This window comes from Sphingomonas sp. (assembly GCF_017745215.1).
Lineage (GTDB): Bacteria > Pseudomonadota > Alphaproteobacteria > Sphingomonadales > Sphingomonadaceae > Sphingomonas.
Genome location: NZ_JAGHZV010000017.1, coordinates 56571 through 113313 on the forward strand (window position 1 = coordinate 56571; position 56743 = coordinate 113313).

Here is a 56743-nt window from a genome sequence, read left to right on the forward strand (position 1 = left end):
TCAACAAGCTCAGGGCGAACGGGATCATGGCGGCGTTTGACCTTCTCCTCGTCGCCGGTGCCGGCCTGCTTGGCGGCGTGATGAACGCGCTTGCGGGCGGCGGGACCTTCGCGACGCTGCCCGCGCTGATCGCGACGGGGCTGCCGGCCAATGCCGCCAATGCGACGTCGAACGTCGCGCTGCTGCCGGGCGCGGCGGCGAGCGCCTGGGGCTTTCGCGACGAGCTGGCCCCGGTGGGCGGGATTCCGGTGCGGCGGCTCGCGGCGATCACCTTCGCGGGCGGGCTCGTCGGCAGCGTGCTGCTTGTGATCACGCCGACGCGGGCGTTCGATTTCATCATTCCCTGGCTGCTGCTGGTCGGCTTCCTCGCCATGCTGCTGGGCCCGCGCGCCTCGAACTGGCTGCGTGCGCGGGTGACGATCGGGCGGCGGACGCTGGTGATCGCGCAGGCGCTGCTGGGCGTCTATGGCGGCTATTTCGGCGGGGGCGTGGGGCTGATGACCACCGCGGCCTATGGCCTGCTCGCCGGTGCGCATCCGCGCTCGCTCTTCTCGATCCGCACGCTGATGCTTGCGGTGGCGAACCTCGCGGCGGCACTGGTCTTCGCCGCGACGGGGCTGGTGCGCTGGAGCGCGTGCCTGCCGATGCTCGCCGGCGCGGTGATCGGCGGCTGGGCCGGCGCGCATCTCGGCAAGCGGCTCCATCCCGGCGTGGCGCGGGCCTGGACGCTTGTCGTCACCGGCGTGACGACGCTCGTCTTCTTCGCTCGCGCTTACGGCTGAATCCGGATCGAGCCCGCCTGGGACCGGCCCGGGCCATCCGCCGGACGGGACGACCTATCGTTCCAGGAACGGCGCCGCCAGCTCAGGCCGCACGCGCAGCAGCCGCCCGGTCGCACGGTCGAGCAGCGCCCAGGTCGACACCGCCTCGACCTTCACGCGCCCATCCGCGCCGGTGAAGCGCATATGCCGGTCGAATCGCGCGCCGCGCGGCGGATCGGGGACCCAGGTCTCGCCGGTCACCGTCTCGCCCGCCGAAACATTGCCGCGGTAGTCGATCTGGTGCCGCGTGACGACCCAGACGTACGCCGCCTTGTCGGTCTCGGACGCCACGCTGTCCCAGTGCGCGATCGCGACTGCCTGGATCCACCGGACCCAGACCGCATTGTTGACGTGGCCGAGCTCGTCGATGTCCTCGAGCTCGGCGGTGATCGCCATGGTGAAGCGCGCCATGGCCCAGGCCTAGCATATTATCCGGGGCTGGGGGCGAGATCGACGCTGCGGATGTGCCAATGCTTCTGCGCCTCGCTCGCCCCGTCGACCACGGTCAGGTGGAGCGTGACATTGCCCTTCAGGTCGAAGCGCTTGTCGCCCTGCTTCAGCCGGCCGTAGACGATCACCGGCACGGTGACGTAGCGCTGGCCCGCGCCGGCATCGACATCGCCCGGCGCGCCCACATTGGCGTGGTAGGTCGAATAGGCCTCGAAATCCTTGGCGAAGGCCTCCGGCGTCTTTCCCGAGGCCTTGCCGCCGTCCTCCCACAGCGTCCAGGCCTCGCCGTATTTCTTCGCTTCGATCAGCGCGAAATAGCGCTGGACGACATCGGCGCCGCCCTGCGCGCTGTCGGCGGTGAAGGGCGCCTCGCTCACCGGCATCATGTCGTTGGCAAGCCCGCCGGGTGTGCCCGGCGAGGGCGCCTGGTCGTTGTCGGGCGGGGTCTTGTCGACGCCCTGGTCCTTCGCCGAATCGATCGCGTCGATGTTCACCGCGGCGACGTCGGGCGGGGGATCGTCGGCGCTGGGCTGGGAGGAACAGGCGGCGAGCGCCAGGAGCAGCAGGGGAACGGCGTTGCGCATCAAGGACCCTTTATCGGTGACGCTCACCGAACGCGAGGGCGCGCTCGCCGTTCCCCTGGAGCGGGCGGGCACCGCCATGCGCCGTGAGGCGCATTTCAGGAGAAGCTCTCAAAAGTCCACCATATGCTCGTTGCCGACGAAGCCGAGCCGCGTGATGTTGGCGCGCTTGACGATCACCAGCGCGCGATCGAAGCGCGCATAGGGCGCGTCGGGATCGGACTGGACGTGGAGCTCGGGCGGCTGGTCGCCCTGCTGGATCGCGTCGAGCGCCTGGCGCAGCCCGGCCTCGTCGACCTTCCTGGCATCGAACCAGAAATCGCCCTGACGGTCGATCAGCAGCTTGTGCGGCAGATTGGCCTCGGCGACCGACGACGGGCCGTTCGGCAAGTCGATGGAGACCTTGTGCGTCGCGATCGGCACGGTGAGGATCAGCATGATGAGCAGCACCAGCAGCACGTCGATGAACGGCGTGACGTTGATCGCGCTCATCGGTTCGGCCGTAACGACGGCGCGGACGGCTCGGGCCATGGCTTCTCTCCCGTTGCTGATGTTGTAACGTAACATCAATCGAGCGCAGCGGTAAAGCCCGTGGTTCCGTGGCCGGCTGGAGAAGAAAGCGGCGTTACTTGCCCGCGCGCGCGGCGGCGACGGCGGCGGCGAGCCGCTCGTAATCGACCAGCCCGCTGATCACCTGGTTGCCCACCACCCAGAACGGAGTCGCACCGCTGGTGCCGAGCGCCGCGGCGGTGTCGAGGTTCTTCTTGATCTCCTGCGACACGCGCGTCGAATTGGCCGCGGTCTTGGCCTTGGCGAGGTCGACCCCTGCGCCCGCCGCCGCCTGCTCGAGCGACGCTTCGTCGGTGCGCCCGCCGGCATAGACCGCAGTGTGATAGGCGAGGAACTTGCCCTGCTCGGCCGCCGCCAGCGCCCAGCGCGCCGCGGTCACGCTCTCCTCGGCGAGCACCGGATATTCGCGATAGACGATGCGGACATTGGGGTCGCGCTTCACCAGCTCGGCGATCGCGGGCAGGCTCGCGCGGCAATAGCCGCAATTATAGTCGAGATAAGCCGCGACGGTGACGTCGCCCTTGGGGTTCCCCTGCGTCGCGCCGGCATAGGGATCGACGATCTGCGCCTTGTGCGCGGCGATGTACTTGGGCGCCTCGCCCAGCGCTTTCTGTCGCTCGGCGAGCTGGCGCGCCTGGAGCTTGTCCATCGCCTCGGGCAGGATCTCGCCATGCTCGAGGATATAGGCGCGCACCACGGCCTCGATCTTCGCCTTGTCCGGGTTGGCGCCGGGCACCGCCGCCTGGATGCCGGCATAGAGCCCCGCGCCGAGCAGCGCCGAGAGCAGGAAGGCCGCGCCGAGCAGCAGCGGGCTTTTCGCGAGTCGCTCGAGCATCAGCGGCGTCCGCCCTTCTTCTTCTGTTCTTCATAGGCGGTCTGCGAGACCATCATGATATCCTGCGCGCGGATCCAGTCGGGCGAGCCCGTCGGCAGCCCCGCCATCGCCGCGCGCGAGCTCATCAGCGCGGTGCCGGCGTCGCCCATCAAATTGGCGCGCTCGGCGGTGGCGAGCGCGGTGCGCGGCTCGTCGCCCTTGCGCTCGTAGACGGTGCCCAGGTTGAACCAGGCGAAGGGGTTCTCATTGTCGCGCGCGACCGCCTGCTTGAGCACCTTCTCGGCCTCGGCAAGATTGGCGGGGTCCTCGGTCGCGACCAGGGCATGGCCGAAGGTGGTGGCGATCAGCGGCTGGTAATGCGTCTCCTCGGTCGCCTTGCGCAGCGGCACGAGCGCCCCCTTGGGGTCGCCCGCCTCGAGCATGATCTGGCCCTGGAGCTCGAGGAAATAGGGATCGTCGGGCTTGGCCTTGATCAACGCGTCGGTCTCGGCTGCGGCCTGCTCGGGGAAGCCGCCCTTGTGATAGGCATAGGCGCGGGCATAGTGCGCATAGACCGACTGGTCGCGCGGCGGATACGTGCGCAGCGTGTCCTTGGGCTCGTTCACATAGCCGCGCAGCTTGGCCTGGATGCGCTTGAACCGGTCGAGCATCTCGGGCGTGTCGCGCTTGCTCCACGCCGGCGCGGCGGTGAGATCCTGCGTCAGCGTCGCGATGCGGTCCGCCGACATCGGGTGGGTCTGCGCGAAGGGATCGACGTCGGGATCCGACGAATAGACGCCGTAGCGATATTGGAGATTCTCGAGCTTCTTGAAGAATTCGAGCATCCCGCGCCCGCTGATCCCGGCCTTGTTGAGGAAACGCACGCCGGCCGCGTCGGCAGAGGCTTCCTGTCCGCGCGAGAAAGCGAGATACTTGCCGATCGCGGCGCGCTGGCCGGCCATCAATATGCCCATGCCCGCGTCGGGCGACCCCGCCGCGACGGCCGCCGCGCCGAGCAGCAGCGAGAGGATCGAGACGCCGCCATAGCCGCCGTCGCGCTGGAACACGGCATGGCCGCCGACGACGTGGCCGAGCTCGTGCGCGATCACGCCCTGGACTTCGTTGGCGTCGTCCGCCGCGTCGATCAGCCCCGAATGGATGTAGACGATCTGCCCGCCGGCGACGAAGGCGTTGATCGAGGGATCCTGGATCATCACCACGCGCACGCTCGCCGGATCGAGGCCGGCCGCGACGATGATCGGCTTGGAGATATCGGCGAGCAGCGCCTCGGTCTCGGCGTCGCGCAGGATCGATTGCGCCGCCGCGGGCTGCGCCGCGAAACAGCACAGGCAGAGCATGGCGATCAGGGCGGCCAGCTGCTTCATCCGCACCATGTTCGTCCCAAACCCTCCCGGCGGCAAGCGACCTCTAATCGGCCCGCCGCATGAACCTCAGGTGAAGCGACCGGCCCGCCGCGGGCGCGATGTCCCGCGGCGGGCCGGCCGTTCGATCAGCCGCTGCCGATCAAGCCCCGAACGTACGCTGCCACCAGCCGCGACGGGGCGAACCGGGGTCGGCCTCGGTCTCGGCGGCGGCTTCGGCCGCGACGTCCGCCGGCTCGGCGGCGTCGGGCGAGAGGTCCTGAGTCACGGCCTCGGCGGGCTCGGCGGTGGCTTCGGCGGCCGGCGCGGCCTTCTTGCGGCCGCCCGAACGCTTGGGCCTGGGCGCCGGCGCTTCCTCCGCGACCGGCTCGGGCGCGGGCGCCTCGGCCGGAGTCTCCGCAACCGCTTCGGCTTCGACGTCGGCCTTCTTGCGGCGCGAGCGCTTGGGCTTGGCCGGCGCTTCCTCGGCGACCGGCTCGCTCACCGCTTCGACCGCAGGCGCGGCTTCGGCGACGGGCTCGGCCTCGACGTCGGCCTTCTTGCGGCGCGAGCGCTTGGGCTTGGCCGGCGCTTCCCCGGCGGCGGGCTCGGGAGCGGCCTCGACCGGCGCTTCGGCTTCCTCGCCGTCGGCTTCGACGATCACCGTCTCGACCGTGCCGCCGCCACGGCGGCCGCCGCGACGACCCCGGCGGCGGCGCTTGCGCGGCGCATCGCCATCGGCCGCGGTCGCCTCGTCGCCCTCGGCATCGCTTTCGCCGGCGACATCGGCAAGCTCGTCGCCTTCCTCGCCCTCGACACCCTCGCCTTCGGAAGCCTCGCCCGGCGCACCGTCCTCGCGCGTGCGGCCGCGGCGGCCGCGACGGCGGCGGCGGCGCTTGCCGCGACCGTCGCCTTCGCCGTCACGGTCCCGCTCGCGATCGCCGCGCGGCGCACGCGTCTCGCTGGCCTCGGCCTCTTCTTCCGCTTCCTCCTCGTCCTCGATCTCCTCGACGTAATCGTCTTCGGGTTCCTCGATGACCTGGATCAGGCGCGGCGCGCGCGTCGGCGGCGGGCCCGCGGCCTCGACCGACATGCGCGCGCCTTCGAGCTCGCCGTCCGACGCGATCTCGACGAGCACGCCATAGCGTTCCTCGATCTCGGCCAGCTCGGCGCGCTTGCGGTTGAGCACGTAGAAAGCGGCTTCCTGGCTCGCGCGCAGCGTGAGGTGCGAGCCGCGGCCGCGCGCCGCTTCGTCCTCGATCATGCGCAGCGCCGAGAGGCCCGCCGACGACGCGGTGCGGACCAGGCCGGTGCCTTCGCAATGCGGGCACTGGCGGGTCGACGCCTCGAGCACGCCGGTGCGCAGCCGCTGGCGGCTCATCTCCATCAGCCCGAACGCCGAGATACGGCCGACCTGGATGCGCGCGCGATCGTTCTTGAGCGCTTCCTTCATCGCCTTCTCGACCTTCCGGACGTTCGATCCGTGGTCCATGTCGATAAAGTCGATCACGACGAGGCCGGCCATGTCGCGCAGGCGCAGCTGGCGGGCGATCTCGTGCGCGGCCTCGAGGTTGGTCGCCGTCGCGGTCTGCTCGATATTGTGCTCGCGCGTCGACCGCCCGGAGTTGATGTCGATCGACACCAGCGCCTCGGTCGGGTTGATCACGAGGTAGCCGCCCGACTTGAGCTGCACCACCGGGTGGTACATCGCCGCGAGCTGGTCCTCGACATGGCTGCGCTGGAACAGCGGCACCGTGTCGGCATAATGCTTCACCCGCCGTGCATGGCTGGGCATCAGCAGCTTCATGAAGTCCTTCGCCTGGCGATAGCCGTCATCGCCCTCGACGATCACTTCGTCGATGTCCTTGTTGTAGATGTCGCGGATCGCGCGCTTGATCAGGTCGCTGTCGCCATAGACCAGCGCCGGCGCGGTCGAGGCGAGCGTGTTCTCGCGGATCTCGTCCCACAGCCGCGCGAGATAGTCGAAGTCGCGCTTGATCTCGACCTTGGTGCGCTGGAGCCCGGCGGTGCGGACGATGCAGCCCATCGAGGGCGGCAGCTTGAGGTCCGCCATGATGCCCTTGAGGCGCTTGCGGTCCGCCGCCGACGAGATCTTGCGCGAGATGCCGCCGCCGTGCGCGGTGTTGGGCATCAGCACGCAATAGCGGCCGGCGAGGCTGAGATAGGTGGTGAGCGCCGCGCCCTTGTTGCCGCGCTCTTCCTTCACGACCTGGACGAGCAGCACCTGGCGGCGGCGGATCACGTCCTGGATCTTGTAGCGGCGGCGCAGGTTCATCCGGCGCTCGCGCAGCTGGTCGGCCTGGCTCTCGTTGCGGCTCGGCTTGCGGCGGCGGCGACGGCCGTCGCCTCCCCCATCGCCTTCCTCGTCGCCCGAGGCTTCCGCATCGCCCTCGCCGTCATCGTCCTCGTCGCCCGCGGGACGGTCGAGCACTTCGACATCGCCTTCCAGCGCGTCGTCGTCGCCATCGTCCTCGGCGCGCAGTGCAGCCTCTTCGGCGGCGTGCTCGGCCTCTTCGCGCAGCAGCGCGTCGCGGTCTTCCTTGGGGATCTGGTAATAGTCGGGGTGGATTTCCGAGAAGGCGAGGAAGCCGTGGCGATTGCCGCCGTAATCGACGAACGCCGCCTGCAGCGACGGCTCCACTCGAGTCACCTTGGCCAGATAGATATTGCCCTTGAGCTGCTTGCGCTCGGCGGACTCGAAATCAAACTCCTCGATTCGGTTCCCCTTGACGACCGCCACCCGGGTTTCCTCCCGGTGGCGAGCGTCGATCAGCATACGCATTGTCATTTATGATTCTCCGGGCGCGCCGGCTCGGCCAAAAGGGCAGCGGCGCGCGACATGCAAAGCGGACCTGGCCGGAGGTCTGACCGGCTGCGGTCTCGCAGGTTTCGAAAACTGCCTCTGCTGCCATGGCACGGCCGGACCGGCGGTCCGACTGCTCCACCCTCGCCGCGCGCCCGGCCAATGGGGCCGGGCGGTGCAGACGATGGGGAAAGTGCCTCATGCAGCGTCAACCTGAATGTTGCGGCCTGTAGATGGCCGCTGGGATCGCCCGGCGCAAGGCGGGGCGTCCACTTGCCGTAGCACCGTGCGCGTTGCTCGGCAACCGCGGCATCGGGCCGTAAGAGGTTGTTTGAAAACGCGCGAAAGGGCGCGTTTTCAGGCGGCACCAGCCCACTCCCCCTCCCGGCCACCCATCGGCAGTATCTTGTGGGTGGCCGGGAGGGGGAGTGGGCTGGTGCCGCCATGCGCCGTGAGGCGCATTTCCGTAACACCCCCGCTAAGCAATTCCCCCGTGGGGAGATTCCTGAACGGGAAAGCCAACCTCCTTTTATAGCTGACGCGGCATTAACTGCATCGCTTCACGACGATTTGAGACGGGGCGGGTACTCGACGTCGACGGGCAATGAGACTGCCGAGATAGAGACAATGGATTTGGGCTGGACCCTTCGCGGGCCGGCGCGGCATACCGCGCGGGTGCTGTGCCTCCTCGCCTTGCTGACCGCCTGGCTGACCGGCGTGCCGAGCTGGGCGAACGCGGTGCAGGACGTGCGCATCAAGGGCGACCGCGTCGTGATCACTTTCGACGAGCCGGTGCGCGAAGCGACGAGCTTCGTGCTCGCCGGGCCGAACCGCGTCGCGATCGACGTGAGCGGCACGACGCCGGGCGGTGACGTCCGCGCGGGCGGCGCCGTGTCGGCGATCCGCCAGGGGCAATATGACGGCGACACCGCGCGGATCGTGCTCGACCTCGCCCAGCCGGCGATCGTCTCCGAAGGCAATTTCGGCGACGACGGCCGCACCCTCACGCTCGCGCTGCGGACGGTCGACGACGCCCGATTCGCGCGCGCCGCGGCCGAGGGGCGGATGCGCTTCCTGCCGCCGTTCAGCTATCTCGGCGGCGAGCCTGCGCCGCGCTACCGCGAACGCATCTCCGCGCCGCCGGCGCCGCGCCCGGCCTCGCTGCCGCGCGTCTACGGCAGCGATTCGAGCCGGCCGCTGGTGGTGATCGACGCCGGCCACGGCGGCCACGATCCCGGCGCGATCGGCCCCAATGGCGTGCGCGAAAAGGACGTGACGCTGGCGCTCGCGCTCGCGATCAAGGACGAGCTGCTTCGCTCGGGCCGCGTCCGCGTGGCGCTCACGCGCGATGACGATCGCTTCCTGATCCTTCAGGACCGCTACGGCATCGCGCGCAAGCTCGGCGCGGCGCTGTTCATCTCGGTCCATTGCGACAGCGCGGCGAGCGGCGACGCCTCGGGCGCGACGGTCTACACGCTTTCGGAGGTCGCGTCCGACAAGGAAGCCGCCCGCCTCGCCGCGCGCGAGAACAAGGCCGACATCATCGCCGGGGTCGACCTGGGCACGCAGAACCGCGACATCTCGTCGATCCTGATCGACCTCACCCAGCGCGAGACGATGAACGCCAGCGCGGGCTTCGCGCGGCTGCTGGGCCGCGAATCGATGCCGCTGATCCCGATCAAGGCCAACTACCACCGCATGGCCTCGCTGATGGTGCTGAAGGCGCCCGACATGCCCTCGGTGCTGTTCGAGACCGGCTATATCTCCAACCCGCACGACGCCCAGTTCCTCGTCTCGGACGAAGGCAGGAAGCGCGTGGCGCAGGGCGTACGGCGCGCGGTGGAGATCCATTTCGCCACGCGGATGGCGTCGCGGTAGGTTCCGCTCAACCCATTGAATCGTCATGTCCGTGGGGAGTGGGACCCGGAAACAGGGGCATGTCGTCGATCGCGGGACGGGGGCTGGCATCGCCCACCCGTCATCCCGGCGGAAGCCGGGACCCAGGGTTACGGAGGGAATCGCTCGCGGCCCTGGGTCCCGGCTTTCGCCGGGATGACGATCCGGGGAGGAAATACCCCTTTTGCTCACGCGCTCCCAACAAGCAGCGAAACCGATGACACGCCCAAGTCCGGGGTGACGATCGGGCTCGAGGATGGCGTCCATCCCACCATCCCCGCTTCCCTCCCCCGCATATCCTGCTAAACCGCGCGGGCAATGGCGGACACGGGCGAGACGAGCATCAAGCTGAAGCTGCGGCGCGATTTCGGCGGCGGCATGTGGGGGTGGTTCCAGGCCGTGCGCAGCCGCTGGTGGTTCCGCATCCTCGCGGCGCTGGTGCTGCTCATCCTGGTCGCCTGGCTCGCGCTGTGGCTGCTGATCGGCCGCAACCTCCCATCGGTCGATGCGCTCAGGACCTACGAGCCGCCGCTGCCCACCTATGTCCGCTCGATCGACGGCGTGCCGATCCACAGCTACGCCCGCGAGCGCCGCGTCCAGCTGAGCTATGACGAATATCCCAAGCCGATGGTCTATGCCTTCCTCTCGGCCGAGGACAAGACCTTCTTCGAGCACCACGGGCTCGACTTTCCCGGCCTGATCCGCGCCGCGGCGGAAGGCCTGACGCGTGGCGAGACGCCGCGCGGCACCTCGACGATCACCCAGCAGGTCGCCAAGAACCTCGTCGTCGGCAACGAAGTCTCGTACCTGCGCAAATTGAAGGAAGCGATCCTCGCCTGGCGCATCGAGGACACGCTCACCAAGGAGCAGATCCTCGAGCTCTACCTCAACTCGATCGAGCTCGGCCGCAACGCCGGCGGCGTCGACGCGGCGAGCCACGCCTATTTCGGCAAGGAACTGAAGGAGCTGAGCCTCGCGCAGATGGCCTATCTCGCCATCCTGCCCAAGGGTCCGGCGAACTACGACCCCGACCGGCACATGGATCGAGCGCTCGAGCGGCGCAACTGGGTGCTCGGCGAGATGCTCGCCAACCGCTTCATCACGCAGGAGGAGCATGACCGCGCGGTCGCCTCGCCGCTCGGGACGGTGCCGCGCCAGACGCCCAAGTTCGAGCGCACCGGCGGCTATTTCGTCGAGGAGGTCCGGCGCCAGCTGATCGCCAAGTTCGGCGACCAGGCCGAGGACGGGCCCAACAGCGTCTATGCCGGCGGCCTGTGGGTGCGCACCTCGCTCGATCCGCGGCTCCAGGCCTATGCCCAGAAGGCGCTGCGCAACGGGCTGCTGCGCTACGACCACGGCCGCGGCTGGTCGGGCCCGATGGGGCATGTCGAGGTCAAGCGCGACAATTGGCAGCAGGCGCTGCTCAACACCAACATCGGCGTCGATTACGACGATTGGCGCGCCGCGATCGCGATCGCGCGTGACGGCGGCGGCTGGCAGATCGGCTTCGACGACGGCGGCACCGGCCGGATGTCGGCCGACGATGCGGCGATGCCCGTGCGCGGCCAGGGCGGCCATGCCGCCGACGCGATTCGGCCCGGCGACATCATCGCGGTAGCGCCCGCGGGCAATGCCTGGGCGTTGCGCAGCGTCCCCAAGGTCTCGGGGGGCATGGTGGTCGAGGACCCGCGCACCGGCCGGGTGATGGCGATGCAGGGCGGCTTCGATTCGCGCATCCAGGCGTTCAATCGCGCCACCCAGGCGCAACGCCAGCCGGGCTCGACGATCAAGCCGATCGTCTACACCGCTGCGCTCGAGAACGGCATGACGCCCGCCTCGATCGTGGTCGACGGACCCTTCTGCGTCGAGCAGGGGCCTGGGCTGCCCAAGAAATGCTTCCAGAACTTCGGCAATGCGCGCGGCGCCGGCCCGCACACGATGCGCTGGGGCCTGGAGCAGTCGCGCAACCTGATGACGGTGCAGATCGCCAACCAGATCGGCATGCCCAATGTCGTCGACCTGATCCAGCGCATCGGCGTCACCAAGAACAAGCTGCCGCCCTATCTCAGCTATTCGCTTGGCGCGGGCGAGACGACCGTGATCCGCATGGTCAACGCCTATTCGATCCTGGTGAACCACGGCCGCGCGCTCACCCCGACGCTGATCGACTTCGTCCAGGATCGCCACGGCAACGTCGTCTGGCCCGAGAACTGGCGCGCCTGCGACCGCTGCAACGCGCCCGACTGGGACGGCAAGCCGATGCCGCGCCCGGTCAGCCGCGCACGCCAGGTCGTCGATCCGATGAGCGCCTATCAGATGGTCCACATCGCCGAGGGCGTGATCCAGCGCGGCACCGCCACGGTGCTGCGCGACCTCGACCGGCCGATGATGGGCAAGACCGGCACCACGTCGGGCCCCACCGACGTGTGGTTCGTCGGCGGCACCCCGCAGATGATCGGCGGGCTCTACATCGGCTATGACACGCCTTCGAACCTCGGCGGCTATGCCCAGGGCGGCGTGATCGCCGCGCCGATCTTCAAGGAATTCGCGATCCCCGCCTTCCAGGGGATGGAGAAGATCCCGTTCACGGCCCCCGCCGGAATCCGCATGGTCCGCGTCGACCGTGCCAGCGGCAAGCCCGTCTTCGGCGGCTGGCCGAGCGACGATCCCAAGGCGGCAGTGATCTGGGAAGCCTTCAAGCCCGAGAGCGAGCCGCGCCGCCGCGGCCAGGACGACGAGGAAGCGCCCAAGGCCGAGACGCGCAGGGCCGAGCGCCACGACGAGCCCGGCGACCAGGATTTCTTGCAACGCGAGGGCGGAATCTACTAGCCGCACTTCCTACATGCATTGCCCGCGCCCATGCGCCGGGCTGAACCGGCCCCGGCCGGGCGAAGACAGTTGAGAGGTTCCGTATCATGCGCGCCGAAGCGCAGGCCAATGCCGACAAGATCACCGCAGCGCTCGCGCTGCTCCGCCGCTTCCTCGACTGGGACCGCGCGCTGCGCCGGCTCGACGAGCTCAATGCGCGCGTCGAGGACCCGACGCTGTGGAACGACGCCAAGGCCGCCCAGGACGTGATGCGCGAGCGCCGCCGCCTCGACGAGGCGATCGGCGCAACGCGCGCGATCGAGACCGAGCTCAACGACACGGTCGAGCTGATCGAGCTCGCCGAAGCCGAGGGCGACACCGGCATGGTCGACGAGGGCGTCGCCGGCCTCGCCGCGCTCGCCGCGCGCGCCGAGCAGGACAAGGTCAAGGCGCTGCTTTCGGGCGAGGCCGATTCGAACGACACCTATGTCGAGATCAACGCCGGCGCCGGCGGCACCGAGAGCCAGGACTGGGCCGAGATGCTCCAGCGCATGTACACGCGCTGGGCCGAGCGCCACGGCTACAAGGTCGAGCTGCTCGACTATCACGCGGGCGAGCAGGCCGGGATCAAGTCGGCGACCTTGCTGGTCAAGGGCGAAAACGCGTACGGCTATGCCAAGACCGAGAGCGGCGTGCACCGGCTGGTGCGCATCTCGCCCTATGACAGCTCGGCACGGCGCCACACCAGCTTCTCCTCGGTGTGGGTCTATCCGGTGATCGACGACAATATCGACATCGAGGTCAACGAGAGCGACCTCAAGATCGACACCTATCGCGCCTCGGGCGCGGGCGGGCAGCACGTCAACACCACCGATTCGGCGGTGCGCATCACCCACGTCCCCTCGGGGATCATCGTCGCGAGCCAGCAGGACCGGTCGCAGCACAAGAACCGCGCGACCGCGATGGGCATGCTGCGCGCGCGCCTCTACGAGGCCGAGCTGGCCAAGCGCGAGGCGGCGGCGATGGGCGAATACAACGCCAAGACCGAGATCGGCTGGGGCCACCAGATCCGCTCCTATGTCCTCCAGCCCTATCAGCTGGTGAAGGACCTGCGCACCGGCGTGACCTCGACCGCGCCCTCGGACGTGCTCGACGGCGCGCTCGACCCTTTCATGGCCGCGGCGCTGTCTCAGCGCGTGACCGGCGAGAAGGTCGATGTGGAGGACGTCGACTGATGCGTGCCGGCCGCTTCGCCACGATGCTCGTGCTCGCCGGGGCCCTCGCCGCCTGCAAGGGCGGCCAGCACGAGACACCCGACCGCAAGCCCGACCAGGTCAACGGCTTCCCCGTCGCGGACCGGCCGGTGGCGTCGATCGTCTCGTCGCGCTGGTCGAACGAGGATGCGCGCGACCGCGCCGGCGAAGCCAATGAAGTGATGGACAAGGCGGGGATCAAGCAAGGCATGACCGTCGCCGACATCGGCGCGGGCGAAGGCTATTACACGATCCGCCTGAGCCCGCGCGTCGGCAAGACCGGGCGCGTGCTCGCCGAGGACATCGTCCCCGAGACGCGCGACCAGCTCGGCACGCGCGTCAGCCGCGACCGGCTCGACAATGTCAGCGTCCGCCTGGGCCTGCCCGCCGATCCGCGGCTGCCCGAGAACAGCTTCGATCGCGTGCTGATGATCCACATGTATCACGAGATCGAATCGCCCTATGAGTTCCTCTGGCGGATGCGCCCCTCGCTCAAGCCCGACGGGATGGTGGTGGTGGTCGATGCCGACCGGCCGACGCAGAACCACGGCACCCCGCCGGCGCTGCTGAAGTGCGAGTTCGCCGCGGTGGGGTTCGAGCAGGTGTCGATGGCGCCGATGCCCTCGGCCGGCGGCTATATCGCGCTGTTCCGGACGAAGGGCGAGCGGCCCGAGCCGGGCACGATCAAGGCGTGCCGCGATCCGGCGCAGCAGGCCGAGGCGAAATAGGCAGGCCTCCACACTCCCCATAGGCCGTCATCCCGGCGAAAGCCGGGATGACGACTCAGGATGCAATCGAAAGCGCGGGACTACCCCCGCACCACGCCCACTTCGCTGAACGGCTTGGGCTCCACCGGCGGGATCGCGCTGTCGTTGAGCTCGCGCTGCCACATGCCGATGTCGACCCAGCGGCCTTCCTTGAAGCCGATCTCGCGCAGCTGGCCCGCGCGGCGGAAACCGACCGCCTCATGCGCCTTGATCGAGCTCTCGTTGGGTAGCGAGATCACCGCAATCGCCTGGGTGAAGCCCTGCGTCCTGAGCGTGGTGAGCAGCGCCTCGTAGAGCAGCCGGCTCAGCCCCTGCCCCTGCGCCGCGCCCGAGACATAGACCGAGGTCTCGACGACATAGCGATACGCCGGCCGCTCGCGGAACTTGGTCGCATAGGCATAGCCGAGCACCCCCACGCCTTCCGAATTCGTCGCGACGATCCACGGGAACAGCCCGCACGACGCCTCCATCCGTGCCTGCATCGCCGCGGCGTCGGGCGGCTCGAACTCGAAGCTGACCGTGCCCGTCAGCACATAGGGCGCGTAGATGGCGGCGATCGCCGCGGCGTCCTCGGATTTGGCGGCGCGGATGCTGATTCCGATCATCCGCCGAACTTCGCCAGCACGAGTTCGAGCAGGCTCAGGTCGCTCCGCCGCACCACCACGGGCGCGAGCCCGCCGCACTCGAGGCAGCGCGCCTGCGCGCCCTGCACGCTCGCGAGCCGGCGGACGTCGCCGATCGCCTGCGCCGCGATCGCCTGGCGCGCGCCCGCGAGCTTGGCGAAGGCATCGTCGCCGCCCGGCTCGTCGGTCCAGTCGCTGCCGTCGTCGTCGCCGCCGCCCAGCACGTCGTTGAGGAACGACTTCCACGCGTCGGGCGCCTTGGCGAGATAGACCGGATGGACCTTCGCCGGGTCGAGCCCCGCGCGCCGCGCCGCCTCGGCAACCGCATCGTCGATCCCGCCGAACTTGTCGACAAGGCCCAGCTGCTGCGCAGTCACGCCGATCCAGACGCGGCCCTGGCCGATCTCGTCGACGCGCGCGAGCGTCATCTTGCGCGCCTCGGCGACGCGGGTGATGAAGTTGCGATAGCCCTGGTCGATCACCGCCTGGAAGATCGTGTCGGTCGCGGCATTGGTGCCGCCGTAGACGTCGGGCTGGCCCGAGATCGGCGTGGTGGTCACGCCGTCGCTGGTCACGCCGATCTTGGCGAGCGTCTTCTCGAAGGTGGGGACCATGCCGAAGATGCCGATCGAGCCGGTGATCGTCGCGCGGTCGGCGTAGATGAAGTCGCCCGCGGTCGAGATCCAGTATCCGCCGCTCGCCGCGAGGCCGGCCATCGAGATCACCACCGGCAGCTTCTGCGCCTTGGCCTGGAGGATCGCCTGGCGGATCTGCTCGGAGGCGAGCACCGACCCGCCCGGCGAATCGACGCGCACCACCAGCGCCTTGAACTTGTGCTTCTTCAGGCCCTCGAGCAGCAGCTGGCTCACGCTGTCGCCACCCGCGGTGCCCGGCCCGGCCTTGCCGTCGACGATGTCGCCCGCGACGGTGAGCACGCCGATCTCGTCGCCCGCCGTCGAGGCAGGATGCGCGGCGAGATAGTCCTTGAGCTTGATCGCGCGGAAATTGCCCTCGGCCTTGTCGTCCTTCTTGCCAGCGAGCTCGGCGACGCGCTTGCCGAACGCCAGCCGGTCGCCGGTGCGGTCGATCAGCCCCGCCGCCTTGTTCGCCGCCGCGAGATCGCCGTGCGCCGCGGTGACGATCGCATCGGGCTGGGCGAGCATCTCGGCGACCTTCGCCTGCGGCCGCGCCTTGGCGATCCCCGCCTGCCATTCGTTGAGCACCGCGCCCGACAGCGCCTGGTTCGCCTCGCGCGCCTCGGGCGACATGTCGCTGCGCACATAGGGCTCGACGTAGGACTTGTACTTGCCGACCTTGTAGACGTGGACGTTGACGCCGAGCTTGTCGATCAGCCCCTTGTAGTAGAGCCGCGACCCGCCCGGGCCCATGAACAGCGTGCCGCCGAGCGGGTGCATCCACACTTCGCTGGCGTTGGCGGCGATCGCATAGCCCGAATCGGTGTAGGCGGTGGCGTAGGCGAGCACCTTCTTGCCGCTCGCGCGCACGCGGCCGACCGCATTGGCGACTTCGGAGACCGAAGCCGGTAGGCCGCCGCCGAACCGGTCGAGGTCGAGCACCACCGCCTTCACGTCGTCGTCCTTGATCGCGGCGTCGAGCGCGCGGACCACGTCGCGCACGCCGGTCTGCTTCACCGCTTCGCCGCCGTTCAGGCCGGCCAGCGGATCGGGTTCCTCGGGCTGCTCGGCAAGCGTCCCGTCGAGCGCCACCACCAGCGCGCCGGGGTGCACAGCCCGGGGGTTTGGCCGCGACGAGAGCACGGTGAACAGCAGGATGAAGAAGAGCAGCATGAAGACCAGGACGAGACCGTCCTTGATCGCCACCAAGACCTTCCAGGCGCCTTTGACCAATTTCACCTTACCGCTCCCACGTCGCATTCGTGGGGCCTGCCTACCGGATGGCGGGAGTGGAGTAAACGGGTGGGTTATTCGGGTAAGACAGTCGGGGTGTGCCGGGGTGGGAGGGCGCTTCAGCCCAAAGCCGTCATCCCGGCGAAAGCCGGGACCCAGGGCCACGAGGGATGTCTTCTGCAACCCTGGGTCCCGGCTTTCGCCGGGATGACGATTGAGGCGCGCAAACCTAACCTAGATCGACAGTCGCCAGCTCACCGAAACCCGCCAGCCATCGGCCGTGAGATAAGCGGGCACGTCGATCGCCCTCGCCCCCTCCAGCCCGATCTCGCCCTTGTCCTTGAAACGCAGCCTTGCCCCCACCCCCGCGGAGGCGATCGCCAGGTCGGTGCGCCCCGGCACGCCGCGGCCGAGGATGCCGAGCCAGGCGCGGTCGGCGAAGCCGTAGACCTCGCTCGTCGCGAACGGCCCCTTGCGCGCCGGCCGCACCGCCAGCTCGCCGACCACGCCGACGCCCCGGTCGGCCGTGAGGAACCCGGTGTCGAACGCGCGCCCGATCGCCGAGCCGCCCACCGCGAACCGCTCGGCGGCGGGCAGCCGGTCTCGGGTGTACTGCCCCGCCAGCGTCACGCGCGCGAACAAGGGCTTGCCGATCCGCTGCTCGGCGAAGGCCGATCCGTTCGCCTTTAGGAACCCCGTCTCTGCCAGCGGCGCCGTCACGCGCGCGCCGGCGACATCCAGGCCTTTCGACAGCGATCCGCCGAGCGCCACCGTCCGCCGGTCGCGCGCCTCGGTGAAGCTTGCGCCGAGCCGCACCGCGCGCGTCCGCTCGCTCGCGATCAGGTTGCCGAAGGCGGCGTTGTCGCTGTCGATCCCGTCGACGCCCAGGCTCACGTCGAGCGCGCGGTGGAAGCTGCGGATCACCGGATAGCCGAGCGACACGCCCGCGAGCTTGGCGGTGCCGCGCAGGGGGACGCCCTTGGGTCGCGTCTCGAACCATGCCGCACTCGCGGTGAGCGTGAGCCCGCTCGCAGTCAGCGGCAACGCATAGGTGCCGCTCGCATAGCGATAGCGTTTCAGGTCGCTTGCGGCCGAGGCGGAGACCTTCAGATCGTCGCCGTCGACCGCGAGCCCGTAGAACTCCGCGCTCGCGTCGAACTGGCCGTCGCCGAGCAAGTCGATCCCGCGGTTCGAGAAGCCGGCGGAGAAGCGCGTGCGCTTCTGCTTCGGCGTCACGGTCAGCGCGAGCGAGCCGTCGGCGCCGGGATCGGCGAAGTCGGTCTCGAAGGTCAGGCCGGGGATCGCCTTCATCAGCGACACCTGCCGCTCGAAGGTCGCGCGGCTGAGCGGCGCCTCGCCCAGCATCGGCGCGATCCGCTTGCGCAGCAGCCCGTGACGGCCGGGCCGATCATCCTTCACGCTCGCCTTGGCCAGCCGGCCCTCGGTGAGCAGCACCGTCACCGTGCCGCTCGCGAAATCCTGCTCGGGGATGGCGACGGTGTAGAGCGCCACGTCGGTTCGCGCATAGGCCTGCGACAGGCTGCCGGCGAGCTCGGCAAGCGTTTCCTTGCTCGCGGTCCTGCCCAGGAAGCGTTGCGCCGCCCGGGCGACCGGCGCGGGAGCCTTGGCGCCCTGGAAGCGGATGCCCCGGATCGGCGTCGTCGCGCCTTCGCTCGCGACGCGTACGGTGCCGCGCTTCGGCGCCTGGTCGCGCGCGGTCGGGCGCTGTGCGGGCCGGTCGATCCGGTCGCGGTCGACGAGCACGGCGCCGCTGCTGTCCTGCCCGGCGAGCAGGAGCGCGAGGATCAGCATCGCAAGCCTCCAAGCTGCGGGGAAGCGAAAGGCCGGCCGCGCCTGCCGGGAGACAGGCGCGGCCGCAGGTGGGTTTCACTTGGGCGGGGTGCCGCCGGTGACGTTGAGCACGCCGCTCACCGGCTGGGTGACGACGTTGGTGACCGAGCTCACGCCGCTCTTCCCCGATGGATTGACCGCGCCGTTCAGCGTGGTGTTGAGCGTGTTGCCGACCGCGCCGGTGACCGAGGCATTGCCGCCGGTCCCGCCCAGCACGCCGCCGGTGCCGTTCAGCAGCCCGCCGGTGCCGGTGCCGGGCGCGGTGACGCTGACGAGGTTGTTGTTCGCGCCGCCCACGGTCACCAGCGAGCCCGTGGTCGGGTTCTTGGCGAGGACGTTGAGCCCGACGAGCGGCGAGCCGGCATTGCTGCTGCCGATCACCTTGCCCTGGCCGAGATCGAGCGAGACGACGTCGCCGAGCTTGCCGCCATTGCCGTCGAGCACCAAAGTCCCGCCGCTGCCGAGTTGGACGAGCGTCTGCCCGGTCGACTTGAGCGTGCCGGTCACCGTCGCGTCGACCACGCCGCCGCCGGGGATGCCCGCGGTCAGGCCCGCCTGGGTGCCCGAGAGCCCCATCACCGCATTGCCCGAACTCACCAGCACCTTGCTGCCGAGCCCGCCCTGGCTACCCGACGCCGAGCCGGAACCGCCCGCGCTGCCGCCGCCCGCCGTGCCGCTGCCCGAGCCCGATCCGTCGCCGCCGTTGTTGTCGGGCTCGGCGCCCACCGCGGTGGTCCCCACCGAGGCGACGCGATAGCTGCCGTCGCTGTTACAGGCCGCGAGGCCAAGCGCTGCCGTCGAGGCGAGGGCAAGCCTCGTCCACTGGCCAATCCCCAAAGTCATGGCGCATCTCCTGCCGATGTTGATGCTTGAGCATCGATGCGCGTTTCAATCATTCGTCTTGGATTTTGTTCAGATCGTCGTTGAATATTGATGGTAAATGACAAGTTAAACTTGAAGCCTGGATTTTCATCATTTTCGGTGATTGAGACGTTCGCGAGGAAGGTTTGCCTCTCGTCCTACCTCGTCATCCCGGCGAAGCCGGGATCCAGGGCAGCAGGTGACGTTGCTTGTTACCCTGGTTCCCGGCCTTCGCCGGGATGACGATCGGGCAGCGGCGCGAACCCGTCCTGCGGCCGATGACGGGCCCCGCTTTGCGCTCCAACATCAATCCCGAATCGAACCCGATTTGCCGAGTCCCCCGTTGACGAACCTTATGGAGAGGCACATATGGCCCTGCGTTAGCACTCTGGGATCTTGAGTGCTAAGCAACGAATCCAACCCGCAGACTGAAGGATCGGATCCATGAACTTTCGCCCGCTGCACGATCGCGTGCTCGTGCGCCGCGTCGAGGCTGAGGAAAAGACCGCCGGCGGCATCATCATCCCCGACACCGCCAAGGAAAAGCCGCAGGAAGGCGAAGTCGTCGCCGCCGGTTCGGGCGCCAAGTCGGAAGACGGCAAGGTGACTCCGCTCGACGTCAAGGCCGGTGATCGCATCCTGTTCGGCAAGTGGTCGGGCACCGAGGTCAAGGTCAACGGCGAAGACCTGCTGATCATGAAGGAATCCGACATCCTCGGGATCGTCGGCTGACATTCGACCGATTGCGGTTTTCCGCAATGCAGGTGTCAACCGTGTCAACCAAACGTATTTTGAAAGGGTAGCCAGATGGCAGCCAAGGACGTCAAATTCTCGCGCGACGCGCGCGAGCGCATTCTCAGGGGCGTGGACATCCTCGCCGACGCAGTGAAGGTCACGCTGGGGCCGAAGGGCCGCAACGTCGTGATCGAGAAGAGCTTCGGCGCGCCGCGCATCACCAAGGACGGCGTCACCGTCGCCAAGGAGATCGAGCTCAAGGACAAGTTCGAGAACATGGGCGCGCAGATGGTGCGCGAAGTGGCTTCGAAGACCAACGACCTCGCCGGTGACGGCACCACCACCGCGACCGTGCTCGCCCAGGCGATCGTCCGCGAGGGCATGAAGTCGGTCGCCGCCGGCATGAACCCGATGGACCTCAAGCGCGGCATCGACCTCGCCGTCGCCAAGGTGATCGAGGACGTCAAGGCGCGCTCGAAGCCGGTCGCCGGCACCAATGAAGTCGCCCAGGTCGGCATCATCTCGGCCAATGGCGACCAGGAAGTCGGCCAGAAGATTGCCGAGGCGATGGAGAAGGTCGGCAAGGAAGGCGTGATCACCGTCGAGGAAGCGAAGGGTCTCGAGTTCGAGCTCGACGTCGTCGAGGGCATGCAGTTCGATCGCGGCTATCTCTCGCCCTATTTCATCACCAACCCCGAGAAGATGTCGGTCGAGCTCGCCGATCCGTACATCCTGATCCACGAGAAGAAGCTGTCGAACCTCCAGTCGATGCTGCCGATCCTCGAGGCGGTGGTCCAGTCGGGCCGGCCGCTGCTGATCATCGCCGAGGACATCGAGGGCGAGGCGCTGGCCACGCTCGTGGTGAACAAGCTGCGCGGCGGCCTGAAGGTCGCGGCGGTCAAGGCGCCGGGCTTCGGCGATCGCCGCAAGGCGATGCTCGAGGACATCGCGATCCTGACCAAGGGCGAAGTCGTCAGCGAGGACCTCGGCATCAAGCTCGAGAGCGTCACGCTCGGCATGCTCGGCACCGCCAAGCGCGTCACGATCGACAAGGACAACACCACCATCGTCGATGGCGCCGGTGATGCCGATGCGATCAAGGGCCGCACCGAGGCGATCCGCCAGCAGATCGAAGTCACCACCAGCGACTATGACCGCGAGAAGCTCCAGGAGCGTCTCGCCAAGCTCGCCGGCGGCGTGGCCGTGATCAAGGTCGGCGGCGCGACCGAGATCGAAGTCAAGGAGCGCAAGGACCGCGTCGACGACGCGCTGCACGCGACCCGCGCGGCGGTCGAAGAGGGCATCGTCCCCGGCGGCGGCACGGCGCTGCTCTACGCCACCAAGGCGCTCGACGGCCTCAAGGGTGCCAACGACGACCAGACCCGCGGCGTCGACATCATCCGCAAGGCGATCACCGCGCCGCTCAAGCAGATCGCGCAGAACGCGGGCCATGACGGCGCCGTGGTCGCGGGCAAGCTGCTCGACGGCAACGACTCGACGCTGGGCTTCAACGCCGCGACCGACGTGTACGAGAACCTCGTCACGGCGGGCGTGATCGACCCGACCAAGGTCGTGCGCACGGCGCTCCAGGACGCCGCTTCGGTCGCGGGCCTGCTCATCACGACGGAAGCCACCGTCGCCGAGCTGCCCGACGACAAGCCCGCCCCCGCGATGGGTGGCGGCATGGGCGGCATGGGCGGGATGGACTTCTGAGCCGAGGCGGCCTGATTTAGCCTCGCTAGATCAGGACTCGCCGCAGGCTCGGCCGGCAGGTCGGCGCAGCCGAACCTGTCCGACGTCCAGGCACGGGCTTTGCCCGTGCCCAGCCGATCCGGAAATGCGAAGGGCCGGGGGGAAACCTCCGGCCCTTTGTCTTGTCGTTAACCACGATGTAGCGCCGCTCGGCTATGCCCCGACCCGAGATGCGCGCCTTCCTCCCCCGCCTGCCGCTGCTGCTCCTGCCGCTCGCGCTGTTCCTCGCGCTGTTCCATCCGGCGACGCTCGATCCGTCGAACGCCGGCTGGCTGATCCGCGGGACCGACAATGGCGAGAATGCGCTCGGCACCCACGCGTGGCTCCACGACCCGGCGCCGGGGCTGCTGCGCACCCACCTGCTCAACGCCCCCGAAGGCGTGCCTTTGCTCTTCACCGACAGCAATCCGCTGGTCGGCGCGGTGCTCAAGCCCTTCGCGCCGCTGCTCCCCGAGAATGCGCAGGTCGTCGGCCCGTGGATCCTGCTGTGCTTCTTCCTCCAGGTCTTCTTCGCCTGGAAGCTGCTCGAGCCCTTCGCACCCAATCGCCTCGCGCTGTGGACCGGCGTGTTCCTGCTCGCCGCGCTGCCGACGCTCGCCAACCGCTACATCCACGCCAACCTCATGGCGCATTGGCTGATCCTCTGGGCACTCCGGCGTTTCCTCGATCCGAGGCGCGCCGGCGACAATCGCGGCTGGGCGGTGCTGATCGCGATCACCGCGACGGTCCACAGCTACCTGCTCGTGATGGTCGGCGCGATCTGGGCCTCGGCGATGCTCGAGCGCTTCCATGCCGGCGACCGCCGCGAACGCACGCGGCTCGCGATCGGATCGGCGGCGATCCTCGCGATGGTCGTGGCGCTCGCCTGGCTGCTCGGCGCGATCGGCGAGTTCGATCCCGCGGGCAACTACGGCGCCTTCGCCATGCCGATCGACGCGCTGTGGAACCCCGCCAACCCCGGCTGGTCGCGCTTCCTCCCCGCGATCGAGCAGCGCCCCGGCCGCGGCTTCGAGGGATTCCAGTATCTCGGCTTCGGCCTCCTGCTGCTGATGCCGGTTGCGCTCTACGCGCGCCGCAGCCGGCCCGCGCCGGAGCCGCAGCGCAAGGTCTTCCAGCGGCTGCGCTGGCTGGTCCCGGCGCTGGCCGTGCTCACCCTGCTCGCGATCAGCAATTTCCCCGACTTCGCCGGCCATGCCCTGCCGCGCCTGCCGCTCCCCCAGTCGGTCCTCAATGCGCTTGACGCGGTGCGCGCGTCGGGCCGGCTGTTCTGGCCGGTCGCCTATGTGCTGGTCTTCGCGGCACTTCTCGCCGCCTATCGCCTGCCCAGGGCGCCGCTGATCCTGGCCGCGCTGGCCGCGGTCCAGATCGTCGACCTCTCGGGCATGACCGCCGCGGTCCGCGCGGCCAGCGCCGAGGCGGGGCGGCACCGCCTCTACGTCCGCACGCTCGACCCGCGCTGGGATGCCGTCATCGCGAGCGCGCGCGACATCACGCTCGTGCCGCCCGACCCGATCCCGGACCTCGCGCTGTTCCAGGAAGTCGCCTGGCGCGCGGCCAACCACGGCCGCCCCGTTCGCCTCGTCTATGCAGCGCGTGACAGCCGCGCGACCAAGGCAAGGCTCGCCGCCGAGCAGTTCGAATTCGTCGTCGACAATCTCGCCCCCGGCCGGCTCTACATCGTCGCGCCCGGCTATCGCATCCTCGGCAAGACCCAGCAGCGCGTCGTCCTGCTCGACGGGGTGAAGCTCATCCTTCCCGAAGATAGTCGACGAACGCCCTGAGCGGCGCGGGCATCAGCCGGCGGTCGGCGAAATAGAGGAAGGGGCTGGAGAAGCGCACCGACCAGTCCTCGAGCACCGGCGCGCTCGCGAAGCCGCTGGATGCGGCGGGCATCGCGGCGATCGAGGCCGCCATCCCGCGCAACGCCGCCGAGGGCACGCGCTACAATGCCGAGCAGATGGCGATGCTCGACAGCGAGCGTTGACCGGCAGGGCGGAGCGCCGGAAGCGCTCGGCCCTATCGCCGCCGATAGTCCGGCACCACGCCGGCGCGGGTCCAGTAATGCGTCAGCCCCAGCTCGCCGACCAGCCGCTCGAACCGCGCATCGGCACGCATCGCCCGGGTCGAGGGCAGGAACAGGATATGCGTCTGCCGGTCGTTCTGCGGCGTGTAGCTCTTCATCCCCAGGAAGCGCTGCTCGCCGGTCGAGAAGCCGCGCGCGAAATAATAGGCCTCCGCCAGCTCGAACGCGGTGTCGAGCCGGCCCAGCGCCGAGGCGAACTGGATCGAATTCTCGGCATAGCCCGCGCCGCGATGCGCGCCTTCGATGCTCAGCCGCATCGCCGCGTCGATGTCGGCCGGGGTGCGGCTCGCGAGCGCCTTCGCCGGCACGATCGCGGTGTCGAAGCCGAAGGGCGGCACGTCGCGCGGGCGGCCGTCGACATTGGCGGCCTGCGCCAGCGCCTCGGCGACATGGCCGTTGTAGGCGAGCTGGTAGAAGCGCGTGAACCACACCGCCAGGTCGTTGGGGAACAGCGCATAGAGCTCGTCGATTGCGCGCGCGGCTTCCTGGTTGCGCCCCGCCGCCCAGAGCGCCTGCGCGCGGACGATCAGCGTGCGCGGCGCCGGCGGAGCGCTGCGCCGCGCACGCTCGGCCAGCACCGCCCCCTCGATGCAGCGCCCGACCGAGACCATCATCTTGGCGAGCGTCGCGAGCAGCAGGTCGTTGTCGGGATGCTGGGCGATCGCGGCGCGGAACTCGCGCTCGATCGCCAGCCAGTTTCCCACGCGCCGCATCAGCGCGGCGCGGGCGGCGCGCGCGAGGCCGTTGCCCGGCTCGATCGCCTCGGCATGGTCGGCGGCGTCGCGCAACTGCGCTGCGAGCTCGGCCTCGAAGCGGCTCGGCCGCCAGCCCGCCGCCATCGCATAGGCATAGGCGAGCAGCCCCCAGCCGTCGGCATAGCCGGGCTCAAGGTCGACGGTGTGGCGAAGGTTGGCGATCGCCTGGTTGCTGCCGGGGAAATTGTCGGCGCGCAGCGCGGTCATCGCCTGGTCGACGAAGGGACGGACGCGCTCGGGCACCGCCGGACGCTCGCGGCGGCCGGTCAGCGACAGCCCCGCCGCGCCCGCCGCCGCGATCACCGCGGCGCCGCCGAACAGCAGCACGCGCCGGCCGATCCGCGGCGCGCGCGCCCGCCGCGGCTCGGCGTCGCCCGACGCGACCAGCCGATAGCCGACCTTGTTCACTGTCTCGATCCGGAAGGCATCGTCGCCGAGCTCGCGCGCGGTGCGCCTCAGCCGCGAGATCACGCGGTTGATCGCATCTTCGCCGACCACGCGGCCTTCCCAGCAGCGCGCGATCAGTGCGTCGCGCGTCACCACGCCGCCCTGCGCCTCGGCCAGCGCGATGAGCACCTGCATCACGCGCGGCTCGATCACTTCCTCGGCCCCATCGTCGCGCGCCAAGATACGCAGCGGCGGACGCGCCAGCAGCCTGCCGAGCCTGAACTCGGGAACGTTCGCCAGATCGATCCGACACGTCGCGTCAGCCAAGACTTCGTCCTCCCGCCAGGCAACTTCTCGGATTTTGCTGAACGCCGGATGTATGCCGCGACGATCAGCATTTCATCGGCATTTGATCATCCCGGGGTACCAGCCGGTACCCCCGCGCCTTGGCCGGGTTCCATTCATTCCGTTTCCGACTGGATCGCGCTCGACGCGCCGGCTGGTGCCCCCGCACCTTGGGCGTTCCAGAATCGATGGGGAGGACGTCCATGAGCCAGCACGAAGCGCCGTTGAGCAGAGACCAGGCCGAGCAGCTGCTCGCCGATCCTTGGACCGCGGCGAGCAACTGGGACGTCTTGCCCGTGGGCGAGTCGGTGCCCGCCCGGGCCATCAAGGCGCTCGCGCCAGGCCTCGAAGTCGCGCTCGCCGCCGACACGCCCACGCCGGCTCCCGCCCCCACGCTCGCCGAGCTCGGCGAGCTTTCCAGCTCGAGCTACGACCTGTCGGTGAACCAGGCCGGCCAGCTCGGCATCCCGGTGATCGGCAGCGTCAGCGGCGGCGCGTCGCGGCGAGTCGTGGTGCTCGAATGGTCGCGCTTCAAGGAGTTCCCCGAAGCCGACGGCGGCATCGCGCGCTACGGCTTCACCGTGCGCTTCTGCCTGACGGTCAACAAGTGGAACGCCGACCTCAAGGTGTCGCTGCCCTTCCTCTCGGCGCAGGCCGAGCTCGGCAACATCCAGGCGACGTGGAAGATGGAGGTCCGCGGGCTCGCCGGCCCCAAGATCAACGCCGCGGTGATCCTGCCCCAGCCCCTCAGCGTCGAGACCTTCGTGATCGCGCGCCAGAGCCTCGAGACGATCGTCGCGGCGATCAACGACCCGACGACGAGCTACATCCCCGGCTTGATGATCTCGCGCACGCCGCCCGATACCGGCGAGCAGAAGCTGCGCAAGTCCGCGGTCGAGGCCTATGCGCTCTACGCGATCTACAAGGGCCGGCCCGAGCTGCGCGCCGAGAGCGACCTGCCGTCGAAGCAGCCGGGCGACGAGGATATCCTGCGCGGCGTCTACGAGCAGCTTGGCGTCGAGACCACCGGCGAGACGCCCGCGCAGAGCATCCGCGAGACCGCCAAGCGCATCCTCAACGGGCTGAGCGTCGGGACGTAACACCCTCCGCTTCACCCCCTGCCTGCTCCATTTCGTCACCGCATCGCCCCCGGCGCTTCCCTTCCGCGCCGCGGGGCGACAAGGTTATGCTTTCCGATCAAGCTTTCCGGGGGACCGACCATGACCGAACTCACTCGCCGCGAAGCGCTCGCCGCTGCCGCGCTCGCCGGCGTCGCCGCGGCGCTGCCCGCCTGGGCGCGCGCGCAGGATGCCGCCGCCGCGAGCAGCGGGCCGATGTGGGACCTCAGCGAAATCTACCCCGACGACGCGACCTGGGACGCGGCGCGCAAGCAGGTCCTCGCCGGGCTGCCGCGCATCGCCAGCTGGCAGGGCAAGCTCGGCACCAGCGCCGATGTCCTCGCCGAGGCGCTCGCCTACCAGTCCGACCTCGGCCGCACCGCGGGGCGGGTGTTCACCTACATCAGCCTCAAGGGCGACGAGGACGTCCGCGTCGCCGCCAACCAGGAGCGGCTCTCGCAGGCCCGCGACATGTTCACGGCGCTCGGCGAAGCGACCGCCTGGGTCGCGCCCGAGCTGCTGACGCTGGGCAAGGACAGGATCGAAGGCTTCATCGCCGCCAACGCCACGCTCAGGACGCGCTTCGACCACAGCCTGCGCGACACGCTGCGCGAGGCCGAGCACACGCTCTCGCCCGAAGGCGAGGCGCTGCTCGCGAGCGCGGGCTCGCCGCTGTCGGCGCCCGGCCAGATCGCCGGCCAGCTGCGCTCGTCGGACATTCCCTGGCCGACGGTGAAGCTCTCGACCGGCAAGGACGTCGTGCTCGACAGCCAGGGCTATACGCTCAACCGCGACGCCCCCAACCGCGAGGACCGCAAGCTGGTGTTCGACGCCTTCTGGACCGCGCACGGCAAGTTCCAGAACTCGTTCGGCGCGACCTATGGCGCCAAGATCCAGGGCGACATCTTCCGCGCCAAGGCGCGCAAATATCCGAGCTCGGTCGCCGCGGCGCTCTCGGGCAACAACATCCCCGAAGCCGTGTACCGCACGCTCGTCGCCGAGACCAACAAGGGCCTGCCCCAGCTCCACCGCTATTTCGAGTTGCGCCGCAAGATCCTCGGCCTGCCCGACATCCATTATTACGACATCTACCCGCCGCTGGTGCAGCTCGACCGCAGCTACACGCTCGACCAGATGCGCACGACGGTGCTCGCCGCGGTGGCGCCGCTGGGCCAGGACTATGTCGGCCGCATCGCCAAGGCGACCGCGGGCAAGTGGATGGATCCCTGGCCGCGCCCCGGCAAGCGCCCCGGCGCATACATGAACCCGGGTGCCTATGACGTACACCCCTATCTGCTGCTCAACCTCTCGAACCAATATGACGGGATGAGCACCTATGCGCACGAATGGGGCCATGCGCTCCACTCGCTGCTCGCCGATGCGACCCAGCCCTATGACAAGGCTGATTATCCCATCTTCCTCGCCGAGATCGCCTCGACGCTGAACGAGGAGCTGCTCGCAGCGTACATGCTGAAGAATGCCAAGACCAAGGAGGAGAAGCTCTTCTACCTCGGCCAGAAGATGGAGAACATGCGCGGCACCTATTTCCGCCAGACGATGTTCGCCGAGTTCGAGCTGCTCGGCCACGACGCCGCCGAGAAGGGCGAGGGCCTGTCTGGCAAGAAGTTCACCGCGATCTACCTCGACCTCTTGAAGCGCTACCACGGCCCGAACGTCGGCATCGATCCGGTCTACGCCAACGAATGGGCGTATATCCCGCACTTCTACAACAGCTTCTACGTCTATCAGTATGCGACGTGCATCTCGGCGGCGAGCTACTTCGCGCATGCGATCCTCACCGGCGGGCCCAAGGAGCGCGACAATTACCTGTCGGTCCTGAAGGCGGGCGGATCGGACTATCCGACCGAGATCCTCAAGCGCGCCGGCCTCGATATGGCCAGCCCTGCGCCGTACCAGGCAGTGATCGCGAGCTTCAAGGACACGCTCGACCAGGCCGAGGCGCTGCTGGCGTAGCGCCTCCTGTTCCCCTCCCTGCAAGGGAGGGGAGCGATCGTGGCAAGACCTAGCCCCTTCGCCGCGTCGGCGCGTGGAAGTCGGGCGGCTTGTCGGCGACCCAGGCGAGGAATTTCGCGATCCCGGGATGCGCGCGCAGCGCCTCGATGTCCGGATAACCCCGCGCGATCTCGGCATTGCCCAGTTGGGCATGGATCGTGCGGTGGCAGATCGGATGGAGCGCCACCGTCTCGCGCCCGCCTTCGCTCTTCGGACGGACGTGGTGCCATTCCGCGCGCCGCCCGATCGCGCGGCTGCACAGCGCGCAGGTCGCCGCCGCCCCGGCCATGCTCAGCCGAGCATCGCGGCGAGCCAGTCGTCGAGCTGCGCGTCGATCACGAGGTGCACGCGGTCGGTCTCGCCGCGATTGGCGGCGCGGTGGGGGTCGCTCAGCCGCAGGTACCAGGCCTCGCCCGCCCGCATCGTCACGGGCTCGCCGTTGAGGAAGAATTCGACCCCCGGGTTGGTCGTCACCGGCACATGGATTCGCGCCCAGCCGCGCTCGGCGGCGAGGTCGTTGTCCTCATGCTCCCTGATCACCGAGCCGGCGGCGAGCCGCATCAGCCGCACGCAGGTCACCGGGCAGCGGAAGACGGCGATCACGTCGCGGAAATAGGGCGTCTCGGCGAGCAGCGGCGTGTCGACGAACGCGGTCGCGCCCGGCGGCGAGTAGATCATCTGCACCGGATGGCTTGCGCCAGCATGCGCGCGCAGCGGCAGCGCGCTCCAGTCCCCCTCGTAGTTCTGGCGGACGAAATGCGCGATCCAGTCGTGGCGGGCGAGCCGGGCGAGGTCGGCGGCGAGCGCGTCCGGGTCGAAGGCGAGCGGCAGCCGGACGCGATCGGGATAGTGCCGTTCGCCGGATGCCGGTGCCGTGGCCAAGACCTGTCTCCTCGGGAGCGGAGCGTGACGCGTCGGGAGCGCGATTGCAATGTGCCGCGGGGCGAGTGAAAGTCCTGCCATGCCGCTCGAGCTTCCCGTGGCCGATTCCCCCCGCGAACGGTTCCGCGCCGCGCTGCTCGCCGATCCGCACGCCACGCGCGACCTGTTCGCTTTGCGCGAACCCGAGGAATTCGCCGCCGCGGCGAGCAGCTGGGCGGTAAGCCGAGGCATCGCGATCGACGCGGCCGAGCTCGCCGACCTGCCCGCACCCGCGCTCGCCGGCCATCCGCTCGGCGAGGTGCCGCTCCAGCCGGGCTGGCCGCCCGCGGGCTGGCTGCCGGTCCATTTCGCGATCGAAGCGATGGCGGTCGACTGGGCCTATTTCGGCGAGGACCTGCTCCGCCGCCCCTTCTACGCCGATGCGATCATCAAGGTGCGCGGCCACCAGCTCAACCGGCTCTTCCCCTATCGCACCGCGCTCGACGTGTTCCTCGCCGGCGCGCCCGCCGATCCGCCCGCGCCCGACGGCCTCATCTTCCACATGTCGCGCTGCGGCTCGACGCTGACTGCGCAGATGCTCGCCGCCTGCCCCGAAAACCGCGTCCTCTCCGAGCCCGCGCCGCTCGACACGATCGTCCAGCTGCCGCTGCTGATCGGCTGGCCCGATGGCGCCACCCAGGTCCGCCTCGTCCAGGCGATGGTTGCGGCGCTCGCCCAGGGCCGCGATCCGGCGGGCCGGCTCTTCCTCAAGCTCGATTCGTGGCACACGCTCGCGCTGCCGTTGTTCCGCGCCGCCTTTCCCGAAACGCCGTGGATCTATCTCTACCGCGAACCGGTCGAGGTGCTCGTCTCGCAGATGCGGATGCGCGGCGCGCAGACCGCGCCCGGGGTGCTCCCGCCGCAGCTGTTCGGCATCGGGCCCGAAGGCGAGACGCTCCCCGACGCCGACTATATCGCCCGCGTCCTCGCGCGCACCAGCGAGGCCGTGCTCCAGGGTTGGGGGCTCGGCGGCGGGATGCTCGTCGCCTATCCCGAGCTGCCGGATGCGATGGCCACGCGCATCCTGCCGCACTTCGGCGTCACCCCGGATGGCGGCATGATCGCCCGGATGCGGACAGCCGCCTCGCGCGATGCCAAGGCGCCGAACGCGACCTTCCAGGCCGACGCCGAAGCCAAGCGCCGCGAAGCCGGCGAAGCGGTGCTCGCCGCAGCGACCTGGCTCGATCCCGTCCACGCCCGGCTGGAGGCGATGCGGGCAGGCTAGATCCACCCCGGCGCGTGGACGACCTCGAGCTTCATCCCGTCGGGGTCCTCGAAGAACACCGCATAATAGTCGCCGGAATAGTCGGGATAATGCGCCGGCGGGTCGAGGACGGGCACCTTGTGCTCGACGAGCAGCGCATGGAGGCGGTCGACGTCGGCGCGGCTCTCCGCGCGCCAGGCGAGGTGGTGGAGGCCGGGGGCGTAGCGGCGGTGGCGATGTCCCACCTGCGCCGGATCGCACGGACGGAGGCCTATCGAGGCGCCGCGCCCCTCCTGTCCACGCAGGTCCCATTCGTAGCGGCCGTCGGTGGTGACCAGCGTGTAGCCGAGGAATTCGAGCACCAGCCCGTAGACGCGGCGCGACGCCTCGAGGTCGGTGACGTTGAGGTCGACGTGATGGACCGCGCCGCGGATGATCTCGGCCATGGCCGCGTTCCCTTCAGACCGTCCAGGCTCAGAACATCCCCGGCGCTTCGCGCTGCGCGGTCGTCGGCCGCGCCGGCATCAGCGGCTCGGGCCGGCTCGTCGTGCGCAGCGCCAGCGTGCTGGCATCGCCCGAAGCGATCGCCGAGCAGGTCCGCCCGCCGAGGAAGTCGAGCGCGACCTTGACCGAGGCCTCGTTGGGGTCGCCGAGCTGATAGTGATAATCGTCGCCCGCCGAGCAGGTCTTCTCCATCTTGGTCGCGAGCCCGTCGTAATAGTCGCCGACATGGTCGCGGTTCTCGACGCGGAAGGCGATGAGGCGCAGGCGGTCGTCGCACGCGCTCTTGTCGATCGCGATCTGGCCGACCGGCTTGCCATAGGTGTTGGTGCCCACCAGCGCGGCATTGGCGTGGAGGTAGGGCACGAAGCCGTTGATCACGAGCTCGCTCGCCGAAGCGGTGCCGCTCGTGCCGATGAAGGCGATCCGCGTCGGCGCGATCGATTGCGACTGCGGCGCGAAATAGCCGACGGTGTTGCTCGACGACTTTTCGGCGCGGAAGGTGGTGTAGTCGAACACGTCCGAGGCGGATCGGTTCGCGCCCATCAGGTCGCCGAACAGCTCGGCGATCGAGATGAGCCCGCCGCCATTGTAGCGCAGGTCGACGATCACGTCGGTGATGCCCTGCGCCTTGAAGGTGGCGAAGGCGCTGCGCAACGCCGGATCGGCGGTGGTGATGAAGGTGCGCAGGTTGACATAGCCCACCTTATGTCCGCCGTCGTCGATCACCTTGGCGCCGTAGCGCGAGGAGACGGGATCGAGGCTGTAGTCGGCCTTGGTGACGGTGACTTCGCGCACGCCGGCGCTGTCCGAGATGCGCAGCCGCCGCGCGGTGCCTGCGGTGCTGGGGCCGAGCGCGGCCACCACCGCGTCCGATCCGCCCGAGGCCATCAGCGAGGTGACCGTCTGCATGTCCGCCGCGCTGGTGCCGATCGCGAGGATCTCGGCGCCGCGGTCGATCCCGGCGGTCAGGGCGGGTGCGCCCTCGAAGCTCTCCATCACGAAGACGCGGCGCGCGGCGGTGTCGTAGCTCAGCCGGATGCCGAAGCCGGCGCTCGAACCCGAGGAATAATAGGCGTTCTCCTCGGCGATCGAGGTGATGTAGGTGAAATAGCGGTCCTTGTGCTGCGCGCGCGCGGTGGCGGTGAGCGCGTCGATATAGTCCTGCACCGTCGTGTAGGGCGAGGGATCGAGGCTGGCGGGCAGCGTCTCGGGGAAGAGATACCATTCCTTGAGCTGGGCGAAGGCCCAGTTCTGACGGTCGCGCAGCGTACAGCCCGCGGTGGTGGGCGTCGGCGTGGGGGTGCCACCGCCCGCGCTGCTGCCGCCGCCGGTCGAAATCGACCCCGCGCCGCCGCCGCATGCCGAAAGCATCGCCGCAAAGGCGAGCACCGATCCCGAACGCATCAGACGCACCCAATCTCTCCCAATCTCAATCGCTTGGCGACGAACATGCGCCGCCCGGCGCGCCCCTGCAAGAGGGTCAGCTGCGAAACGATGAAGATTGCGCCGGGCTTGGCGATGCCGGGCGCGCGGGCTAGGCGCTCGGGCGTGCCTCGCCCGAGCTATCTCATCGCGCTGGGATCGAACCTGCGCTCGCGCCACGGCTCGCCCGAGCGGACGATCGCGGCGGCGATCGCGGCGCTGGCCGGCGTGGTCGCGGTGTCGCCGATCCTGCGCACGCCGCCGCTGGGACCGTCGAACCGCCGCTTCGCCAATGCCGCGGCGCTGGTCGAGAGCGACGAGGCGCCGCCCGCGCTGCTCCGCCGGCTGAAGGCGATCGAGCGCGACTTCGGCCGGCGGCGTGGGGTGCGCTGGGGCGCGAGGGTGCTCGACCTCGACATCATCCTCTGGTCCGGGGGGCCGTGGCACGGCGAGGGCCTGGTCGTCCCGCACCCGGCGTTTCGCGAGCGCGGCTTCGTGCTCGAGCCGCTGCTGGCGGTGGCGCCCGAGTGGCGCGACCCGCTGACCGGGCTGAGCATCCGCCAGCTCGCCGCGCGGCTGCGGCGCGCCCGACGGCGTTGACCCGCGGCCTCCCCGCGCCTAGGGGGCCGGGCACTGGTGCGGGCTCGTAGCTCAGTCGGTAGAGCAACGGACTTTTAATCTGTAGGTCCCGGGTTCGAATCCCGGCGAGCCCACCAGTTTCCGGGACCGGCATTCGCTTCCGCGGCCTGCCTCGCGCTTGAGACGTGTAATACTATTTGGTACAAGCCGGCCCCACCAGACGGGAACGACGGCGATGGCGCGCAACACCTCAGTGACGATCGGCGATCACTTTACCGGCTTCATCAGCGAGCAGGTGCAGACGGGGCGCTACGGTTCGGCCAGCGATGTCGTGCGGGCAGGACTTCGGCTCCTCGAAGCGCACGAGGCGAGGGTGAAGGCGCTGCAGGACGCGCTGGTCGCCGGGGAGCAGTCCGGCGAGCCGCAGGCCTTCGACTTCGAGGCGTTCAAGGCCCGCAAGCGCGCCGAGCATGAGGGCGGATGAAGGCGCTCGCCTTCACGCCTGCCGCGGCGGCCGACATCGAGGCCATCTGGGATTACAGCGCGGCGACCTGGGGACCGGACCAGGCCGACCGCTACACCGATGCAATCCGCGACGCCTGCGAGGCGGCGGCAGCGGGGCGACGGCGGGGACGGCTCGCCGACGTGCGGCCCGGCTATCTGAAGCTCTCGACCGGCTCGCACATGATCTACTTCCGCGACCACGGCAGCCTGCTGGAGATCGTGCGCGTCCTGCACCTCAGGCAGGATGCGGAGCGCCACCTCGGCGGCTGATCACTGGCCCGCCAGATGCTGGTGGATCGACGCCACCACCTGCGCCCCGTCGCCCGCCGCCGCGGCGACGCGCTTGACCGATTCGGAGCGGACGTCGCCGATCGCGAAGATGCCGCGGACATTGGTCTCGAGCGGCAGGCGGCCGTGCGACGCTTCGCCGCCGGTGCGGATGAAGCCGCGCTGGTCGAGCGCGATGCCGGTGCCGTCGAGCCAGTCGCTGTTGGGCTCGGCGCCGATGAACAGGAACAGGTGGCGCGCCGGCACCGCCTTCTCGCCGTCGCTGCAGCGGCACACCACGGCGGTGAGCGAGCCTTCGCTCCCCTCGACACCCACCGGCGCCGCGCCTTCGATCAGCTCGATGTTGGGCTGCGACTTGATCCGGTCGATGAGGTAGCGCGACATGGTGTCGGCCAGCGGCCGGCGGACGACCATCGTCACCTTGGCGACTTTCCCTGCCAGGAAAACCGCCGCCTGCCCCGCCGAATTGCCGCCGCCGACGAGCATGACATGCTGGCCCGAGCACAGCCGCCCCTCGACCGGCGAGGCCCAGAAATGGACGTGCGAGCCTTCATAGGCCTCGATCCCGGGCACTTCGAGCCGGCGGTAGCGCGCGCCCGTGGCGATCACGATCGCGCGGGCGGCGGCGCGCTCGCCATTGGCCAGCACCACGACGTGGCGATGCGGCTCGCCCTCGTGGAGGTCGAGGCTGCCGGCCTCGTCGGGGATCGCCATCTCGACCCCGAACTTCTGCGCCTGGGTGAAGGCGCGCGCGGTCAGCGCCAGTCCCGAGATGCCGGTGGGAAAGCCGAGGAAATTCTCGATCCGCGCCGAGGCGCCCGCCTGGCCGCCGAAGGCGCGGCAATCGAGCGTGAGCACGCTCAGCCCCTCCGACCCCGCGTACACCGAGGCGGCGAGCCCGGCGGGGCCGGCACCGACGATGATCGCGTCATAGACCCTGTCCGGGTCGATCGCCGAGACCATCCCGAGGCAGCGCGCCAGCGCATTCTCGGGCGGACGGCGGAGCAGCTCGCCATTGGGGCAGAGCACGATCGGCAGGTCCTCGAGCTCGACGTGGAAGCGGTCGATCAGCGTCTGCGCGCAGCCGTCCGAGCCGGGGTCGAGGCGGACGTGGGGATGGCCGTTGCGCGCGAGGAAATTCTCGAGCTGGACGACATAGGCGTCGTCGGCCCGGCCGACGATCACCGGGCCCCCGCCGCCGACCTCGATCAGCCCGACGCGGCGCAGGATCAGCGCGCGCATGATCCGCTCGCCGAGATCCGCCTCGGCGATCAGCAGCGCGCGGAGGCGATCGGGCGAGACGACGAGCGCGTCGACGTCGCTCGCCGCCTCGGCGTCGACCAGCGACGGCCGATCGGAGAGCTGGGCGAGCTCGCCGAGGAAGGCGCCGGGGCCGTGCGTTACGATCAGCTCGGGCGCGCGGCCGGCATTGTGCTGGGTCACGTTCACCGCGCCGTCCAGGATCACGCTGATCCCCAGCCCCTTCTGCCCGGTGCGGAACAGCATCTTGCCCTTGGCGTAGCGCTGGGGCTCGGCGAAGCGGCGGACGCGGTCGATCTCCCCCGCGGTGAGCACGGGGAACATCTGCGCGCGGCGCGTGTCGATGACCGACGGGGCGGTGGCAGTGGCGACGTTCATGACTCTCCTGGGGATTCGAAACCTCGCCCCAGCATAGCGGCTCGCCGCGCGGCGCGAAGCCATACGGTAGTTTGATTCTTTCCGTCCCCGTGGCGCTCCACTTCGTCCCAGCTACGGCCAGCCGATGCGTCGCCGGGATCAAACGGACTTGATACTTTATATCATCCCCGGTACCGCAGCGCAGCATAGTCGCCAAAACCGAATCACAAGGATCCTCGATGCTCCGCAGCCTGTTGCTTGCCAGCGCCGCCGCCGTTCTCGCCACGCCCGCGCATGCCGACGACACGCCGCCCAATCCGCCTGCCGCGGCGACCGCGCCGGCCGATTCCGCGAGCGACGACAATGGCCAGCAGGCCAACCAGGGCAATGAGATCATCGTCACCGCGCCGATCGAGCACAGCGAGCAGGACGTGCTTGCCGGCACCTCGGTGGTGAGCGGCGAGGAGCTGACCCGCGACCTCAAGCCGACGATAGGCGAGACGCTGGAGCACCAGCCGGGCGTGTCCGCCACCTCGTTCGGCCCCAATGCCTCGCGCCCGATCCTGCGCGGCTTCCAGGGCGATCGCATCCGCGTGCTCTCCGACGGGATCGGCTCGATCGACGTGTCGAACACCTCGGCCGACCATGCGGTGATCATCGATCCGCTGCTCGCCGAGCGGATCGAAGTGCTGCGCGGCCCCTCGGCGCTGCTGTTCGGCTCGTCGGCAGTGGGCGGCGTGGTCAATGTGATCGACCGGCGCATTCCGCGCTCGGTGCCCGAGAAGGGCTATCGGCTCGACGGGATCGCGACCTATGGCTCGGCAGCGAACGAGCGTTCGGTGGCGGGCGCGGGCGACGCCGCGGTGGGCAGCCACTTCGTCGTCCATGCCGATGCGTCCTACACCAAGTCCGACGACCTCCATGTCGGCGGCTATGTGCTGACGCCGAGCGCACGCGCCGCGGCGCTCGCGGCCGCCGCCGGCCCGACCTTGCCCGACGATCCCGACTTCGCCGCCGCCGCCGCGCTCAAGGACAAGTTGCCCAACAGCGGCGGCGAGACCTGGACCGCGGGCGTCGGCGCCGCGCTGATCACCGACGGCGGCAACATCGGCGTCTCCTACAGCCATTACGACAGCCTCTACGGCGTGCCGATCCGCTATGCGACCGAGAGCGGGCAGGAGCAGGAAGCGCCGCGGCTCGACGTGGTCCAGAACCGCTATGATCTCCGCGCGGAGGTCGACACCGGCGACGGCATCCTCAAGCAGATTCGCCTGCGCGCAGCGGCGGCCGACTATCGCCACTATGAGCTCGAGGAAGACGGCGCGATCGGCACCGCCTTCTACAACAACGGCCTCGAAGGCCGCGTCGAGCTGGTCCAGGCCAAGCGCGGCGGCTGGTCGGGCGCGAGCGGGGTGCAGTTCTTCGACCGCAACTTCAACGTCGTCGGCGACGAGGCCTTCCTGCCGCGCAACGAGACGGTGCAGACCGGCTTCTTCACGCTCCAGCAGTTCGACTTCGGCGGACTCAAGGCCGAGGGCGGGCTGCGCTACGAGACCACGTCGCTCGACGCGAAGACGCTCGACGGCGACCTGCGCTTCTTCGGCGGCAAGCGCGACTTCCAGACGCTGTCGGGCTCGCTCGGCGCTTCCTACGGCATCGCCGACGGCTGGCGGATCGGCGTGAACCTGTCGCGCACCGCGCGCGCGCCTTCGGCCGAGGAGCTGTTCGCCAACGGGCCGCACGCGGGCACCGAATCCTACGTGCTCGGCAACCCCGACTTCCGCGTCGAGAAGAGCTGGGGCGTCGAAGCGACGCTCCACGGCCACAGCGACGTCTTCAACCTCGACGGCTCGGTCTATTACAACTGGTTCTCGAACTTCATCTACGACGCCCAGGTTTCGCAATCGGTGTGCGAGGCCGCGGCGGCGCCGAGCGGGCGTGACGTCGACCTGCCCTGCTTCCAGAACCTCCAGGCCGATGCGCGCTATTACGGCGCCGAGCTCGACCTCTCGGCCAAGGTCGCCGAGATCGGCGGCACGACGATCAACGTCGACGGCCTCGGCGATTATGTCCATGCCGAGATCAGCGGCGTCGGCCCGGCGCCGCGCATCCCGCCGCTGCGCGTGCTCGGCGGGATCGAGGCGCAGAGCGACAAGGTCAACGGCCGGCTGGAAGTCGAGCACGTCTTCGACCAGCACCGCCTCGCCGCCTTCGAGACGCCGACCGACGGCTATACGATGGTCAACGCCTCGGTCGCGCTGACGCCGTTCAACGGCAACCGCACGAGCTTCACGCTGAGCGCGAACAACCTCTTCGACGTCGATGCGCGGCGGCACTCGAGCTATCTGAAGGACTTCGCTCCGCTGGCGGGCCGCGACATCCGGCTGACGGTGCGGCTGGCGATCTGAGGCACTGCCATGCGGCGGATCGGGATCGACCGCCTTTGCGGCGAAGACGGTCTCCCCTTGCGCGCGCGCATTGCCTATAGCCGCGCGCGATGACCGAAGACGCTCTCGCCCGCATCGCCGCCGCGCTCGAACGCCTCGCGCCGCCGCCGCCCGCCGCGGCCGATCCGCACACGCACCCCGCCTATGTCTGGCGTGACGGCGCGCTGGCCGCGGCGCGCGCGTTCAAGCCGCTGCCGCTCGCGATGCTCCACGGCGTCGACACGCAGCGCGACGCGCTCGTCGGCAACCTCGATCGCCTCGCCGCCGGCCATGCCGCGCAGGACGTCCTGCTCTGGGGCGCGCGCGGCACCGGCAAGTCGGCGCTGGTCAAGGCGAGCGTCGCCGAGATCCAGGCGCGCGGCGGCAACATCGCGCTGGTCGAGGCGGTCACCACCCACCTCGACACGCTGCCCGAGCTGTTCGCCACGATCGCCAGAGCGCCGCGCGCCTACGCGATCTTCCTCGACGACCTCGGCTTCGACGCCGCTGCCGACGGCCGCGCGCTGCGCTCGCTGCTCGAGGGCGGCGCCGAGGCGCGGCCGGCCAACGCGCGGCTGATCGTCACGTCGAACCGCCGCCATTTGATCCCGCGCGACATCGCCGAACAGTCGAGCGCCATCAACCCTCGCGACTCGATCGACGACAGCCTCGCGCTCGCCGACCGTTTCGGGCTCAGCCTCGGCTTCCACGCGATCGACCAGGACACCTATGTCGCGATCGTCGGCCATTATGCCGAGGCGCACGGCCTCGCCTTCGACCCAGCCGAGGCGATCAACTGGGCAACGCGCCGCGGCAGCCGCTCGGGCCGTGTGGCATGGCAATATGTCGTCGACCTCGCGGGGCGAAACGGGAAGGCCCTCTAAAACCCTCTCCCCTCGGGGGAGAGGGTTAGTTATCCTAACCCCTCGACCATCTCCGCCAGCTCGAGCCAGCGCTCCTCCGCCGCGTCCTTCTCGGCGCGCGCCCTGGCGATCGCCTTGCCGAGCGTGTCGAACTTGCCCGGATCGCGGCTGTACAGCGCCGGGTCGGCCATCGCCGCTTCGTCGCGCGCGATCGCCGCGTCGAGCTCCTCGATCCGCTTGGGGAGCAGGTCGTAGTCGCGCTGGTCCTTGTAGCTGAGCTTGGCCGACCTGGGCCTGGCGACCTCCACCGCGGGCGCCGCCTTCGCCGCCGGCTTCCTCGCCTCCGCGCGCGGCCGCCGCTTGGCTTCCCAATCGGCATAGCCGCCGACCACGACGTCGACCGTCCCCGATCCGTCGAGCCCCAAGGTCACCGTCACCGTGCGATCGAGAAAGTCGCGATCGTGGCTCACGATCAGCACCGTGCCTTCATAGTCGGCGATCACTTCCTGGAGCAGGTCGAGCGTCTCGAGGTCGAGGTCGTTGGTCGGCTCGTCGAGCACCAGCAGGTTGCTCCGCCGCGCGAACTCGCGCGCGAGCAGCAGCCGCGAGCGCTCGCCGCCCGAGAGGCTGGCGATCTTGGCATCGGCCAGCCCGGGCTCGAACAGGAACTCCTTGAGATAGCCCTGGATGTGCTTCTGCGTGCCCAGCACGTCGATCCATTCACCCCCATCGGCGAGCACGTCGCGCACGGTCTTGGCCGGGTCCATGAGACTGCGCTGCTGGTCGATGATCACGCCGTCGAGCGTCTTGGCCAGCTTCACTTCGCCTTCGTCGGGCTGGAGCTCGCCGGTGAGCAGCTTGAGCAGCGTCGACTTGCCCGCACCGTTCGGGCCGACGATCCCGATCCGGTCGCCGCGCGTGACACGCAGCGTCAGGTCCTTGATGATCGTGCGGTCGCCATAGCGCTTGGTGACGTGTTTCGCGTCGATGACGGTCTTGGTCCGCACGTCGTCGGTGCCCGTCGCGAGCGCCGCGGCGCCCTGCGGCCCCTGCATCGCCGCGCGCTCGGCGCGCATCTCCTTGAGCTTGGCCAGCCGCCCCTGGTTGCGCCGCCGCCGCCCCGTCACCCCGCGCTGGAGCCAATGCTCCTCGATCTTGAGCTTGGCATCCAGCCGCGCGGCGTTGCGCGCTTCCTCGGCATAGACCTGGTCGGTCCACGCCTCGAACCCGCCGAAGCCGATCTCGGCGCGGCGGATCGTCCCGCGGTCGAGCCAGAAGGTCGACTTGGTGAGGCGCGTCAGGAAGGTGCGGTCGTGGCTGATCACCACGAAGGCGCCGGTGAAGCGGCCGAGCCAGCTCTCGAGCCAGTCGATCGCAGCGATGTCGAGGTGGTTGGTCGGCTCGTCGAGCAGCAGCACGTCGGGGTTCTGCGCCAGCGCCCTGGCAATTGCCGCGCGGCGACGCTCGCCGCCGCTCGCGGTCGAGGCCGAGCGCGAGAGGTCGATCCCCAGCTGCCCTGCGATCGATTCGGCCTCGTGCCGCGGCGGCGCATCGTCGCCGGCGAGGACATAGTCCATCAGCGTCGCGTGGCTGCGCAGGTCCGGCTCCTGCTCGAGCAGCACGACGCGCGTGCCGGGCACGATCGTCCGCCGCCCCTCGTCCGAATCGATCTGCCCGGCGATCAGCTTGAGCAAGGTGGTCTTGCCCGCGCCGTTGCGCCCGATCAGCGCGAGCCGGTCGCGCTCGCCGATATAGAGGTCGAGCCCGCGGAACAGCCAGCCCGAGCCCTGGATGAGCCCGAGGCCCTCGTACGATAAAATGGGTGCAGCCATGTCGGGCGGCTAGATGGCGGTGCGAGGCGCGGCAGGCAAGCGGTTCGATACAGGCTTTCCGCCTTCCCCCAAACCGTCACCCCGGCCTTGCGCCGGGGCCCACTCATCCTCGCCGGCCGAACGCCGATCTCTACTCCAGCCCTCGCCTCCGGGTGGGCCCCGGCACAAGGCCGGGGTGACGGTGGAGTGGAACATCGACAGGACTGAAGTCACGGCAGGTGTGCCCCCCAGGTTACACTGAGCTAACAGCCGCGTTCAGGGGCTATTCAATGCCCGGCCCCTATGCGAGACGCCATGGCAATGCTGGCGAACCTTGGATTGAGCCTCGCGCTGGCCGCAGCGGCGTCTCCCGCCGTGGCGAGCCCCGTGGCCGCGCCCGGTCCGCACGGCCGCTTCCAGGAGATGCAGTTCGTCCGCGCCTCGGTCCAGCGCAACCAGGACAATCTGTCGGCGCGCGAGATCGTCGAGCGCGTCAAGCCGCTGATGGGCGATGCGACCTACCTCGGCTTTCTCTATGATCCGGCCACGAACATTTACACGCTCAAATTCCTGCGCAATGGATCGGTGATCTGGGTGGATGTTGACGCCCGCACCGGCAGGGTCCTCCGGCGTTCGGGGAACTAGGGCGGGCAACGAAGTGAGACCGCGCTCACCCGCGCGCGAGAGGGAAAACAGCCAATGCGTCTCTTGATCGTCGAAGACGAACCCAACCTCGGCAACCAGCTCCGCAATGCGCTCGAAGGCGCGGGCTATGCCGTCGACCTCGCCCGCGACGGCGAGGAAGGCCATTATCTCGGTGCCAACGAGCAATATGACGCGGTCATCCTCGACCTCGGCCTGCCCGAGATCGACGGGCTGACCGTGCTCGACCGCTGGCGCAAGGAAGGCCGGGTGATGCCGGTGCTGGTGCTGACGGCGCGCGACAGCTGGTCGGACAAGGTCGCCGGGCTCGATGCCGGCGCCGACGATTATGTCGCCAAGCCGTTCCAGACCGAGGAGCTGATCGCTCGCCTGCGCGCGCTGATCCGCCGCGCCTCGGGCAATGCCTCGGCCGAGCTGATCGCCGGCGACATCCGCCTCGACACGCGCTCGGGCAAGGTCACCAAGGACGGCGAGCCGGTGAAGCTCACCGCGCAGGAATACAAGCTGCTCAGCTACCTGCTCCACCACAAGGGCAAGGTGGTCAGCCGCACCGAGCTGATCGAGCATATCTACGACCAGGACTTCGACCGCGATTCGAACACGATCGAAGTCTTCGTCACGCGCATCCGCAAGAAGCTCGGGCCCGACGTCATCACCACCATCCGGGGCCTCGGCTACAGCCTCGAGGAGCCCGCCGGGGTCGCCTGATGCGGCCGCTGGGAACCTCCTTCGGCAGGCTCGCGCGCAAGCTCCGCCGGTTCCCCGAGCCGGGCGCCGGCGAGTCCCCGGCCGAGTCGGCCCCGCCCGATCCCGCCGACCCGCCGGCACGCGCCTATGTGCGCGTCACCGGCTCCGTCAGCCGGCGCATGCTCGTCATCGCCACGGCGTGGATCATGCTGCTGCTGCTGGTCGGCGGCTTCACGCTCGACCGCGTCGTCACCAACGCGCTCACCCGCGGGTTCGACGACCAGCTCGAATATCTCATGAAGAAGATGCTGCTCTACGCCAATGTCGGGCCCGACGGCGAGGTGATGCTCGAGAACGCCTTCGCCGACCAGCGCTTCCTCGAGCCCTATTCGGGCGCCTATTGGCAGGTCACCGGCAAGGGCTATCCGCCCTTCACCTCGCAGTCGCTGTGGCTCGACCTCAAGCTCAAGGCCGACCACCGCCACAGCGACATGAAGCCGCATTTCTACGATTCGGACGAGTTCAAGGACGACCATCTCCGCGTGATCGAGCAGGACGTGCGGCTGCCGCGCTCGCCGGTGCTGTGGCGCTTCCAGATCGCCCAGTCGCGCGCCGAACTCGACCAGCAGATCGCCGAGTTCCGCCAGACGCTGATCTGGAGCTTCGTCGCCCTGGGCGTCGGCCTCGTCGCCATGGCCGCGCTCCAGGCCTGGTATGGCCTCAGGCCCTTGCGCAAGGTGCGGAGCGAGATCGCGCGGCTGCGCGCGGGCAAGGCCAAGCATATCGAAGGCGCGATGCCCGCCGACGTCGCGCCGATGGTCGAGGAGCTCAACGCGCTCATCACCCACAACGACCGCCAGGCCGAGGAAGCGCGCCGCCACGCCGGCAACCTCGCGCATGCGATCAAGACGCCGCTCAGCGTGATCATGAACGCCGCCGCCGCCGGGCAGGACGACCTGCCCGATACCGTCATCCGCGAGGCACGGACGATGCGCCGCCAGATGGACCACCACCTCGCGCGCGCGCGCGCGGTCGGCCGCCGCGGCACCGCGCACAGCCGCGCGCCGGTCTGGCCCTCGATCGAAGCGGTCGAGCGCGCGGTCGCCCGGCTCTACCCCGCCGTCCGCATCGACATCGACGGCGACAAGGAAGCGATGGCGCACATCGAGAAGCAGGACCTCGACGAGATCGTCGGCAACCTCGTCGAGAACGCGGCCAAATATGGCGGCGGCAGCGTGTTCGTGACGGTCAAGCGCCAGGCCGGCTTCGTCGAGATCATGGTCGAGGACGACGGCCGCGGCATCCCCGAGGCGGACCGCAACCGCATCTTCGACCGCGGTGTCCGGCTCGACACCGGCAAGCCCGGCACCGGCCTCGGCCTCGCGATCGTCCGCGACGTGGCCGAGATCTACGACGGCACCGTCGGGCTCGAGGAGAGCGAGGACCTTGGCGGGCTGATGGTGCGGCTCAGGCTGCCGGCGGCGAATTGATCTTCTCTGGCTCTCCCGCGCTTTCGCGGGAGGGACCGAGGAGGCTGCGACCGCACGCCGTTACAAATATCTCACTCCCTGCAACACGCCGAAATCCCCGCGCCACACTGCGCGGCGACAGGGAGGCGCTCGCCGAAGATTCGGGTCGCACCGCTTCCTACGACGGGCAACCTCCTCCCACCATCGCGACGACGCGCAGCGGCAGCGATTCTGCTTCGACCGGGCGGGCGCTCAACGCGCTGGCATGAGGTCGACGGCGCCGTCCGGGGGGACGGCGCCGATAGCCTTCATCACGTCCGCGGTGATCGCAAGGCTGCGCTTGCGTGCCTCGTGATCGTACATCGCGCTGGCGATCATCAGCTCGTCGACCTGGGTCCGCTCGACGAAGGCGGCGATCTCGCGCGCCACCTTCTCGCGTCCGCCGATCGCCGAGGCCGAGAGCACTTGCCCGAGGATCGCCTGGCCCTGCGCGCCCAGGCTCTCGCGGAAGCCCGCGACCGGCGGCGGCAGCTGGATCGACTGGCCGGTGCGGATCGCCACGAACGCCTGCTGCTGCGAACTCGCGAGCAGCTCGGCCTCCGCGTCGCTCTCGGCGGCGAAGACGTTGAACCCCGCCATGGCATAGGGCGCGTCGAGCACCTCGGAGGGCCGGAAGTTGCGGCGATAGACGTCGAGCGCTTCGTCGAGCAGCCCCGGCGCGAAATGCGAGGCGAAGGCGTAGGGCAACCCCAGCGCCGCGGCGAGCTGCGCGCCGAACAGGCTCGAGCCGAGGATCCACAGCTGCGGCCGCGCGCCTGCGCCGGGGATCGCGCGGATGCCGGTCTGGCCGTCGTCGGCGAAATAGCTCTGCAACTCGAGCACGTCCTGCGGGAAGGCGTGCTCATTGCCGTCGAGCGTCCGCCGGATCGCGCGGGCAACGCGCTGGTCCGATCCCGGCGCGCGGCCGAGGCCGAGGTCGATCCGTCCGGGGAACAGCGCGTCGAGCGTGCCGAACTGCTCGGCGATCACCAGGGGCGCGTGGTTGGGCAGCATGATCCCGCCCGCGCCGATCCGGATCGTGCGCGTCGCCTGGCCGAGGTGCGCGATCACCACCGAGGTCGCGGCGCTCGCGATCCCCGCCATGCCGTGGTGCTCGGCCACCCACACGCGCGTGAACCCCAGCGCCTCGGCATGCGCGGCGAGATCGGCGGCGTTGGCGAGCGCCTGGCCGGCGCTCCCGCCCTGGACGATGGGAACGAGGTCGAGCAGCGAATAGCGGGTCATGCACGCCAGATGGGGTGCGCCTAGCCGTTCCGCTAGAAGTCGAAGCTCAGCCGCACTGCCCCGCCGGTGTCGTTCGGCAGCGTCGCGTAATTGCCCGGGTCGGTACGCAGGAAGAGGTTGCCGCTCAGCTCGCCGCGCCACAGCGGCATGGCGTAGCGCATCTCATAGTCGAACTCGCGGCCCTCGGGCGTCAGGTTGAAGCGCGTGTCGCTCCACCGGGTGACGCTCGTGGTCCAATAGTCCCAGTCCTGCGGCAGCCGGAGGTCGAGCCCGCCGCTGACCACGCGAAGGGGTTGCGCGACGCGCAGCCCGAAGCTGTCGCCGCGGCGGAACAGCCCGTTCTTGCCGAGGTCCGCGGCGAAGCCGTTGGTGCGGATCAGCCCCGATCCCTGCACGCCCGCGCGCAGCTCGGCGATCGTCCAGCCCTGGCGCATCGACGCACCGAGCGACCAGCCGCCCCCGAAATCCTGCCGCGCGCCGAGGTCGACGAACCAGCTCGTCCCCCTGGCGGCGCCCAGCGCCGGCGCGAAGCGCGCGCCGAGCAGCGAATTGGCCTCGTCGAGCCGCGTCACCGACACACCGGTGCGCAGCCCCCCGAACCGCCGGTCGAGCCCCAGCGTCGCGCGGCTGTAGCCGAAGCGCTCGGGCCGCCAGCGCAGCGCGTCGAATTGCGTGTCGCGCCGGGTGAGCACATCGCCGCGCTCCATCGCCAGCGTCACGCCCCAGGGGCCGAATTGCTGGCGCACCGCCGCCGAGCCGCCGACATCGGCGTCGAAGCCCGAGTTGTTCGAAGGATCGCGCGCGACCAGGAACGCCGGATCGTCGCGCCCCGCGAGCCGCGCGGTCAGCGCGGTGCCGCTCTCCGAGGCGCCGATCGCGAATTGCGCGCGGCTGCCCAGCCGGCCGGTGATCGACGCGGCGAGCGCACGCGCCCGCTCGGCGTCGCCGCCGCTGATCGCGAGCCGCTCGATCGAGACCGAGCCGCGGGCCGGCACCAGCGTCACCGCCACGGTCACGCCCTTCACGCCCATGTCGAAGCTGCGCTGGCGCGAGGCCATCAGCTGCGGCAATCGCGTCTGCGGGGTCTCGTGGCGCACCGACGGCGCGAGGTCGACGGTGAAGGCGCGCGAGAAGCCATCGAGCATCACCGTGCCGAGCGGGCCCTGGCTCGCGTCGCCCATCGGCGCCGACAGCGCGGCGTTGACGTCGGTCGAGGCGGCGCGCGAGCCCGCGAGGCTCATCGTCCCCACCGGATCGAAGGCGCGGGTCAGGTCGAGCACCCCGCGGCCGTAGACCGAGTCCACGCCGCTCGCGCCGGCGTCGCGCGCAGTCATGTAGAGCAGGTTGACGATCTGCTGCCCCGTCATCGTCGGGAAGGCCTGGGCGAGCAGCGCGATCGCGCCGGCGATCTGCGGCGCCGAGAAGCTGGTGCCCGACCAGAGGAAGGCCGTGTTGGTCTGGTCGGGCGCGCGCACGCTCTCGCCGACCGCGGCGAGATAGACGTTCTGGCCCGTCCCCGCACGGTTGCTGAAGCTCGAGATCACGTCGCCGCCCGGCGTGCGCGTCGCATTGGCGCCGACCGATCCGGCGATGATCACCAGCCCGTGCGACACCGACGAATCGGTCGCGATCGCGGCGAGCGGATCGGGGTTGGCGTCGCCGTCGTTGCCCGCGGCGATCACGATGATGATCCCCGCCGAGGTCGCCTGGCTGATCGCGGTGCGCAGCGTCGAATTGGCCGCCGAGCCGCCGAGCGAGAGGTTGATCACCTTGACGCCCGCGACCCGCGCCGCGTCGATGCCCTGCGCGATCGCATTGTCGTTGAACTTGCACCCCGAATCGGGATCGCTCGCGGTCTCGGTCGCGCAGCTGCCCGGCGTGTCGGCCCGCATTGCGACGATCGTCGCATCGAAGGCGATGCCGTGCGTCCCCGCGTCGTTGCGCCGCCCGGCGATGGTGAAGGCGACCGCGGTGCCGTGCCCGCCCTCGTCGTCCAGCGTGCTGTTGCCCGCCACGTCGCGCGAGGCCGAGTCGATCCGGCACGCGCCGGTGCCGCCGACGCTCAGCGCGCAAGTGCCAAACTCGCCGCTCTGCAGGTCGATTCCCGAGTCGATCACGCCGACCTTCACCCCGCTGCCCGTGTCGCCCCGGTTGTACGCGACGAGCGCATTGGCCGAGACCGCACCCACCGTCGCGCGATATTCGGCGGTATCGTAGTTCACCGTCGGGGTCGGGGTGGGCGTCGGCGTAGGGGTGGGAGTCGGCGTCGGCGTGGGGGTCGGCGTGGCCGGCGGTGCGGGGGTGGTGTTCACCCCTCCGCCGCCACCGCAGGCCGAGAGGAGCAACAGGCTTCCGAATGCTGCCGACCGCTTCAGCTGCGCCACAAACCCCGTTCGCATGGGACACCTACCCTGACTGATCACGCGACGATCCCTAGACCCAGTCTGCTGAGCGATGGTTAACGATCCCCACCGCGCAATTCCTTGCCCGGGCGAGCCCGCGCCGATACAGCCCGCCCCGCCATGCTCGCGCCGCTGTCCCATGTCCGCAACTGGATCTTCGATCTCGACAATACGCTCTATCCGGCGAGCGCCAACCTCTTTGCGCGCGTCGACGTGCGGATGCGCCGCTACATCTCGGACCTGCTCGGCGTCGACGAGCCCGAGGCCGAGCGCATCCAGAAGGCCTATTTCTTCGATCACGGCACCACGCTGGCCGGGCTGATGGCGCACCACGGCGTCGATCCGCACCATTATCTCGATTTCGTCCACGACATCGGCATGGAAGTGCTGGAGCGCAACGAGCCGCTCGCCGCCGCGATTGCGCGGCTGCCGGGGCGCAAGCTGATCTTCACCAATGCCGACACCCCCTATGCCGAGCGCGTCCTCGCGCTGATCGGGCTGGCCGACAGCTTCGAGGCGATCCACGACGTCCATGCGACCGACTATCGCCCCAAGCCCGATCCGATCGCCTACCAGGGGCTCTGCGACGCTTATGGGCTCGATGCCGCGCAATCGCTGTTCGTCGAGGACCTCGCGCGCAACTTGCAACCCGCCAAGGCGATCGGCATGACCACCGTCTGGGTCGACAATGGCTCCGAACAGGCGCCGGGCGAGCGAGACCTCAGCTATATCGACTTCGTCACCGCCGACATCACCGGCTGGCTCCACGACATCATGAAGGAAGACGCGTGACCGACCTCCCCGCCACGATCGACGCCGCCTGGGAAGACCGCGCAAGCCTGAACCCCAGCACCGAAGGCGCGGTGCGCGAGGCGGTGGCCGAGGCGCTCGACCTGCTCGACAGCGGCGAAGCCCGGGTCGCCGAACCTGACGGCGAGGGCGGCTGGCGCGTCAACCAGTGGCTCAAGAAGGCGGTGCTCCTCTCGTTCCGGCTCAACGACAACCAGGTGATGCCCGGCCCCGGCGACGCCAACTGGTTCGACAAGGTGCCGTCGAAGTTCGCGCATTGGGGCGACAATGCCTTCCGCGCCGCGGGCTTCCGCGCGGTGCCTGGCGCGATCGTCCGCCACGGCGCGTTCATCGGGCGCAACGCGGTGCTGATGCCGAGCTTCGTCAACATCGGCGCGCATGTCGGCGAAGGCACGATGGTCGACACCTGGGCGACGGTCGGCAGCTGCGCGCAGATCGGCAAGGGGGTGCACCTCTCGGGCGGCGCCGGCATCGGCGGCGTGCTCGAGCCGCTCCAGGCCGATCCGGTGATCATCGGCGACGGCGCCTTCATCGGCGCGCGTGCCGAAGTCGCCGAGGGCGTGCGCGTCGGCGAAGGCGCGGTGCTCTCGATGGGCGTGTACCTCGGCGCCTCGACCAAGATCGTCGACCGCGCGACCGGCGAAGTCCATCGCGGCGTCGTCCCGCCCTATTCGGTGGTCGTCCCCGGCTCGCTGGGCGGCGGGGACGGCAAGCCGGCGCTCTATTGTGCGGTGATCGTCAAGACCGTCGACGCCCAGACCCGCGCCAAGACCGGGATCAACGAGTTGCTGCGGGATTAAGGCCGTGCGGCGGTGCGGCAGGGTCGTGCTGGCTTCACGACACCGGCGCCACGCTCGCCTCGTCACCCCGGCCTTGTGCCACCCAGTCACATCGGTTGTACTCTCGACTCCATTCCAGCCGTTGCCGTCCTGTGGGCCCGGGCACAAGGCCGGGGTGATGGTTTGGGAAAGGCCGTGGGCCTGATTTTCCGCTGTCCTACCGAGCGCCAATCTGGTTACGGATGAAACCATGATCGGCCTGCTCCCCTCGATTCCGACCCCCCGTGGCGCCTCCTCGTCCCCGGGTTTTTTCCGCATGATTGGTGTCAACCGTGTCAACCTGGCGGAGGCGCCGCGATGAGCGACGCGCCGATGACCTATGGCCGCTACCTGGCGCTCGACCAGATCCTCGCGGCCCAGCACCCGCTCTCGGACACGCACGACGAGCTGCTGTTCATCATCATCCACCAGACCAAGGAGCTCTGGCTCAAGCAGGTGATCGAGGAGCTCAAGCTCGCCAGGTCGCTCGTTCGAGGCGACGCGGCCGTGGAGGCGTACAAGAGCCTCGCTCGGGTGAGCCGCATCCAGGCGGTGATGACGCTCTCCTGGGAAGTCCTCACCACGATGACGCCCGCCGACTATACCAGCTTCCGCCACGTCCTCGGGCCGAGCTCGGGCTTCCAGTCGGACCAGTTCCGTGCGGTCGAGACCTTGCTCGGCGTGCGCGGCGGCGGGGTGCCCGGCGAGCTCACGCGGCAATTCGCCGCCGAACCGAGCCTGTGGGACGAAGCCAATGCCGCGCTCGCCCGCGCCGGCTTCGACTTGCCGCCCGAAGTCCTCGAGCGCGACTGGGCGCAGCCCTACCGGCCGCACCCCGCGGTCGAGGCCGCCTGGCTCGAGGTCTATCGTGACCCGCACAGATATTGGGAACTCTACCAGCTCGCCGAGAAGCTGGTCGACATCGACGATGCGCTCGCCACCTGGCGGCACAAGCATGTCCTCACCGTCAGCCGAGTGATCGGCGGCAAGCCGGGAACCGGCGGCACCCCGGGCGTCCCCTATCTCGAATCGACGCTCGCGAAGCGCGCCTTCCCCGAGCTCTGGTCGCTCCGGACCGCGCTGTGATGGTGCGGCACCGGCCCGCTCCCCCACCCGGCCTCCCAGCGGCAGCCTATTCTATGGGAGGCCGGGTGGGGGAGCGGGCCGGTGCCGCCGCCTCCGCGAAGGCGGAGGCCAACAAATGACCAGCTACAAGCACCTCTTCCAGCGCGCGATCGCCGCGGCGCCCGAGCGGCTCCACTTCGCCGCGCATAGCCACCACCTCTGGCCCGATGCCTCCTATGTCGGCCAGCTCGCCTATTGGGAGGACTCCGCCCGCCTCGCCGACCGCAAATGGGAGCGCGTGCTCGGCGAGATCTTCCCCGCCGGCCAGGCGCATGTCGCCAACGAGCTCAGGCTGCCCGACCCTTCGACCGTGGTGTTCGCGGCGAACACGCACGACTTCATCGTCCGCCTGCTCTCGGCCTGTCCGCGCCGGCCGGTGCGCGTGCTGTCGAGCGGCGGCGAATTCCACAGCTTCCGCCGCCAGGCCGCGCGCTGGATCGAGGGCGGCACGATCACGCTCGACAAGGTCGCGGTCGAGCCCGGTTTCTCCGACCGGCTCGTCGAGCAGGCGCGGACCGGGGATTATGACCTGATCTTCGTCAGCCAGATGATGTACGGCAGCGGCGCGGCGTTCACGCGGCTCGCCGACCTCGCGGCGCTCGCTTCGCCCGAGGGACCATGGGTGGTGGTCGACGGCTATCACGGCTTCATGGCGGTCGAGACCGATCTCTCCGCGGTGGCCGACAAGGTCTTCTACCTGACCGGCGGCTATAAATACGCGATGTCGGGCGAAGGCGTGGGGCTGATGCACGCGCCCGCGGGCTATGCGCTGCGCCCCGAAGTCACCGGCTGGTTCGCCGAGTTCGACGACCTGTCGCTGCCGCCCGGCACCTGCGGCTATCTCCCCGACGCGCGCCGCTTCATGGGCGCGACCTTCGACGCGACCGGGCTCTACCGCTTCGTCGCGGTGCGCGACATGCTCGGCGGCGAGGGGTTGAACACGGCAAGGATCAGCGCACATGTCGCAGGGCTGCGCGACCAGCTGCTCGCCGGGCTCGGCGCGACCCCGCTCGCCGAGGCGGCGCTGCTCAACCCGCCCGGCGACGGGCCCCGGGCGCGTTTCCTCGCCTTCGAGCATGGCCAGGCGCAGGCCTGGAAGAAATGGCTCGAGGCGCGCGACGTGATCACCGACGTCCGCGGCGACGTGCTCCGCATCGGCATCGGCCTGTACCACGACCCGCGCGATATCGACGCGCTGCTGGGGGAATTGGCCGGCTTGCCCTATTGATCCGGGAACCGCTCGACATGGATTTCCGCGTCGCGGCCGATATAGAGCGCGCGGCGGCCGGAGAAGGACACGATGTAGGCGGCGCAACCGGCCGAGGCAGCCGTTTCGCAAAAGCCTCGATAGCTGTAGCCGGGAACCAGCTGCTGCGCGTCCCGGATCGCGGCCTGGAGGCGCGCGGCGTCGAAGGCCGGCGCGACCGGCGTCGAGACGGCCCGCGCGGGCAGCTCGAGACTGTCGCCGTCGGGCAGATGATAGGTCGCGGTCGCGCGCCGGAAGTCGACCGCATAGCCTTCGAATCCGGCGTCGATCAGCGTTCCCACGATCTGCGGAAAGGTCATGCTGTTCCGGTCGGCGCCCTCGAGGCAGGCCCGGGCGATCATCCTCTGCCGCTCGTTCATCGATACTCCTTGCGCGATGTCGCTCATTCGATCGGAATCGCGGTCATGCCGCCGCGCGCGGCCAGTCGCTTCAGCAGCTGCTCGAGCGTCGCGCGCTCGGCCGGGGCGAGGCATTCGAAGAATGCCGCGTCATTGCCGTCGGCGAGCGCGGCCAGGTCGGGGACCAGCGCGATGCCGGAGCCGGTCAGTGCGAGCGTCTGGGCGCGGCCGTCGGTTGCGCTGGCCTCGCGCGCGACCAGCGATTTCGCGATCAGCCGGTCGGCGAGCTTGGTGATGGCGCCTCGCGTCATCCCCATCGCGTCGGCGACTCGACTGGGGGCCATCGGCGGCTGGTCGTAGAGCGTTCGCATCAGGCACCATTCGGCGACCGTCACATCCTTGTCGGCCAGCCGGGCGGCAAAGCCGTGCGAGACATGATTGGACACCATGCGCAGCCAGAAGCCGAGATGGGCGCTCAAATCTGCGGCGGGCGGAAGGGACGGCATGGCACTCGCTTCGGTTTCCCAGGAAACTACATCAATATGGTTTCCTTGTCAACAGAATGACGTGCCTCGCCGATGGAAGCGCGTCCGACTATTTCACCACCGGCAGCGTCACCAGGCTGCCGTCGCACACCTTCTGCGTCGCCTTGCGGTAATCCTCGGGCCTGGCCTTGTAGATGTTGGGGATGAAGGTCTGCGGGTTGCGATCGATCACCGGGAACCAGCTCGACTGGACCTGGACCATGATCCGGTGGCCCTTCTTGAAGACATGGTCGTGGTCGCGCAGCGGCACGTCCCAGGCGACCACCTTGTCGGGGACCAGCGGCGTCGCCTTCTCGAACGAGGCGAGGTAACGGCCGCGGCGGATCTCCATCGCGACCGGCAGCTCGTAACCGTTCAGCGACCTGGCATAGGCGCCGACCGGCGCCTGCGGCGGCGTCTCCACGTCCTCGGGATAGACGTCGATCAGCTTGACGACGAAGTCGCTGTCGGTGCCGCTGGTCGAGGCCATCAGCGTCGCGGTGATGGCACCGGTGACGGTCAGGTCGGCATCGAGCGGTTGGCTCGTCCAGCTCAGCACGTCGGGCCGGTCGTCCACGAAGCGTTGGTCTTCGGCTTCCCACCATTGCCAATCGGGCGTGGCATAGGTCGCCGACATCGGGTGCGGGCGGAACGGCACCGGGCGCGCGGGATCGGAGACATAGTCGCGGCACCCCTCCGAGCCTGCGGGCCGGCCGAAGCTCAGGCTGCCGTCGGCGCGCAGCCACAGCTTGGTCGCGACGGCATCGGCGAGCGGCCATTGGGCATAGGTCTTCCATGTCCACGAGCCCGACTGGAAGCTCTTGAGCGCATAGTCGGGCTTGGTGCCCTTGCCGTGCAGCCAATAGGCGAAGAAGGGCGCCTCGACCTGTTCCTGGAACTGGGTGCCGCTTTCGACGCCATAATCGATCCGGCCGAGGTTGCTCGCCGGGCGCCGCCAATAGCCGTGGCTCCACGGGCCCGCGACCATCAGCGCCAGGTGCTCGGGATCATCCTGCTTCTGCTTGTAGAAGATCTGCCAGCTGCCCCAGGGGTCCTCCTGGTCCCAGTAACCGGCGACGTTGAGTGTCGGCACGTTGGTACGCTTCAGGCTGTCGCTCCAGCGCTGCTTCTTCCAGTGATCGTCATAGTCGGGATGCTCGATCATCTCGGCGTAGCGCGGCACCCGGCCCTGGAGATACTTGGCCTCGATGTCCGCGGGCGAGCCCGCCTCGAGGAAGAACTGGTAGGTGTCGTGACGCGGATAGGGGAAGTCCCAGTCCTCCTTGTTCACCTGGAGGCTCGACACCCAGTCGGTCGCGTAGGTGAGCCGCATCGCACCCCACCGATGCAGGTCGTCGTTCATCCAATAGTCGATCCACGCCGCCTGCGGGCTCACGGCCTTGAGCGCCGGATGCGGTCGCGCCAGCGCGATCGCGGCGGCGAGGCCCGGGTACGAGACGCCCCACATGCCGACCTTGCCGTTGTTGCCGGGCAGGTGCTTCACCAGCCAGTCGATCGAATCATAGGCGTCGGTCGATTCGTCGGTCGCGCCCTTGCCCGTCCGGATCTCGGTCGAGAGCGTGAACGGCCCGCCTTCGGACTGGTAGCGCCCGCGCATATCCTGGGTAACGAAGATATAGCCGTCCTTCGCCAGCGCCGCCCAGTTGCGCGGCATGCTCGCCGGCGCCTGGTTCTGCGCGCCATAGGGAGTGCGGCTGAACAGGATCGGCAGCGGGCCCTTGGCGTCGCGCGGGATCAGGATGACGGTGTGGAGCTTCACCCCGTCGCGCATCGGGATCATCGCTTCCCGGAGCATGAAGGGCGACTGCGCCTGCGTCTCACGCGCCGGCGCGGGCGCCGCGGCCAGGGGGAGCACCGCCAGCGCGGCCAGGACCAACCAACGACGCATGCGCACCTCCCTCAACTGATCGCGACCCTCTTCAGAGCCGATGCTCGCCCTTCACCCAGCGCACCGTGCCCGAGCTCGCGCGCATCACCACGCTCTCGGTGGTCATCTTGGTCGCGAAGCGCTTCACCCCTTCGAGCAGCGAGCCGTCGGTCACCCCGGTCGCGGCGAAGATGCAGTCGCCCTTGGCCAGCTCGGTGAGGTCGTAGATCTTGTCGAGATCCTCGATGCCCCACTTCCGCGCGCGCGCCCGCTCGTCGTCGTTGCGGAAGAGGAGCTTGCCCTTGAACTGGCCGCCGACGCAGCGCAGCGCCGCGCAGGCGAGCACGCCCTCGGGCGCGCCGCCCGAACCCATGTAGACGTCGATCGTGGTGTCGGGGTTGGTCGTCGCGATCACGCCGGCCACGTCGCCGTCGCCGATCAGCATCACGCCGCAGCCGATCGCGCGCAGCTCGGCGATCAGCGCTTCGTGGCGCGGGCGATCGAGCACGCAGGCGATGATCTCGTTGGGCTCGACGCCCTTGGCCTTGGCGATCGCGCAGATGTTCTCGGTCGGCGTCTTCGCCAGGTCGATCACGCCCTCGGGATAGCCCGGGCCGACCGCGATCTTGTCCATATAGACGTCGGGCGCGTTGAGCAGGCAGCCCTTCTCCGCCACCGCGAGCACCGCCAGCGCATTGGGGCCGGCCTTGGCGCAGATCGTCGTGCCTTCGAGCGGATCGAGCGCGATGTCGATCGCCGGGCCCTTGCCCTGCGCCGCGCCGACCTTCTCGCCGATGTAGAGCATCGGCGCCTCGTCGCGCTCGCCTTCGCCGATCACTACCGTACCGTCGAGATAGAGCTTGTTGAGCGCCTCGCGCATCGCTTCCACCGCGGCCTGGTCGGCCGCCTTCTCGTCGCCGCGGCCGACCAGCGTCGAGGCGGCGATCGCGGCGGCTTCGGTCACGCGGACCATTTCGAGCACGAGGACGCGATCGAGGACGTGGCTGGCGCTCTGCATGGATTCGGGACCCCCCGCGGATTCTGGCTGATGGCGGTCGCGATAGGGGAGGCGGCGCAGCGGGGCAACCATCTCGTGGCACGGACGTTCATCGCGGCGAGCGGGCAGGTTGGGAGGCTTGTTCGTGATCGCATTGCTGTTGTTGCTCCAGAGTTCGCCGCAAGACGTCTCCGTGCCCGTCTTGCCCCATCTCACCGACCGGATGCCGCGCAGCTGCCGCGCGCTTCGCGGCTGCACCGCCGACACCGCCCGCCGTTTCCGCCTCGAGAGCGAGCCTGCGCGCGTCGACGACACGATGACGCGCGCGATGCAGGGCGTGTGGAAGCCTTGCGAGACCACCGGCGCGCCGAAGTGCCCCAGCAAGGGCCGGCTGATCTATCGTACCGATATCGATTGAGTCGTTTCGTCCCCGTCCGCATTTCCGCCACAAGCCTTTGGCAAGCCGGCGCTTCTCCTTGGGGGCAATGGAGGCGAACCGATGTTGATGCTGCTGCTCGCACTGGCCCAGGACGCCGGCGCCGCCCCGTCCCCCAATCGCGCCGACGCGATGATGACCTCGTACCGCACCCGGACCCGCGCCGACGTCCAGTGCCGCCGCAACGAGAATGACGACGAGATCGTCGTCTGCTCGCTACGCGACGCCGACAAATATCGCGTGCCGCTGGTCCCCGCCGCCAATGCGCGCAACTCGGTGCCGCTGCGCACCAGCGACCTGACGCGCGACTACAACCACCTCCCCTGCGGCCAGGGCGCGATCATCGCGCGCTGCGGCCCGGGCTTCGGGATGACCGTCTCGACCGACGGCCGCGGCGTGAAGCTGGTCGAGCGGCCGATCGCGCCCTAACCCGCCAGGATCGGCATCCACATCGGCTCGCCCAGCATGCTCGGCGAGTCCCGAAGCTGCGACAGCGCCGCGGCGACGCAGCGTTCCGGGCCCTCATGCGTGACGATCGCGACGAGCACGCTGCCGTCGGGATTGGCGCCGCGCTGGATCAGGCTCTCGATCGAGACGCCCGCGTCGCGCATCGCCGCGGCGATCTCGGCGAGCACCCCGACCCGGTCGGCCACCGTCAGCCGCAGATAGGCGCGGCTCGCCCGCTCGCCGCTGTCCGCAGGCTGCGGATGGCCGAGCGATTCGGCGGGCATCGCATAGGGCGGGCCATATTCGCCGCGCGCGATGTCGATCAGGTCGGCGACGACGGCGGAGGCCGTCGGGCCGTCGCCCGCGCCGGCGCCCTGGAAGAACAGCCGTCCGACGAAATTACCCTCGGCCACGACGGCGTTGAGCGAACCCAGCACATGGGCGAGCGGGTGGTCGAGCGGGACGAGGTGCGGATGGACGCGCTGGAACAGCCCCGCGCCGTCCGCCTGCGCCATGCCGACCAGCCGCACGCGGAAGCCGAGCGCCGCCGCTTCGGCGATGTCGGCCGCGATCACGTGGCGGATGCCGGTGATCGCCACTTCGCCGAAGCTCGGCTGCGTCCCGAACGCCAGGCTGGCGAGGATCGAGAGCTTGTGCGCCGCGTCGACCCCGTCGATGTCGAAGCTGGGATCGGCCTCGGCATAGCCCAGCCGCTGCGCTTCGCCGAGCACGTCGTCGAAGCTCCGGCCCTCGGCTTCCATCTTGGTCAGGATGAAGTTGCAGGTGCCGTTGAGCACGCCATAGACGCGCGCGATCTCGTTCGCCGCGGCGCCTTCGCGGAGCCCCTTGATCACCGGTACGCCGCCCGCGACCGCCGCCTCGAACTTGAGCGCGACGTCGGCGGCTTCGGCGA

General features: G+C 69.5%; 50 protein-coding genes and 1 tRNA gene (1 of these 51 running past the window's edge). 26 read left to right on the forward strand and 25 right to left on the reverse strand.

Features of this window, described 5'->3' with window-relative positions:
- The first annotated feature begins 26 nt into the window (after positions 1–26).
- Complete coding sequence (locus J7495_RS15965) at positions 27–782, forward strand: sulfite exporter TauE/SafE family protein (RefSeq protein WP_294057736.1); 756 nt, start codon at positions 27–29, stop codon at positions 780–782.
- 54 nt (positions 783–836) lie between these two features.
- On the opposite strand, the gene J7495_RS15970 is transcribed toward J7495_RS15965, so the two are convergent.
- From J7495_RS15970 to J7495_RS15995, 6 genes are all read right to left on the reverse strand, one after another.
- Complete coding sequence (locus J7495_RS15970; protein WP_294057737.1) at positions 837–1232, reverse strand: acyl-CoA thioesterase; 396 nt, start codon at positions 1230–1232, stop codon at positions 837–839.
- 17 nt (positions 1233–1249) lie between these two features.
- On the reverse strand, positions 1250–1855 hold the full coding sequence (locus tag J7495_RS15975; RefSeq protein WP_294057739.1) for a hypothetical protein: 606 nt from the start codon (positions 1853–1855) through the stop codon (positions 1250–1252).
- Positions 1856–1963: 108 nt separating this feature from the next.
- The gene (locus J7495_RS15980; RefSeq protein WP_294057740.1) at positions 1964–2383 is read right to left on the reverse strand and encodes a biopolymer transporter ExbD; all 420 of its coding nucleotides are present in this window, start codon (positions 2381–2383) and stop codon (positions 1964–1966) included.
- A 94-nt stretch (positions 2384–2477) separates the two neighbouring features.
- Positions 2478–3257: a DsbA family protein gene (locus J7495_RS15985; RefSeq protein ID WP_294057741.1), complete on the reverse strand. Its 780-nt coding sequence runs from the start codon at positions 3255–3257 to the stop codon at positions 2478–2480.
- On the reverse strand, positions 3257–4621 hold the full coding sequence (locus J7495_RS15990; protein WP_294057742.1) for a M48 family metalloprotease: 1365 nt from the start codon (positions 4619–4621) through the stop codon (positions 3257–3259). The genes J7495_RS15985 and J7495_RS15990 overlap by 1 nt, the downstream gene beginning before the upstream one ends.
- Before the next feature lie 139 nt (positions 4622–4760).
- Complete coding sequence (locus J7495_RS15995; RefSeq protein ID WP_294057743.1) at positions 4761–7406, reverse strand: Rne/Rng family ribonuclease; 2646 nt, start codon at positions 7404–7406, stop codon at positions 4761–4763.
- A gap of 642 nt (positions 7407–8048) precedes the next feature.
- On the opposite strand from J7495_RS15995, the gene J7495_RS16000 reads away from it, so the two are divergent.
- The 4 genes from J7495_RS16000 to J7495_RS16015 all read left to right on the forward strand — a co-directional run bounded on the left by J7495_RS16000 (position 8049) and on the right by J7495_RS16015 (position 14106).
- Entirely contained in the window at positions 8049–9299 is a 1251-nt protein-coding gene (locus J7495_RS16000) for an N-acetylmuramoyl-L-alanine amidase (protein ID WP_294057744.1), read from the forward strand.
- A 336-nt stretch (positions 9300–9635) separates the two neighbouring features.
- Positions 9636–12146, forward strand: coding sequence for a transglycosylase domain-containing protein (locus J7495_RS16005; RefSeq protein ID WP_294057746.1), 2511 nt, complete (start codon positions 9636–9638; stop codon positions 12144–12146).
- Between the two features lie 86 nt (positions 12147–12232).
- On the forward strand, positions 12233–13360 hold the full coding sequence (gene prfB / locus J7495_RS16010; protein WP_294057747.1) for a peptide chain release factor 2: 1128 nt from the start codon (positions 12233–12235) through the stop codon (positions 13358–13360).
- Positions 13360–14106 carry a methyltransferase domain-containing protein gene (locus tag J7495_RS16015; RefSeq protein WP_294057748.1) on the forward strand — a complete coding sequence of 249 codons (747 nt, stop codon included), beginning with the start codon at positions 13360–13362 and terminating at the stop codon, positions 14104–14106. Before prfB ends, J7495_RS16015 begins: the two co-directional genes overlap by 1 nt.
- 80 nt (positions 14107–14186) lie before the next feature.
- Here J7495_RS16015 and J7495_RS16020 read toward each other — a convergent pair whose 3' ends face one another.
- From J7495_RS16020 to J7495_RS16035, 4 genes are all read right to left on the reverse strand, one after another.
- Complete coding sequence (locus J7495_RS16020) at positions 14187–14750, reverse strand: GNAT family N-acetyltransferase (RefSeq protein WP_294057749.1); 564 nt, start codon at positions 14748–14750, stop codon at positions 14187–14189.
- Positions 14747–16642 carry a signal peptide peptidase SppA gene (gene sppA / locus J7495_RS16025; protein ID WP_294057750.1) on the reverse strand — a complete coding sequence of 632 codons (1896 nt, stop codon included), beginning with the start codon at positions 16640–16642 and terminating at the stop codon, positions 14747–14749. The genes J7495_RS16020 and sppA overlap by 4 nt, the downstream gene beginning before the upstream one ends.
- 228 nt (positions 16643–16870) lie before the next feature.
- On the reverse strand, positions 16871–18448 hold the full coding sequence (locus tag J7495_RS16030; RefSeq protein ID WP_294057752.1) for a ShlB/FhaC/HecB family hemolysin secretion/activation protein: 1578 nt from the start codon (positions 18446–18448) through the stop codon (positions 16871–16873).
- Between the two features lie 75 nt (positions 18449–18523).
- Positions 18524–19330 carry a hypothetical protein gene (locus tag J7495_RS16035; RefSeq protein WP_294057753.1) on the reverse strand — a complete coding sequence of 269 codons (807 nt, stop codon included), beginning with the start codon at positions 19328–19330 and terminating at the stop codon, positions 18524–18526.
- A 462-nt stretch (positions 19331–19792) separates the two neighbouring features.
- On the opposite strand from J7495_RS16035, the gene groES reads away from it, so the two are divergent.
- The 3 genes from groES to J7495_RS16050 all read left to right on the forward strand — a co-directional run bounded on the left by groES (position 19793) and on the right by J7495_RS16050 (position 23616).
- Positions 19793–20080: a co-chaperone GroES gene (gene groES / locus J7495_RS16040; RefSeq protein ID WP_066590981.1), complete on the forward strand. Its 288-nt coding sequence runs from the start codon at positions 19793–19795 to the stop codon at positions 20078–20080.
- 75 nt (positions 20081–20155) lie between these two features.
- Positions 20156–21796, forward strand: a complete 1641-nt coding sequence (gene groL, locus J7495_RS16045) for a chaperonin GroEL (RefSeq protein WP_294057754.1) — start codon at positions 20156–20158, stop codon at positions 21794–21796.
- Positions 21797–21990: 194 nt separating this feature from the next.
- Positions 21991–23616: a DUF6311 domain-containing protein gene (locus J7495_RS16050; protein WP_294057755.1), complete on the forward strand. Its 1626-nt coding sequence runs from the start codon at positions 21991–21993 to the stop codon at positions 23614–23616.
- On the opposite strand, the gene J7495_RS16055 is transcribed toward J7495_RS16050, so the two are convergent.
- Positions 23582–23749 (reverse strand): hypothetical protein, encoded by a 168-nt coding sequence (locus J7495_RS16055; RefSeq protein WP_294057757.1) that lies wholly within the window; start codon positions 23747–23749, stop codon positions 23582–23584. The genes J7495_RS16050 and J7495_RS16055 overlap by 35 nt on opposite strands.
- A 102-nt stretch (positions 23750–23851) precedes the next feature.
- Complete coding sequence (locus J7495_RS16060; protein ID WP_294057758.1) at positions 23852–25387, reverse strand: winged helix-turn-helix domain-containing protein; 1536 nt, start codon at positions 25385–25387, stop codon at positions 23852–23854.
- Between the two features lie 221 nt (positions 25388–25608).
- Here J7495_RS16060 and J7495_RS16065 point away from each other — a divergent pair, with 221 nt between their 5' ends.
- The gene (locus J7495_RS16065) at positions 25609–26505 is read left to right on the forward strand and encodes a hypothetical protein (protein WP_294057760.1); all 897 of its coding nucleotides are present in this window, start codon (positions 25609–25611) and stop codon (positions 26503–26505) included.
- A gap of 120 nt (positions 26506–26625) precedes the next feature.
- Positions 26626–28497, forward strand: coding sequence for an oligoendopeptidase F (gene pepF, locus J7495_RS16070; protein ID WP_294057761.1), 1872 nt, complete (start codon positions 26626–26628; stop codon positions 28495–28497).
- A 49-nt stretch (positions 28498–28546) separates the two neighbouring features.
- Here the strand turns inward: pepF and J7495_RS16075 are convergent, their stop codons facing one another.
- Both J7495_RS16075 and J7495_RS16080 read right to left on the reverse strand, forming a co-directional pair.
- On the reverse strand, positions 28547–28825 hold the full coding sequence (locus tag J7495_RS16075) for an HNH endonuclease (protein ID WP_294057762.1): 279 nt from the start codon (positions 28823–28825) through the stop codon (positions 28547–28549).
- A 2-nt stretch (positions 28826–28827) separates the two neighbouring features.
- On the reverse strand, positions 28828–29418 hold the full coding sequence (locus tag J7495_RS16080) for an aspartyl/asparaginyl beta-hydroxylase domain-containing protein (protein ID WP_294057764.1): 591 nt from the start codon (positions 29416–29418) through the stop codon (positions 28828–28830).
- A gap of 79 nt (positions 29419–29497) precedes the next feature.
- Here J7495_RS16080 and J7495_RS16085 point away from each other — a divergent pair, with 79 nt between their 5' ends.
- Positions 29498–30682 (forward strand): hypothetical protein, encoded by a 1185-nt coding sequence (locus J7495_RS16085; protein ID WP_294057765.1) that lies wholly within the window; start codon positions 29498–29500, stop codon positions 30680–30682.
- On the opposite strand, the gene J7495_RS16090 is transcribed toward J7495_RS16085, so the two are convergent.
- Positions 30679–31107, reverse strand: a complete 429-nt coding sequence (locus J7495_RS16090; protein ID WP_294057767.1) for a VOC family protein — start codon at positions 31105–31107, stop codon at positions 30679–30681. The genes J7495_RS16085 and J7495_RS16090 overlap by 4 nt on opposite strands.
- A gap of 28 nt (positions 31108–31135) precedes the next feature.
- Positions 31136–32569 carry a S41 family peptidase gene (locus tag J7495_RS16095; RefSeq protein WP_294057768.1) on the reverse strand — a complete coding sequence of 478 codons (1434 nt, stop codon included), beginning with the start codon at positions 32567–32569 and terminating at the stop codon, positions 31136–31138.
- A 114-nt stretch (positions 32570–32683) separates the two neighbouring features.
- On the opposite strand from J7495_RS16095, the gene folK reads away from it, so the two are divergent.
- The 4 genes from folK to J7495_RS16115 all read left to right on the forward strand — a co-directional run bounded on the left by folK (position 32684) and on the right by J7495_RS16115 (position 33940).
- Positions 32684–33187 (forward strand): 2-amino-4-hydroxy-6-hydroxymethyldihydropteridine diphosphokinase, encoded by a 504-nt coding sequence (gene folK / locus J7495_RS16100; RefSeq protein WP_294057824.1) that lies wholly within the window; start codon positions 32684–32686, stop codon positions 33185–33187.
- Positions 33188–33227: 40 nt separating this feature from the next.
- Positions 33228–33303, forward strand: a tRNA-Lys gene (locus J7495_RS16105).
- A 98-nt stretch (positions 33304–33401) separates the two neighbouring features.
- Entirely contained in the window at positions 33402–33650 is a 249-nt protein-coding gene (locus tag J7495_RS16110) for a type II toxin-antitoxin system ParD family antitoxin (RefSeq protein WP_294057769.1), read from the forward strand.
- Positions 33647–33940 carry a type II toxin-antitoxin system RelE/ParE family toxin gene (locus J7495_RS16115; RefSeq protein ID WP_294057770.1) on the forward strand — a complete coding sequence of 98 codons (294 nt, stop codon included), beginning with the start codon at positions 33647–33649 and terminating at the stop codon, positions 33938–33940. The genes J7495_RS16110 and J7495_RS16115 overlap by 4 nt, the downstream gene beginning before the upstream one ends.
- Here J7495_RS16115 and J7495_RS16120 read toward each other — a convergent pair whose 3' ends face one another.
- Positions 33941–35596, reverse strand: a complete 1656-nt coding sequence (locus J7495_RS16120; RefSeq protein WP_294057772.1) for an FAD-dependent oxidoreductase — start codon at positions 35594–35596, stop codon at positions 33941–33943.
- Positions 35597–35814: 218 nt separating this feature from the next.
- On the opposite strand from J7495_RS16120, the gene J7495_RS16125 reads away from it, so the two are divergent.
- Both J7495_RS16125 and J7495_RS16130 read left to right on the forward strand, forming a co-directional pair.
- Entirely contained in the window at positions 35815–37983 is a 2169-nt protein-coding gene (locus J7495_RS16125) for a TonB-dependent receptor (RefSeq protein WP_294057774.1), read from the forward strand.
- Positions 37984–38072: 89 nt separating this feature from the next.
- The gene (locus tag J7495_RS16130) at positions 38073–38885 is read left to right on the forward strand and encodes an ATP-binding protein (RefSeq protein WP_294057775.1); all 813 of its coding nucleotides are present in this window, start codon (positions 38073–38075) and stop codon (positions 38883–38885) included.
- 29 nt (positions 38886–38914) lie between these two features.
- Here the strand turns inward: J7495_RS16130 and J7495_RS16135 are convergent, their stop codons facing one another.
- The gene (locus J7495_RS16135) at positions 38915–40696 is read right to left on the reverse strand and encodes an ATP-binding cassette domain-containing protein (RefSeq protein ID WP_294057776.1); all 1782 of its coding nucleotides are present in this window, start codon (positions 40694–40696) and stop codon (positions 38915–38917) included.
- Positions 40697–41050: 354 nt separating this feature from the next.
- Between J7495_RS16135 and J7495_RS16140 the strand changes: the two genes are divergently transcribed.
- The 3 genes from J7495_RS16140 (at position 41051) to J7495_RS16150 (ending at position 43515) form a co-directional block, all read left to right on the forward strand.
- Complete coding sequence (locus J7495_RS16140) at positions 41051–41320, forward strand: PepSY domain-containing protein (protein WP_294057778.1); 270 nt, start codon at positions 41051–41053, stop codon at positions 41318–41320.
- A gap of 54 nt (positions 41321–41374) precedes the next feature.
- The gene (locus J7495_RS16145) at positions 41375–42046 is read left to right on the forward strand and encodes a response regulator transcription factor (RefSeq protein WP_294057779.1); all 672 of its coding nucleotides are present in this window, start codon (positions 41375–41377) and stop codon (positions 42044–42046) included.
- A gap of 158 nt (positions 42047–42204) precedes the next feature.
- Positions 42205–43515 (forward strand): HAMP domain-containing sensor histidine kinase, encoded by a 1311-nt coding sequence (locus J7495_RS16150; RefSeq protein ID WP_294057826.1) that lies wholly within the window; start codon positions 42205–42207, stop codon positions 43513–43515.
- Between the two features lie 231 nt (positions 43516–43746).
- On the opposite strand, the gene J7495_RS16155 is transcribed toward J7495_RS16150, so the two are convergent.
- Both J7495_RS16155 and J7495_RS16160 read right to left on the reverse strand, forming a co-directional pair.
- A complete protein-coding gene (locus J7495_RS16155; RefSeq protein WP_294057780.1) occupies positions 43747–44778 on the reverse strand; it encodes an LLM class flavin-dependent oxidoreductase in 1032 nt (343 codons plus the stop codon).
- Between the two features lie 32 nt (positions 44779–44810).
- A complete protein-coding gene (locus tag J7495_RS16160) occupies positions 44811–47090 on the reverse strand; it encodes a S8 family serine peptidase (protein WP_294057781.1) in 2280 nt (759 codons plus the stop codon).
- Between the two features lie 210 nt (positions 47091–47300).
- Here J7495_RS16160 and J7495_RS16165 point away from each other — a divergent pair, with 210 nt between their 5' ends.
- The 4 genes from J7495_RS16165 to J7495_RS16180 all read left to right on the forward strand — a co-directional run bounded on the left by J7495_RS16165 (position 47301) and on the right by J7495_RS16180 (position 51161).
- Complete coding sequence (locus J7495_RS16165; protein WP_294057782.1) at positions 47301–47972, forward strand: pyrimidine 5'-nucleotidase; 672 nt, start codon at positions 47301–47303, stop codon at positions 47970–47972.
- Positions 47969–48790 (forward strand): 2,3,4,5-tetrahydropyridine-2,6-dicarboxylate N-succinyltransferase, encoded by an 822-nt coding sequence (dapD, locus tag J7495_RS16170; protein WP_294057783.1) that lies wholly within the window; start codon positions 47969–47971, stop codon positions 48788–48790. The genes J7495_RS16165 and dapD overlap by 4 nt, the downstream gene beginning before the upstream one ends.
- Positions 48791–49126: 336 nt before the next feature.
- Entirely contained in the window at positions 49127–49894 is a 768-nt protein-coding gene (locus J7495_RS16175; protein WP_294057784.1) for a tryptophan 2,3-dioxygenase, read from the forward strand.
- A 115-nt stretch (positions 49895–50009) separates the two neighbouring features.
- Positions 50010–51161, forward strand: a complete 1152-nt coding sequence (locus J7495_RS16180; protein ID WP_294057785.1) for a class V aminotransferase — start codon at positions 50010–50012, stop codon at positions 51159–51161.
- On the opposite strand, the gene J7495_RS16185 is transcribed toward J7495_RS16180, so the two are convergent.
- The 4 genes from J7495_RS16185 to glpX form a co-directional block, all read right to left on the reverse strand.
- Positions 51155–51586 (reverse strand): DUF1398 family protein, encoded by a 432-nt coding sequence (locus J7495_RS16185; RefSeq protein WP_294057786.1) that lies wholly within the window; start codon positions 51584–51586, stop codon positions 51155–51157. The two genes, J7495_RS16180 and J7495_RS16185, sit on opposite strands and share 7 nt — an antisense overlap.
- Positions 51583–52044, reverse strand: coding sequence for a MarR family transcriptional regulator (locus J7495_RS16190; protein WP_294057787.1), 462 nt, complete (start codon positions 52042–52044; stop codon positions 51583–51585). Before J7495_RS16190 ends, J7495_RS16185 begins: the two co-directional genes overlap by 4 nt.
- A gap of 88 nt (positions 52045–52132) precedes the next feature.
- Positions 52133–53971: a CocE/NonD family hydrolase gene (locus J7495_RS16195; RefSeq protein WP_294057788.1), complete on the reverse strand. Its 1839-nt coding sequence runs from the start codon at positions 53969–53971 to the stop codon at positions 52133–52135.
- Positions 53972–54002: 31 nt separating this feature from the next.
- Complete coding sequence (glpX, locus tag J7495_RS16200; RefSeq protein WP_294057790.1) at positions 54003–54968, reverse strand: class II fructose-bisphosphatase; 966 nt, start codon at positions 54966–54968, stop codon at positions 54003–54005.
- Between the two features lie 172 nt (positions 54969–55140).
- On the opposite strand from glpX, the gene J7495_RS16205 reads away from it, so the two are divergent.
- A complete protein-coding gene (locus tag J7495_RS16205) occupies positions 55141–55365 on the forward strand; it encodes a hypothetical protein (RefSeq protein ID WP_294057792.1) in 225 nt (74 codons plus the stop codon).
- 81 nt (positions 55366–55446) lie between these two features.
- Positions 55447–55812 carry a hypothetical protein gene (locus tag J7495_RS16210; protein WP_294057794.1) on the forward strand — a complete coding sequence of 122 codons (366 nt, stop codon included), beginning with the start codon at positions 55447–55449 and terminating at the stop codon, positions 55810–55812.
- On the opposite strand, the gene J7495_RS16215 is transcribed toward J7495_RS16210, so the two are convergent.
- A protein-coding gene (locus J7495_RS16215; protein ID WP_294057795.1) for a homoserine dehydrogenase crosses the window boundary here: on the reverse strand, positions 55809–56743 show its 3' portion. 364 nt of this gene lie beyond the right edge of the window; only the last 935 of its 1299 coding nucleotides appear in the window; the start codon falls outside the window, past its right edge; its stop codon occupies positions 55809–55811. The genes J7495_RS16210 and J7495_RS16215 overlap by 4 nt on opposite strands.

Bases quoted from the DNA above. Each gene is read 5' to 3' on its own strand.
- J7495_RS16065 (WP_294057760.1), top strand. From the start codon at position 25,609: ATGAGCCAGCACGAAGCGCCGTTGAGCAGAGACCAGGCCGAGCAGCTG.
- J7495_RS16165 (WP_294057782.1), top strand. From the start codon at position 47,301: ATGCTCGCGCCGCTGTCCCATGTCCGCAACTGGATCTTCGATCTCGAC.
- groL (WP_294057754.1), top strand. From the start codon at position 20,156: ATGGCAGCCAAGGACGTCAAATTCTCGCGCGACGCGCGCGAGCGCATT.
- pepF (WP_294057761.1), top strand. From the start codon at position 26,626: ATGACCGAACTCACTCGCCGCGAAGCGCTCGCCGCTGCCGCGCTCGCC.
- J7495_RS16120 (WP_294057772.1), bottom strand. From the start codon at position 35,596: ATGAACGTCGCCACTGCCACCGCCCCGTCGGTCATCGACACGCGCCGC.
- J7495_RS16190 (WP_294057787.1), bottom strand. From the start codon at position 52,044: ATGCCGTCCCTTCCGCCCGCCGCAGATTTGAGCGCCCATCTCGGCTTC.
- J7495_RS15985 (WP_294057741.1), bottom strand. From the start codon at position 3,257: ATGCTCGAGCGACTCGCGAAAAGCCCGCTGCTGCTCGGCGCGGCCTTC.
- J7495_RS16050 (WP_294057755.1), top strand. From the start codon at position 21,991: ATGCCCCGACCCGAGATGCGCGCCTTCCTCCCCCGCCTGCCGCTGCTG.
- J7495_RS16095 (WP_294057768.1), bottom strand. From the start codon at position 32,569: ATGCGTTCGGGATCGGTGCTCGCCTTTGCGGCGATGCTTTCGGCATGC.
- J7495_RS16175 (WP_294057784.1), top strand. From the start codon at position 49,127: ATGAGCGACGCGCCGATGACCTATGGCCGCTACCTGGCGCTCGACCAG.
- J7495_RS16150 (WP_294057826.1), top strand. From the start codon at position 42,205: ATGCTCGTCATCGCCACGGCGTGGATCATGCTGCTGCTGCTGGTCGGC.
- J7495_RS15975 (WP_294057739.1), bottom strand. From the start codon at position 1,855: ATGCGCAACGCCGTTCCCCTGCTGCTCCTGGCGCTCGCCGCCTGTTCC.
- glpX (WP_294057790.1), bottom strand. From the start codon at position 54,968: ATGCAGAGCGCCAGCCACGTCCTCGATCGCGTCCTCGTGCTCGAAATG.
- J7495_RS16015 (WP_294057748.1), top strand. From the start codon at position 13,360: ATGCGTGCCGGCCGCTTCGCCACGATGCTCGTGCTCGCCGGGGCCCTC.
- J7495_RS16000 (WP_294057744.1), top strand. From the start codon at position 8,049: ATGGATTTGGGCTGGACCCTTCGCGGGCCGGCGCGGCATACCGCGCGG.
- J7495_RS16115 (WP_294057770.1), top strand. From the start codon at position 33,647: ATGAAGGCGCTCGCCTTCACGCCTGCCGCGGCGGCCGACATCGAGGCC.
- J7495_RS16180 (WP_294057785.1), top strand. From the start codon at position 50,010: ATGACCAGCTACAAGCACCTCTTCCAGCGCGCGATCGCCGCGGCGCCC.
- J7495_RS15980 (WP_294057740.1), bottom strand. From the start codon at position 2,383: ATGGCCCGAGCCGTCCGCGCCGTCGTTACGGCCGAACCGATGAGCGCG.
- J7495_RS16035 (WP_294057753.1), bottom strand. From the start codon at position 19,330: ATGACTTTGGGGATTGGCCAGTGGACGAGGCTTGCCCTCGCCTCGACG.
- J7495_RS16085 (WP_294057765.1), top strand. From the start codon at position 29,498: ATGCCGCTCGAGCTTCCCGTGGCCGATTCCCCCCGCGAACGGTTCCGC.
- J7495_RS15970 (WP_294057737.1), bottom strand. From the start codon at position 1,232: ATGGCGCGCTTCACCATGGCGATCACCGCCGAGCTCGAGGACATCGAC.
- J7495_RS16185 (WP_294057786.1), bottom strand. From the start codon at position 51,586: ATGAGCGACATCGCGCAAGGAGTATCGATGAACGAGCGGCAGAGGATG.
- J7495_RS15990 (WP_294057742.1), bottom strand. From the start codon at position 4,621: ATGAAGCAGCTGGCCGCCCTGATCGCCATGCTCTGCCTGTGCTGTTTC.
- J7495_RS16195 (WP_294057788.1), bottom strand. From the start codon at position 53,971: ATGCGTCGTTGGTTGGTCCTGGCCGCGCTGGCGGTGCTCCCCCTGGCC.
- J7495_RS16155 (WP_294057780.1), bottom strand. From the start codon at position 44,778: ATGACCCGCTATTCGCTGCTCGACCTCGTTCCCATCGTCCAGGGCGGG.
- J7495_RS16090 (WP_294057767.1), bottom strand. From the start codon at position 31,107: ATGGCCGAGATCATCCGCGGCGCGGTCCATCACGTCGACCTCAACGTC.
- J7495_RS16030 (WP_294057752.1), bottom strand. From the start codon at position 18,448: ATGCTGATCCTCGCGCTCCTGCTCGCCGGGCAGGACAGCAGCGGCGCC.
- J7495_RS16210 (WP_294057794.1), top strand. From the start codon at position 55,447: ATGTTGATGCTGCTGCTCGCACTGGCCCAGGACGCCGGCGCCGCCCCG.
- J7495_RS16110 (WP_294057769.1), top strand. From the start codon at position 33,402: ATGGCGCGCAACACCTCAGTGACGATCGGCGATCACTTTACCGGCTTC.
- groES (WP_066590981.1), top strand. From the start codon at position 19,793: ATGAACTTTCGCCCGCTGCACGATCGCGTGCTCGTGCGCCGCGTCGAG.
- J7495_RS16145 (WP_294057779.1), top strand. From the start codon at position 41,375: ATGCGTCTCTTGATCGTCGAAGACGAACCCAACCTCGGCAACCAGCTC.
- J7495_RS16130 (WP_294057775.1), top strand. From the start codon at position 38,073: ATGACCGAAGACGCTCTCGCCCGCATCGCCGCCGCGCTCGAACGCCTC.
- J7495_RS16005 (WP_294057746.1), top strand. From the start codon at position 9,636: ATGGCGGACACGGGCGAGACGAGCATCAAGCTGAAGCTGCGGCGCGAT.
- J7495_RS15965 (WP_294057736.1), top strand. From the start codon at position 27: ATGGCGGCGTTTGACCTTCTCCTCGTCGCCGGTGCCGGCCTGCTTGGC.
- J7495_RS16075 (WP_294057762.1), bottom strand. From the start codon at position 28,825: ATGGCCGGGGCGGCGGCGACCTGCGCGCTGTGCAGCCGCGCGATCGGG.
- prfB (WP_294057747.1), top strand. From the start codon at position 12,233: ATGCGCGCCGAAGCGCAGGCCAATGCCGACAAGATCACCGCAGCGCTC.
- J7495_RS16125 (WP_294057774.1), top strand. From the start codon at position 35,815: ATGCTCCGCAGCCTGTTGCTTGCCAGCGCCGCCGCCGTTCTCGCCACG.
- folK (WP_294057824.1), top strand. From the start codon at position 32,684: ATGCCGGGCGCGCGGGCTAGGCGCTCGGGCGTGCCTCGCCCGAGCTAT.
- J7495_RS16055 (WP_294057757.1), bottom strand. From the start codon at position 23,749: ATGGCGGCCTCGATCGCCGCGATGCCCGCCGCATCCAGCGGCTTCGCG.
- J7495_RS15995 (WP_294057743.1), bottom strand. From the start codon at position 7,406: ATGACAATGCGTATGCTGATCGACGCTCGCCACCGGGAGGAAACCCGG.
- J7495_RS16020 (WP_294057749.1), bottom strand. From the start codon at position 14,750: ATGATCGGAATCAGCATCCGCGCCGCCAAATCCGAGGACGCCGCGGCG.
- J7495_RS16135 (WP_294057776.1), bottom strand. From the start codon at position 40,696: ATGGCTGCACCCATTTTATCGTACGAGGGCCTCGGGCTCATCCAGGGC.